This window comes from Mycobacterium sp. PO1 (assembly GCF_017312405.1).
Lineage (GTDB): Bacteria > Actinomycetota > Actinomycetes > Mycobacteriales > Mycobacteriaceae > Mycobacterium.
In genome coordinates, this window is record NZ_BLTG01000008.1 from 1 (window position 1) to 56,510 (window position 56,510).

Below are 56,510 nucleotides of genomic sequence, written 5' to 3' on the forward strand. Positions count from 1 at the left end.
TCCAGACCAGGACGGTTCAGTGGGGGCGGCGGTGGTTGTATTCGTCGACGAAGGCGTCGAGTTGAGTTTGCAGCTCAGCGAGGGTCGCGGCGCGGGGTTGGCCGCTGAGCCACTTTTTGAGGGTTTGGTGGAAGCGTTCGACTTTTCCGCAGGTGGTGGGGTGGTTGGGGGTGGAGTTGATTTGGTGGACGTCGAGGCGGCGCAGTTGGGCTTCGAATTCGTTGCGTCCGCCTTTGCCGCCTGCGAATCGGGTGGTGAAGACCATGCCGTTGTCGGTGAGCGTGGAGTATGGGATGCCATGGCGGGCAATGGCGTTGGTGAACTCTTTGACGACGATGGCGCCGGTGACGCGGCGGTGGGCGGTCACCGAGATCGCCAAGCGGGAGCAGTCGTCGAGCCAGCACAGAATTTCGACGTCGGTGCCGCCGACCAGGCGCCAGTGGGTGAAGTCGGCTTGCCAGCGTTCATTGGGTTGCGCGGCGGCAAAGCGGATGTAGGACGACTTGGGTCGCTTCTGCGGGGCGGGGTCGACCAGGCCGGCGGCGCGCAGATGGCGGCTGATCGAGGCGGTCGACACCCGTAGCTGGTGGTGGTGCTCGAGGTGCCAGGCGATGGTGTGCGGTCCGGCGTCGAGGCCTTTGCCGGCTAGGTGGTGTCGCAGTTCGATGATCAGGTCGATGGTGGCCTGGGGTAGCCGGGTGGGGCTGGAATGGGGGCGTCGCGAGCGTGGTTCGAACGCGGCCTCGCCTTCGAGGGTGTAGCGCGTGATCAGCCGGGAGATCCAGCTTTGGGAGACGCCGTAGTCGCGGGCGACCTGCGACTGGGAGCGGCCTTCGACGAGGACGGCGGTGATGACCAGGCGAGCCTTCGACACCAGCTGAAACTGGCCCAGCCACCTATGCCGATGTCTTGAGACACCCTATTCCGATGTCCTGAAACACCACACTGTCCCCGCTACTAGGTGGAACGGCCCCCGGACGCTAGTCCGGGGGCCGTTCTCATTCGCGGACCGCGACCGTGTGGCCGCAGTGTGACCGTGTGGCACAGCCACCGTCAGGAGGCGCCGCGCCCGTCGGGCTGATCGTTGTTCTTCTGCGCACCCCAGCCGTGGATCCGGTCGATCTCGATGAGCGCGCTGACGCGGGGCCGGTCCCGGTCCGGGTACGGCTTGCCCTGATAGTGCTGCGACAGCGCGTCGATGTCTTCGAGACCTTCATCGTCGTACATGCGCAAGACGCGGCCGATGGCGGTGACGTGGGTGTACCAGTCGTCGCCGTCGATCACGGTGAGCGAGACCCGAGGGTCTCGGCGCATGTGGGCCAACCGTTTTCGGGCGACGTCCATGTTGACGAGCAGCTGGTCGTCACGGAGCAGATACCAGGTGGCGGCCGAAACCGGTTGGCCGTCGCGGCGGGTGGTGGCGATGACGGCAGGGTTGGGCCTACCCAGCATCTGTCGTGCGTCGTCGGAGAGCGGTGCTGAAGTCATGGAGTGGGGATGCCCCGACTACGCCTCGTTCACGCCGTCGGCTACCCGCGATCTTTACCCCGGCGCGGTATCTGCGGCACCCCCGCGAGCAGTCCGCGCTGCGGCACGCCGGTGATCGGCTCGGCGGCGGCGCCCAGTTCGGCCAGGACGTCGTTGGCCGCCAGCACACCGGACATCGCCGAGCGCTCCATCAAACCGGCCAGGTAGGGAAGTTCGATGTAGTCACCGGCCAGTCGCAGCCCGCGGGCGTCGGTGCGCACCCCGGGACGGCTGCCCGCCGAGCCGGGCGGGAACGCCGGGGCGGTGGCCTCGAGCCGGTTGTGCGCGTGGGTGACGGTCGCGTCGGCGGTTTCCGGCCACAGAACGGCCAGTTCGGCGCGCATCGCCGCGGCCGCCTCTGCGGCGTCGTCCAAACGGCATGAGTACGAATGCAGTTCGATTATCGATCCGCCCGTGGCGGCGGCCCACCGGATGCTGGGTTCCTCCAGTCGGGAGTACACCGCGATCGAATCGAGGTTGGGTTGCCCGCTGACGGCGCTGAACGGTGCCCGATCGGGTGCGACGTCGCGGTCCAGCCAGATCCGGCTGACCGCGAACGGTGGCGCCACCAGCAGGTTTCGGCACTTCTCGGCCAGCAGCGGGGCCGCCGCAGCGGTCACCGGGGAGTTGTCGATCACCGAGCGCAGCGCTCCGGGATCCAGCCCCAGGATCACGTGCCGGGAGGTGAAGCGCCCTGCCTCGGTGTCGACGTGCCAGTCGGGACCGTCCGGTTCGACGGCCGTGACAGCGGAGCCCCGATGCACCCGGCCGCCGCGCTGTTCGAGGTAGCGCTGAAGCGGATGCCAGATGGCGGTGGCGTGATCGGTGTCGGGCACGTCGAAGCCGATGCCCTCGGGGTTGCCCAGGAAGTAGTAGTGGAACATCGCCACCAGTTCGGCCGCGGAGAGCTGACCCTGGTTGCAGAAGAACGACCGGGCGAACGCCTCGAACAGCATGGTGCGGGTCCGCTCGGTCATCCCGAGACCGTCGAGAAACGTTGCCGCGTCGATGTTGTCGAGTTCGGCCGTCGTGGTGGCGCGGTCGTAGGCCAACAGGGCGCGGCCCGTATCGGGGTCTGCTCGGGTCAGCTCGCGCCGGGTCAGGCTCTTCGACCGCAGCGCCAGCGCCAGCAGATTCAGCGGTGGCGCGGCGGGCAGCCCGGACAGGTCCTCGGCCGGCCAGCTCGCCGAGATCACCGGGTAGCTGGCTACCGGGGCGAGAAACGACAACTGCGGATCGGCGCGACGCAGAATCGAGCGCCAGGTGTAGTAGTGCCGGAAGAAGGCGTGGAAGCCGTGCTCGATGTACTGCTCGGTGCCGTCAGGGAGCCGCTCGGGCCAGGCGCCCAGGCGCCCGCCGAGATGGTCGTTGGCCTCCAGCACGGTGACCGCGACGCCCCGTTCGGCCAGCACGACGGCCGCCGACATGCCGGCGATGCCGCCACCGACGACGATCGCCGTGGCGCCGGGTGCGACGTCGGCGGGCAGCAGCGGATCCGGTGTCACCAGCTGTCGGGGCCGCATCCGCAACGGCGCGGCGCGGCTTCTCAGCGCATCGGTCATGGTCGCTCCGGTTCGCGGGCGCGCCGCCGCAGCAGGGCAAGCGTGAACGGGATGGCGATCGCTCCCATCACGATTCCCCCCATCACCGCGGACCCCGGCAGGCCGAAGAAGACGAAATGCGCCATCACCGAGGAAAAGTACACCCAGAGGTACAGCGCGGCCGCCGGACCCGACGGGCCGTCGTGCGACGGCAGCGCCGTCTGCAGGGCGGCCATGATCAGGGTGGTGACCAGCAGCCACCCGAGATAATTGGTCAACGGGATGCCGGGAACGAGGGGCAGTCCGGGGTCGGGGTGGGCCCACGTCCAGTGCCCGGCGTCGACCATCTGCGGGTCCAGGAACACGTCCCAGGCGGTCAGCGCAAGCGCACCGACCGCCACGACCGCTACCGGCCGCCTGGCCAGAGTCCGGGCGACGACCAGCGCCGGCCAGGCCATCATCACCCACGCCAGCGGGATCACCACCGGCACGCCGAGCAGTTGCGGACCCAGCGTTCCGCTGTAGGCGTAGGCGCCGAACGGAAACCCGGTGTGCACACCGACCGCCTCGGCCAGCAGACCACCACCGCCGGCGATCGCGATCAGCAGCGCCGCGCCTCTACCGCCGTGCACACGGGTGACGTCGGCGACGGCGGCGAGGAAGAACAGCACGACGCTGATGGTCGTGACCTCGGTGCGCGGGCCGTCGGGCAGCAGCGGGTAGAGGATCTGGCTCGCGATCGCCGCCGCCACCAGCAACCATGCGGGATGGACCGCGCGCAGCGAGCGGGACGGCACGGCCAGCGCCACCTCTGCTACCTCCGTTCGCGACGAAGCGGTCACCCCAGGTGCGCCGCCGGGTGGTGGCGGACGGGGTGAGCGCTCCGTAGAGTTCTCAGGTGCCCGACGCGCGACGCCCCAAACCGTTCCGGACGCTCGTCCTGGCGGGATCGTCGCTGGCGTGTTTGGGCACGGTCCACCAACTATTCAACCTACGTTACCTGCGGCGTCCGCCTTCAAAGCCGCCGTCGGTGAGCGTGCCGGTGTCGGTTCTGGTGCCGGCGCGTGACGAGGCCCATCGCATCGAGCCGACGATCCGGTCGCTGCTGGCCCAGCGCGGTCTCACCGATGTGGAGATCCTGGTGCTGGATGACAACTCCACCGATGGCACGGCCGACGTCGTGCGCGCTGTGGCCCCGGCCGATGCCCGGTTGCGGGTCCTGGCCGGGACCCCGCCGCCGGCCGGCACGCTGGGCAAACCGCACGCATGCGCGCAGCTGGCCGCCGCGGCGCGCGGCGTGATCCTGGTGTTCGTCGACGCCGACGTGGTGCTGTCCCCGGATGCCGTGGCCGCCTCAGTCGCCGTGTTGCGCGGCCCGGACCCGCTGGATCTGGTGAGTCCGTGGCCCCGCCAACTCACGACGGGGTGCTCCGGGCGTCTGATCCAGCCGTTGCTGGCCTGGTCGTGGCTGACCACGGTGCCGCTGCGCCTCGCGGAGCGGTCGGCCCGGCCGTCGATGGCGGTGGCCAACGGTCAGTTCCTCGTGGTCGAGGCCGACGCCCTGGCCCGGGCGGGCGGGTGGCAGTCGGTGTCCGGGGAGGTGCTCGACGACATTGCGCTGGCACGAAAGATCCGCGCCGGCGGCGGGCGCACGGGCGTCGCCGACGGGTCCGCCATCGCGACCTGCCGGATGTACGACAACGGCCGTGAACTGCGCGACGGCTACCGCAAGTCGCTGTGGGCAGCGTTCGGCTCGCCGCCGGGAGCCATCGCGGTCGCCGCGGCTCTGGCCGTGGTCTACGTGGTGCCCCCAATCGCGGCGACGACGGGGTCCCGGATCGGCGCCGTCGGCTATCTCGCCGCGGTGCTGGGACGGATCCTGTCGGCGCGCTGGTGCGGTACGACGGAGCGAGGCGCGACCATTGATGTGGAGCGTGGCGCGATCATCGATGCCGTGGCGCACCCGTTCTCGGTGCTGACCCTGCTGTGGCTGCTCGGCTCGTCCTGGGTGGGTCGGCTCCGTGGTTCGCTGCACTGGAAGGGCCGGGCCCTATGAGCCGGGTGGTGGTCATCGGGGCCGGACTGGGCGGGCTTGCGGCCGCGGCCCGGCTGGCGGCCGCCGGGCACTCGGTGACGGTGTTCGAGGGCGCCGACACCGTGGGCGGAAAGCTCGGACTCCTCGAGCGCGACGGCTTCACCTTCGACACCGGCCCGTCGCTGCTCACGCTGCCCGCGGTGTTGCAGCAGGTGTTCACCGACACCGGTGCCCCGCTCGAATTGCCGCTCAGCGCAGTCGATCCGGCGTGTGCGTACGTGTTCGGCGACGGGACGACCCTGACGCTGCCGCACGACGCGGCTGGCGTTCCGGCGGCGCTCGACGCGGCGCTCGGCGCCGCCACCGGAACGGCGTGGCAGCGGCTGCACAACCGCTCGCGGAGGCTGTGGGAGCTGGTCGGCGAGCCGGTGCTGCGCCGTCCGGTGTCCCTGACCGCGATGGCGCGCATGAGCACCCGGCCGGCGGATCTGCGCGTGGTGGCGCCGTGGCTGACCATCGACGGTCTCGGCCGGCGCATGCTGCCCGACGCCCGATTGCGGACGTGGCTGAACCGCTACGCCACCTATTCCGGATCCGACCCGCGCCGCACGCCCGCGGTGCTGTCGGTGACCGCGTTCGTGGAGCAGGAGTTCGGCGCGTGGTACGTACCCGGCGGGCTGCGGCGCATCGTGGAGGCGCTCGCCGAGCGCTGCCGTGAACTCGGTGTCGAGGTGCACACCGCGACGCCGGTCGAGTCGGTGAGCGTGCGCGACGGCCGCGCCACCGGCGTACGGGTCGGCGGGCGTGACGTGACCGCCGACATCGTCGTCAGCAATGCCGACGCCGCGGTGCTCTACGAGCGGCTGCTGCCGCGCGGCGCGGTGCGGGGTGCACAGCGCCGGGCGCGGCGCATGCCGCGCTCCATGGCGGGCTTCGTCCTGTTGCTCGGGCTGACGGGACGAGAGCCGGGCCCGGCGCATCGGGTCTACTTCCCCGCCGACTACGACGCCGAGTTCGACGCCATCTTCGGCCGGCGACCCGTGCCCGTCGCCGATCCCACCGTCTACGTGCACGCACCCGATGACCCGGCGCTGCGGCCCGACGAGAACTCGGAGGGCTGGTTCGTGCTGGTCAACGCGCCCGCGCACGATCCGGCGCGCGGGGTGGACTGGGACGAGCCCGGTCTGCGCGAGCGCTACAGCCGGCACATCCTGGACGTGCTGGCCGCCCGTGGCGCCGACGTGCGCGACCGGATCCGCGTCCTGGAGACCGTGACTCCCGCCGACCTGCAGCGTCGTGCCGGTGCACCCGGAGGCGCCATTTACGGCACCGCCTCGCACGGCCCCCGCGCGGCGCTGCGCCGCCCGTCGAACCGCAGCCCGCTGCCCGGGCTCTACCTGGTGGGCGGCTCGGCACATCCCGGCGGCGGCATCCCGCTGGTGCTGATGTCCGCCGAGATCGTCGCCGGACTCATCGGTCCGTCGGGTACGTCGCCGGGATCGAGCGACGAATCCCGAGCCACAGTTGCACCATCGCGACCACACCGGCGGCGGTCCACGTGACAGCGAACATGGTGCCCCAGTTCCACCCGGTGAGCGGCACCCCCGACCCCCGCACCGCCGCACCCGCGGCCGCCAGTGCGACGACGATCAGCCGGGTGGGACGTTCGCCGACGGTGATCGCGCCGGCGCCCGGCATCCCGACGGCCTGGGCGCGGGCGCGCACGTACTCCAGCAGCAGCACGAGCGTCAGCGCCGCGATCACCCAGCCGGGCGCCGCGCCCAACGCCAGCAGAACGGCGCCCAGCAGCAGATCACCGAGACGGTCGGCCGTCGAGTCGACCACCGCACCCAGCGGGCGGGCCCTTCCCGTGCGCAGCGCCACCGCGCCGTCCAGACCGTCCAGCACGCCGGCCGCGATCACCAGCGCCACCGCCAGGGCCGGCCAGCCGGGGCCCGCCACGGCCGCCCACGCGCCCACCAACGCCAGCACACCCAGCAACGACAGGACATCGGGCGGAATGCGAACGATCGGACCGCGGGCCAACATTCGCACCATCGACAGCCAGCCCCGCACGAGGCGCGACGGTTGCACGCCACTGTGCAGCGAGGACCAGCCCGCGTCACCGTCGCCGGCGGGTTGCTGCGCTGTCATGGTGTCAGCTTGCCAGCACGCTGCGACGGGTCGACGGGTATGGCGGTGAACCGGGCACGCAGGCTGGCTGTTCAGGTCAGCAGAACGTTCCCCGGGACCGACCTCGCGCTGTGGGCGGCCGGAGCCACCTTCTTCGGAGTGATCGGGCTGGTGCCGCTGGCGATGGCATCGCTGTGGGCGGCCGGACTGCTGGTCGGACAAGACACCGTGACCTCCTCGATGGACACGGCCATCTCGGGGTTGCCGTCCGGACACGGAACCCCCGAAGCGTTGCGGACCCTGACCTCGGTCGCGTTGGCGATGCCGTGGTGGCAGGCCCTGGTGGTGCTGTTCCCGGCCAGTCTCTACGGGGAGGGCCTGCGCCGCGCGTTCGTCCAACTGACCCCGGAGACAGACAAACTCACCGGGTGGCGCGGACGGGCAGGCCTGCTCGGCGTCGCGGCGGTCGCCCCGTTCCTGGTCCTGGCGGTGCTGGCGTTCGCGCCCTACGTGGCGCCGCTCTATACCGGCGAAGGGTGGTCGCTGGTGTGGGGGGTGTTCGTCGGGTTCCACGTCGTGTGGATCGCGGTCTCGACGGCGCTGGTGGGCGTGTACGGGCTCATCGCGCCCGGTCGGTTCGGCGTGAAGCCTTTGCTTACGGGGGCTTTCGGCAGCGGAGCGATCCTGGCCGGGTTCCTGCAGGGGTTCCTGCTGTTCTTGGCCATCCCGATCGAATGGTCCGCACCGTTCGGCGGCCTGCCCATCGTCGGTGCGGTGTCGGCGTTGGCGCTGTGGCTGTACCTGATACACATCCTGGTGCTCTGCGGGTTCCGCGTCACCGTGTATCTCAACGGGGTGTTCGCCGCTCGTGCCGCGTCCGGCTAGAAGCCCAACTTCAACCCGGCCCCGGCATCGACGAACAGTTGCTGACCGGTGACGAATCGGGATTCATCGGAGGCGAGGTACACGACCGCATGGGAGATGTCCTCGGGTTCGACCCACGGCGTCGGCATCGCCTGCAACACCGGGAAGACCAGCTCGGCGTCTTCTCTGGTCGGTTGGTCGAGGTCGGGCCGGAAGACCTTGTACATCGGCACGTTGTGCAGCATGTCGGTATTGACGTTGGTGGGGTGGATCGCGTTGATGCGGATGCTGTGCGGCGCCATCGTCAGAGCCAGCGCCTTGGTGTAGTCGCGCACCATCTTCTTGGCCATCCCGTAGCCCGCGCCGCCGGGCCCCTGTGGGCCACCACCGGTGGCGAGGTCCTTCTGGTCGATGAGGCCCGCGATCGAGCCTGTCACGATGACAGAACCGCCCGCCCCGAGATGGTCGAGACTGACGTGGATGGTGTTGACGACCCCGACGAAGTCGACGTCGAACGCGTCGATGAAGCCCCGGAACGGGATGTGGTTGCCTTGCGGACAGATCCCGGCGTTGGCCACGACGACGTGCAGTCCACCCAATTGCTCGACCGCATCGTCGAGCGCGGTCTTCAGGCCGGCGCGGTCGCGCACGTCGACGGCGGCGCTGACCACCCGCTGGCCGGATTTCTCGATCAGCTTCGCGGTCTCGTCGAGATCGTCGGGAGTCGCGAGGGGATACTCGTTGGATTCGATGTCGGCGCAGATGTCGAGGGCGATGATGTCGGCACCTTCGTCGGCGAGGTGCACCGCATGGCTGCGGCCCTGCCCGCGGGCGGCTCCGGTGACGAGGGCGACCTTGCCCTTGAGACGGTTCATGCATGCTCCGTTTCGATACTGCAGCGCCATTCTTGACCGAATGAATAGTAGAACAGATATTGTACTGTTGTCACACGCCATAGGCTGGAGCTCAGCTCCGCCGCGGCCGTCAGTTTATTGCTGGAAGACGGTGGCATCGCGGATGAGTGTCACGGTGTCCAATCCCTAAGGAGGACCGATGGTGCTGAGTCGGCAGTCGGTGGCGCTGGACGGGCGGGTGGCGGTGGTGACCGGCGGCGGCGCGGGCATCGGGCGGGCGATCGCGGAGGCTCTCTCGGAATTCGGCGCACGGGTGGCCATCTGGGAGCGGGACCCGGACACGGCGGCCAACGCCGCGGATGCCGTCGGCGGCTTCGCCTCCGTCACAGACGTCCGCGACGAAGCCCAGGTCGACGCCGCGCTGGAGGCGACAGTCCGAGCGCTGGGTACGCCGTCGATACTGGTCAACAACGCGGGCGGCGTGTTCTGGTCGGGGCTGTTGGAGACCTCGGTCAACGGTTGGGACGCCCTCCTCAGAGTCAACCTGAGCCAGGTACTGCTGTGCACCCAGCGCGTCGCCAGGCAGATGATCGCCGAGGGCCAGGCAGGCAACATCGTCAACATCACCACCATCGAAGGTGTGCGGGCGGCCCCCGGGTTCGCCGCCTATGCCGCCGCCAAGGCCGGTGTCCAGAACTTCACGAAGACGGCGGCACTCGAGTTGGCGCCGTACGGCATTCGGGTCAATGGCCTGGCCCCGGATTTCACGCTGACCGACAGCCTCCGCAGAATGGCCCCGGCCGGGGTCGAGAACGCGAAACTGATGGTTCCGCTGGGGCGAGCGGGCCATGTCGACGAGATGGCCGGTGCGGCCGTGTTTCTCGCGAGCGAGATGAGTGCCTACGTCACCGGACAGACACTGCACGTCGACGGGGGGACGAGCGCGGCAGGCGGTTGGTATCACCACCCCGAGGACGGGCACTACGTGCTGGGCTACTCACCGTGACCTCGCGAGCGGCGACCCGCGCCATGGCGAGCGGCGACCCGCGACATTGCGGACGACATAGCGACAGCGGGCCCTGGGTGCCAGTAGCTACATCACCGTACTGCTGTCGTGTCCCATCGCCGCGGGGTCACGCTGGAATTGGCGCACCATCGCCTGCACGGTGTAGGAGGCAGCGAGATGGCCATCTCGGGTGTACACCCGTCCCTCACCCTGCACCAGGCCGCGCCCGGACCAGAACGCACGGTTGGCGTACAGCAGCCAGTCGGTGACGTCCACATCGTCGTGAAAGGCGATGGTGGCCTTCATGATCCCGGTAGACAGCGTCCGGTGTGCCATCGCTTCGCCGAAGCCGGGGTGTGGCAGCATTCCGGCCGCGATCGTCCAGTGGGTGGTCGATTGCGCCAGCAGAGCCTGGTGCAGGTAACGGGGGCCAGGATCGTCCCGAAAGCGGGCCCAGGCGTTGATCATCGGCGGTCCCACGCGAGCCGGATCCGGATCGTAGGCACCGTCGACGATGCGGAGCTCGCGTCCCGTCATGCTGAAACCGGCGAACGGGCTCGCCGCGTCGGGACCGGGAACCTCGGGCATGGGCTCGACGTCACGGATGACGTCGGACGCCCCCGAGTCGGCCAGGAGCAGGCCGATGCACCGCAGACTGTCGTGCTGGCTGATGCGCACCTCGGTCGTGGAGAAGGTCCGTCCGCGCCGCACGACGTCGACGGCCACGTCGACGGGCGCGGTGAACGACGCCGCCTTGGTGAAGATCATCGACGCCGACGTGACCCGTTGATCGGAAAGCTCCTTGGAGGTGGCCACGATGGCCTGTGCGGCGAACTGGCCGCCTTCGACCACGTCGCGTTGCGTCGGACCGTGTGCTGGACCGACGAACCGGGAGGGGCCGGATGCTTCGACGTCGATGAGTCGTCGCAACTCGGCGGCGTCACCCCAGAGCGGAAACTGCGCCGGGACCGCGGACCCGTCAGGCCAGTGCTCCACGACGACCACACGCACGTCGGTGTCGTAGAAGCAGACATGGCCTCGGAGGTCGCCGACCTCGGTGAGCGGATCCCGGTACGTCCACATCACGTCTCGACCCGCGGCGTCGGTATCGCGGAGGCTCCAATAGGTGGCCACACCCTTGAACGGGCACACCGTGGTGTGATCGGAGTCGACGAAATGCTCCCAGCGAACGCCTGATTCGGGAAAATAGAGTCTGTCGACGTGATCGGTCTCGGTCACGACGAGGCAGTGGTCACTCTCGGCGACCAGCACATCACCGACCCATGCCTGCCCGGTCATCGCACACGCACGGATGTCGATGCGGTAGTCGGGGAATGCGGGCCACGCCGACTCAACCTGTGTCATGTGTTCTCGGTTCCCGTCCATGTGAATTCAGCCGAGTCGCCCGATGCGACGGAGCCACGAGACCAGTGTGCGCAGGGCGTCAGCGCGCCGCGTCGGCGTGTAACCGATCGCGCGTTCGGTCTTCGAGACGACCGGACGGGCGGGGTGGGGTTCGGTGACGATCTTGCGTGCCACCGCGACCAGCGTGGGTCCGTAGCGCGTGGTGAGGGCGGCCTGATCGCCGAGTGGGTCGACGTCGAGCACCCGGTGCCCGAACCCCGCGATGGCGATCGCTTCGTTGCACAGCGACGCCATGCTGGTGCGGTCGTCGGGATGCCCGAGAAACCAGTAGCGCGAACCGGCGCTGCCACGATCGAGGGCCGCCAGGGCTCCTCGTGCCACGTCGTCACCGGTGACCCAGCTGACCGGGTAGCCCAGCGACTCGGTCAACCGTCCGCGCAGGCCGGCGAGGATCACGCGGTTGAACGTCGTGCGTGCCAGCGCCCGTTCCGGAACCGGGCTCTCGCCGTAGATCGCGCCGGGGTGGCACGTCAGGGCGTCCAGGCCGGCGGCTGCGCGACGGTGGACCTCCTGATACGCAGCCAACTTGGTCAGGGTGTACGGATCGTCGGGAGGGGAGTCCAGCAGGGGAGCGTCTTCGAGATCAGGACAGGCCGCCATGTCGAGGAACGACCCGGTGCTGAATGCGACCACGCGGCGCAGGCCGACGGTTTCGGCGGCGTCGAGCACGTTTCGGGTGCCCTCGACATTGACGGCCTGAAAGGCGGCGCAGTCCTGGCTTTCGCCGCCGAGGAGTGCGGCAGTGTGGATCACCGCGTCCGCCCCCCGCGAGGCCGCGAGCACCGACGCCGCGTCGGTGACGTCACCGGCGACGAGTTCCGCCCCGACGGCGGCCAAGGCCTGCGCGGTCGAGGGGTTGCGCACCAGCGCGCGGGGCCGGTCGCCGCGCTCGGCAAGCTGTCGGCACACGTTGGAACCGGTCAAACCAGTTGCCCCGGTGACGAGTACGACGGCCACGGTGAATCCTAATCGCTGGCCGGGAGGGGTTTTGCCTCCTTGACCTGTAGCGGCGTCGAACCGATGGACAGCGTGCCCTTACCCGCCTTGGTGACGAGTATCTCGGAGCCGTCGGCGTCTACGTAGCGCTTGCCCATCAACGTGCCGCCCGCATAGTCCTCGTCCAGGCGGAGGCCGGCGTCAGGGGTGGCGTCCAGGGCGATCATCGGCGCGCCGCCGGCGCGCAGATCGTCCAGCGCATCGGAGGTGCGTACGACGATCACCTGGGTGTCGCAGACTTGGCTCTGCAAGCGGGTGCCGTTCTTGATCATGCCGACTCCTTGACGCTGAGTTGCTCGACGAGTTCGCGGCGCAGCACCTTGCCGGTCGCGTTGCTGGGTAGCTCGGTGCGGAACACGACCTTGTCGGGGGTGCGCGAGCCGCGCAGTTGCGCACGCACGAACGCGCGCAGATCCTCGACGCCGGGTGAGGGACCCGGTGCGGGAACCACGACCGCGACGACGATCTGGCCCCACTGCGCGTCCTCGACGCCCACGACGGCGCAGTCGCGCACCTGGGGGTGCTCGACCAGGACGTCCTCGATCTCGGCGGGAGCGATGTTCTCCCCGCCCCGGATGATGGTGTCGTCCGAACGGCCGCCGATGAACAGGTATCCGTCTGCGTCGAGATAGGCGATGTCTTTGGTGGGGAACCAGCCGTCGGCGTCGAGTACGGAGCCGATGCCCGTGTAACGCCCCGAGACCTGCTCGCCGCGCACGTAGAGTTCCCCGGGTTCGTCGGGCCCCAGGACGGTGCCGTTGTCGGCGCGGATCTGCACCTCGACAGACGGCACCGGCCGGCCGACCGAGCCGAGCCGCCGCGCGACCATCGGGTCGTCGGAGCCGAACGCGTCGCGATGATCCTCAGGCCCCAGCACCGCGATGGTCGACGACGTCTCGGTCAGGCCGTAGGCGTTGACGAAACCCGCCTGCGGCAGCGACTCGAGAGCCTTGCGGACAAGGGGGAGAGCGACTTTGGACCCTCCGTAGGCCAGCGTGCGAAGTGTCGGCAGCGTGGTCGAGCTGTTCTGCAGCGCATCGACGATACGGTCGAGCATGGTGGGGACGACGGTCGCCGACGTGACGCGCTCGGTGTCGACCAGGCGGACCCACTCCGCAGCGTCGAAGGCCGTGAGGTAAACGATCTTGCGGCCGGCATAGAGATTGGACAGCGCGGCCGACACCCCGGCGATGTGGTAGGGCGGCACACAGATCAGCGCTGCGTCACCTGGCTGGGCGGAGTCGAACTCGACCGTGCCCATGATGTAGCTGGTCAGGTTGTTGTGCGTCAACTCAACCGCTTTGGGCGCCGAGGTGGTGCCCGAGGTGAACAGCACCACCGCAACCGCATCGGGATCGGCGGACACCGAAGCCGACTCGGTGGTGCGCGCCGCGGCGAGGAAGTCTGCTGCGGACATGACGTGCTTGCCGACGTCACCGACGGCGTCGAGGTACTCGTCGTCGGCGATCACGAGCGGTTCCGGCAGGCGTCTGATCAGGGTGCGCAGGCCGTCGGCCGACAGGCGGTAGTTCAGCGGCGTGACCGGAACAGCTGCCCCTGCAGAGGCGAACAGCAGCAGCGGCAGCATCGGCCCGCCGGCGCCGACGTATGCCACGTGCGACGCCCCGGCTGCGGCGATGACGCCAGAACCACCGTCGGCGAGCGTGTTCAATTCCTCGACGGACCAGCGCAGTTCGCCCGACACCACCGCGGCATCCCCGTGGATCGCCAGCGACGAGCCCTGCGCCATCTCCAACAGCAACGAGATGCTCATACGGTCATCGGGGGAGCCGGGGACTTGAGAGTCACGTGGTCCAATCCCACGTTCGGATTGTCCAGTGCGCTGGCGACGATCCCCGCCAGCACGTCGGCGACTCCCTCGGGAGTCATGTGTGTCGCGGGAACCAGACCTCGCGAAATCCACTCGCCCGCAACGACCCCGAGAAGGTCGGGATCGAAGTCGGAGATGAAGTCCGTCGGCACGGTTGCTCCGACCTCGACGCAGCTGAACCGGTAGCCAGGGTGCTCCAGCCGCCAGGCCACCAGGCTGCGTTCCATCGCCGCCTTGCTCGCGGAGTACGCACCGAGCGCCCGGTGGGGGTGGCGCACCGAGTCGGACGACAGCACGGCCACCACTGCCGAGGGGGCCAGAACCGGCAGGTGAGCCTGGATGACCTGGTGCACCCCGATCACGTTCGTCGCCAGCACCTTCGTCCAGTCCTCGGCGTCGACGTCGGAGAATGCTTTGAGCGGCGCATAGCCGGCGCTGATCAGCAACAGATCGACTTCGCCGAGGGTGCTCGCCGCCGTTTCCCCGATGCGCCTGCAATCGTCGGCATTGCGGATGTCAGCGGACACCGATGTCACCTGCGCGGCGTCGGCGAGAACTTCGGCGGGTAGCTCACGTCGCGCCACGACGACGAGCCTCGCCCTATCCTCCAGCGCCTTCAGGGCGAATGCCCGGCCGATACCCGCCGAGCCGCCCACGACGACGACGCGCTTGCCCGCCAGCGATCGCTCCGTCACCGGGCGCCCTCGGCGATCGACTTGGTCTCCAGATACTCCTCGAAGCCCGCCACACCCATCTCCCGTCCGATCCCGCTCTGTTTGTATCCCCCGAAGGGCACGTCGACCCCGTAGAACACGCCGCCGTTGACATTGACGGTGCCGGTGCGCATCCGGTTGGCGACGGCCCGCGCCCGCTCGTCCGATGCGCTCACCACGGTGCCCGACAGCCCGTACCGCGAGTTGTTGGCGATCTGCACGGCGTGGTCGTCGCCGTCGTGCGGGATGACCACGAGCACCGGGCCGAAGATCTCGTCCTGTGCCACGGTCGAATCCGGGTCGACGTCGGCCAGCACAGTGGGTTCGACGTAGTACCCGGTGGGCAGGTGTGCGGGAATGCCGCCGCCGACGGCGATCGTGGCGCCCTCCTCGACGCCCTTTTGGATGTAGCCGAGCACGCGTTGGCGCTGCTCTTCCCGGATCAACGGTCCCATCAGGACCGAGGAATCGGTGGGGTCGCCGTAAGGCCAGGTCTTCAGGGTTTCCGCGAGTGCGGCGATCCCGTCGCGATACTTGCTGCGCGGCAGCAGCAGCCGCGTGGTGTTGGCACAGCCCTGCCCCGCATGGGTGGTGGTGGCGAACGCCGCTGAGGTCACGACCGCGTCGATGTCGGCGTCGTCGAGTGCGACGAGTGCCGACTTGCCGCCGAGCTCCAGGAAGACCTTCTTGATGGTCGCCGCCGCAGCGGTCATGATTCGCGTACCCGTGGCGGTGGAGCCAGTGAACGAGATCATGTCGACCCGCGGGTCCTCGCACAGCTGTTGGCCGACGGCATGACCGGCCGAGGTCACCACGTTGACCACGCCCGCGGGGATGTCGGTGTGCTCGGCGATCACCTGGCCGAGCAGAGTTGCCCCGTAAGGGGTGTCCGGGGCCGGCTTGAGGACGACCGTGTTGCCCGCGGCCAGCGCCGGCACGACCTTGGCGAGGTTGATCTGAACCGGATAGTTCCACGGGGTGATCGCGCCGACCACACCGACGGGTTCCCGGCGCACCGTCCGGTGGGTTCTCATGCCGAAGGGTTCGGCGAACCCCAGGCTGGTCTCCCAGTGGTACGTCTCGGCCAGGTCGGCGACCCAGGGCAACCCCGCCAGCGGAGCATCGAGCTGGGGGCCGTAGGTCAGCGCGACCGGACACCCGACTTCGGCCACCGTCGACGCCCTCAGCTCGTCGGCGTGCTTGGTCAGCGCCTCGTGCAGTTGCCTGATGCAGCGCACCCGGAAGGCGAGGTCATCGGCCCAGTCGGTGTGGTCGAACGCGTGCCGCGCCGCGGCGATCGCGCCGTCCATGTCGGTCGACGTTCCGTCGGCGGCCACGCCGATGACCTTTTCCGTCGCGGGATTGACGTTGTCATACGTCGCGCCGTCGGAGGCCGCGACGAGTCGCCCGTCGATCAGCATCCGTTCTTCGCGCCAGATCTCTGCCATCACCGCTCCTGAGTGCTGCACCCTGCCCACGCGGAGGTCGCGCGGTCAGCTTCATAGAACAGTAGTACAGGAGTTGTACAGTTGAACAGAGGTGTGAAACGCTTCGTTCACCGCAGCCCGTTGACGGCGAACTTCTCCACGTACTTGCGCACCGTCTCGGGCTTGGACATGTCGAACGTCTGCGCCTCATTGACTGTCGAGAACGAATAGATGATGCGTGCCAGCCACTCGCTGGCGGCTGTGACGTCGACTCCGGAACCCACCTCGCCGCGCTTCTGCGCGTCGCGCACGTAGGGAACCAGGAACTCGGTCGATCGGCGAATCGCGGAATCGCCGTCGGAAATCATGTGACGCATGAGTTCGGCGTCGTCGGCCATCAGTCGGTTCCGAGTGCGGTGATCCAACAGGATTCGAGCGTGCGTCTCGGCCATTGCGCCGAGCTTCTCGGCCAGTGTCGCCTCGTCGGCCATCGCCACGGCGACCAACTTGTAGAACTTCTGGGCACCGAACTCGATCGCGGCGTCGATGAGGACGTTACGGTCCTCGAAGTAGCGGTAGACCGTCCCGCGCGAGACGTTGGCCATCCGAGCCACGTCCTGAACGCTGGTGCGTTGAATGCCCAATTGTGAGAAGCACTGGTTGGCGGCCTCGAGGATCTGGTCACGTCGGTCGAACTCGTCCTGCTCGTCGACCGCGGTGGCCGCTCGCTGGGTTGCCATAACGCTCCTTGCCTGTTGGGAGGCCCGTTTGGGGGACCCGCGACTACCTCGCCAAATTGACAATCCTACGCGACGGCCCCCTGATCGGCGCGTGGGCGCAGCCGTGCGACACGCCGCGACTGCGGGGCGCCACCACCGCTGACTAATCAGTAGAACACATTGCGCACTGTTGTTCTATGTGGCACGTTGGCGTTCCGACGACGCACCCAATCACTGACACGCAGGAGGCCGAGCGTGGAACTCGGAGTCACGGGCCGCAACTTTGTGCTGGTCGGTGGCACCACCGGCATGGGGTTCGGCGCTGCCCACCAGCTCGCTGCCGACGGCGGCAACGTCGCACTGTTGGCGCGCGACGAGCGGCGCGCGGCGGAGCGCGCCAAACTGCTCAGCGACGAGTACGGGGTTCGCGCCACCGGTATCGGGGTCGATGCCGCAGCACCGGGCGACGGCGTCGACCGGGCGGTGGAACGTGCCGCTACCGAATTGGGGCCGCTGCGCGGGTTGGCCGTGACCGCGGGCCCGATGAACCAGCAGGGTCCCTTTCTCGAGCACGGCGACGACTCCTGGGACTGGTACTACCAGATGATCGTGATGGCGACTGTCCGCTCCTGCCGGGCGATCATCCCCCACCTCCAGCGCAACGGCGGCGGCACCATCGTCACCACCGCCGCCTACTCCGTCCGGGCGCCGAAGATTCTCATTCCGCCCTACAACGCGATGAAGGCGGCGGTCCTGACGATGTCGAAGATCCTGGCCAAGACGTATGGACCCGACGGCATCAGGGTGAACGTCATGTGTCCGGGACTGTTCGACACCGAGACGAACGACCACATCCGAGAGAAGCGCGCCGAGCAGTACGGCGTGCCTCTCGAGGACGCGATCTACACGCATCTGTCGAGCAACCCGGACTGGAACATGCGGGTAGCCCTGGGCCGTGGGGGATTTCCGCATGAGGCAGGCGAACTGGTGGCCTTCCTGCTCAGCGATCGCGCGGCCTACATGACCGGTGCCGTGATTAACATCGACGGCGGCACCGACTTCTGAGCTACAGGCCGACTCGATCGGCCAACAGGCGGCGATGATGATCGGCGTCCCCGAGCAGCTGCGCCGAGGACGCCGCGCGCTTGAAGTACATGTGAGCGGGGTGTTCCCAGGTGAATCCGATGCCGCCGTGCAACTGGATGTTGGCGGCCGCGGCCCGCGCGTAGACCTCGGAGCAGTGCGCCTTGGCCATTGCTGCGGCAGCCGGTAGCGACTCGGGATGCACGTCGGCGGCGTGCGCCGCGTACTGGACTGCCCCGCGCGCGCATTCGATCTCGAGCATCAGGTCGGCACATCGGTGCCGGATGGCCTGGAACGATCCGATGGGCCGGCCGAACTGATGCCGCACCTTGGCGTAGCTCACCGCGTGATCGAGGCAGCGTTGTGCCCCGCCGACCTGTTCTGCGGCCAGCCCCGCCGCTGAGTAGGCGAGCGCCCGCTCGATGTCTGCTGTCGAGGCGGACACGCGGGTGGCGGGGGTGGCGGTCATCTGGATGACGGCCTGTCGGCGGGTCTGGTCCAGCGTCGACTGAGCCCGTCGCTGCAACGCCTGTGTGTCATCGACGCAGAACATGCCGGGGCCGTCGTCGGTGCGTGCCACGACGAGCACCAGATCGGCGATCATTCCGTCCGGCACGTAGTGCTTCGTGCCGGACAGCGCCCAGCCGTCACCGACGGGTTCCGCTCGGGTCTCGAGATCATCGAGGTCCCAACGCCCGCTACGCTCCGTCACGGCCACCGTGCCGATGGTGTGTCCGCTGGCGATATCTGGCAGATAGCGCTTCTTGGCAACCTCGTCGGCACTGTGCAGCAGCGCGTTCGCCGCGAGCACCGCGGACGTGAAGTACGGTCCGGGCAGCAGTGCCGCGCCGGTTTCCTCGAGCACCAGTGCCAGTTCGGCACACCCGAAACCTTCGCCGCCGTATTCCTCCGGGATCACCAGACCCTGCAGGTTCAACTGGTCGGCCATCGCGCGCCACACCGTCGGTTCGTAACCGTCAGCCGAGTCCATCACCCGACGCACTTCGGCCTCGGGGCAGTGGTGCTGCAGGAAAGACCTGACAGACGAACGGAAGTCGCGCTGCTCGTCGGTGAGTGTGAAGGCATTGCCCGGGTCGGACATGTCAGCGGTTCCTCGGGTCGTCGGTGGCGCGTCCGGTGGAATTGACCCGGGGCGTCTGCGCACCGCGACGCAGCGTGCGGATCCAGTCGCCGACCGCAGCCGGGGCCGGCACGGGCGCGTCGAGTCGCCCGGGATCGGCAGCATGGAACTCGCGCCAACTCGGAAACGCCGAGTGGAACGTGCCGTCGTGAGCCGGTGTGTCGGGCCAGCGCATCTTGCTCGGCCCCAACGGTGGATCGCTGATGTCGCTCTGGTACCAGAACAACGGCGTGCGTCGCCGGAAGTACCAGCGCTCCTCCCGGCGTTCGTAGACGTCGAGGTACGCGAGCAGCTCGATCACCCAGACCGTGGCGGTCTCGAGGTCGTTGCGGGAGTACACCAGGCCGGTCGCGTGGTCGGCGTCGTGCACATCGATGACGTGCCCGAGCACGCCGTGGGCGCTGCCGAGCAGATCGTGTCGCAGTTCGCGGTCGTACCACCGGCGCAGCGCCGACCTGCCACGCTCGTTGCCCGGCACCCCGACGTCGTCGACGAACAGGTTGACCAGGGAGTCCAAGTCGCGCATGTCGAGCGCGACGGTGTACTTGGCCGCGAGTTGCCGAATCTCATCGAGTGCTTCGAGGCGATCGATGCGGGCTGCAAGTGCGGCGAGCGCGCTGTCGGTCACGCCAGAGTGCCTTCACTCATCATCGCGGTGAGCCTGCGCTTGTCGATCTTGTCGGTGGTGGTGTACGGAAGTGGTGCGGCGTCGTCGAGGATCACCCAGCGCTTGGGGACCTTGTAGGCCGCGAGTTGAGCACGGCACGCGGCCACGAGATCGTCTGCGCTGGCGTGGTCGCCGTCGTTGAGGACGACGGCCGCGCCGACGAGCGCGCCGCGTTCCGCATCGGGGACACCGACGACGTAGGCCACTCGCACCTGGGGAATGCGCCGCAACGCCGCTTCGACCTCCATCGGTGAGACGTTCGTCCCCGACGTCTTGATCATCTCGTCGATGCGTCCGGCGAAGTACAGGTGACCGTCGTCGTCGCGGTAACCGGCGTCCTTGGTGTGCAACCAGCCGTCCCGATCGACCAGTTCGTGCCAGTGCTTGCCGATCATGCCGCGCATCATCGCGATGCCACGAACGCAGATCTCGCCGGTCACGCCGTTGGGGACTTCGACGCCGGCGTCGTCGACCACCTTGTGTTCGTAGCCCGGAGCCGACACTCCGAGCGAGCCGCGCTTGGATTCCGGCACTTCTTCGTGTGGTGGCCACCAGGTGTGGCTGCTGCAGGTCTCCGTCATGCCGAGTTGAGCGACCCGCAGCGACGGATCCCGGGTGCGCCGCTGCGGGGACAGCAGCACCTGTTGATAGCCCTCGCGGAGGCGGGAGAGATCGGTGTCGGCGTAGTCGGGGTGATTGACCAACGCCGGACCGACATGGGGAAACCCCGTTGTGTAGGTGGCTTTCTCGGTTTCGAGCAGCCGCAGCACGTGACCGGCGTCGAACTTGTGCTCGGTCAGCACCGTGGCGCCGTACTGCATCGGACCGAGCAGGCCGAACACCAGGCCCGCCACCCAGAAGAACACCATCGGCACGTAGATGCGATCGTGCGACGACCAGCCGTGCTCGCCGGCGATGAATCGTGAATGCGTGATCGCGGTGCCGTGGGTGTGCACGATCCCCTTGGGATGGGAGGTGCTACCCGAGGTGTAGATGACCAGCAGATCGTCGGTGGGGCGGACGCTCTGCTCGCATTCGGCCAGGAATTCCGGGGGGACAGGTTCGGGCCACTCGCTGGGCCAGGACTGCGAAATGTCACCGAGCGGAAGGACATTGCGCAGCTGGGGCAGTGCCGGTGACCGCATAGGCACATCCAGCCCGTCGGAGGCGGCCGCAAGGCGGGCGAGCATGTCCTTACCGAGAATCGATTCCACCGCCAGCACGGTGTGTACGTCGGCGTCGCGCAGCACCCATGCCAGCTCCGCGGGCTGCAGGAAGGTGTTCAGGGGAACCGCGACAGCACCGATCCTGGTCGCGGCCAGGAAAGCCACGACGAACTCAGGGCCGTTCGGTGCGAGGATTCCGACCCGCACACCCTTGGTGACACCCGCGTCGAGCAGTCGTGCGGCCATCGTCGAGGATTCGGAATCGGCTTGCGCATAGGTGATTCGCTCGAGCGAGCCGTCCTCCAGGCATGTCACGACCAGGTCGGTGGCACCGTGCTCGGCCACCACCGACGACAGCATCGCCGGGATCACGGCGTCATAGGGCAGCAGGGCGTAGGTGAACGTCCGTGCCGCGGTGCGGGCGGTCACGCTCATTCGACCACCCACCTCGGCTCGCGCTTCTCGGCGAAGGCCAGCATTCCTTCCCGGTAGTCGGGATGGGTCATCTGGTGGTGCAGAACGTAGCGGTAGGCGACGTCGTTGGCGGCGTGCAGCCCGACGTCGAGGCTGGTCCACATGGCTTTTATCGATGCTTGGGTGGTGGCCGGCGACAGCGCGGCGATCGACAGGGCGATCTCGCGGGCGCGCGCCTGCAACCGATCCCCGGGGACCACTTCGTTGATGAGTCCGATCTCGAACCCGCGCTGCGCACTGATCCGGCCGTCTTTGGTCATCAGCGCCAGCTGCATGACCATCGAGATCGGCATCCGGCGCAGGAGCACCGCGGGCTCCAGCGCGAAGACGTTGCCCACCTTCAGATGGGTGTCGATGAGCTCGGCGTGCTCGGCGGCGATGATCAGGTCTGAATCGGCGACCTGGTGCAGGCCACCGCCCACCACCATGCCGTTGAGCGCGCAGATCACCGGCTTCCAGACGTTGTGGTGAAGCCGCGAGCCCGGCACCTTGTTGCGGATGCCGCTGGCCGCGGTAGCCCGGACGTCCTGGCCGGCGCAGAACGCGCGCTCGCCGGCACCGGTGATGATCGCGACCCGGATCTCGGGATCGTCGCGAACCTGTCCCCACGCCCAACCGAGCTCTGTCCGGGCCAGATCGTCGGTGGCATTGAGCCTTTCGGGCCGGTTCAGGGTGATCGTCGCGACGTGGTCACTGACGTCGAACAGAATTCGTTCCAACTCCACTACGAGCCCCTTCACCACCGGTCGATAGAACAGATCAGCAAAATGTGTTTTATCGTACAGCCAGTTCGGGTCACGGCATCCACTGGCCACCCGATACCGAGATCAGCTGCCCGGTGATGTGTTTGGCGCCGTCCGAACAGAGGAAGGCAACGGTCTTGGCGATGTCGCCGGGATCGCCGATCGCGCCGGTCAGCGTCGATTCACGCATGACGTCGAGCTCCGCGTCGGACTTCTTGGACAGCAACCACGGGGTTGCGGTGGTACCCACGACCACGGTGTTGACCCGGACGCCGCGCGGCCCCAACTGGACGGCCATCAGCCTGGACAGACCCTCGACGCCGGCTTTTGCCGCGGCATACGCAGGAGGACCGGTGCGGACCCCGTGGGCGGACACCGAGCTGATGTTGACGACCGCGCCGCCGCCGGCTTCGACCATCTGCCGGGCGGCGACCTGGGCCATGATGAACGTGCCGGTCAGGTTGACCGCGAGGATGCGGTCCCAGTCCTCGTCGGTCTGGTCGAGGAACGTCGCGGGCAGCGTCATCCCGGCGTTGTTGACCAGGGCGCAGATGGGGCCGTGGTCATCCGCCAGGCGCGCCAGCTCGCGCTCCACGGCGTCGCGGTCGGTGATCGAGAGCTCCACGGGGACAACCGATCCTGCCTGTGACGCGGCGCTGTCGCGGGTGCGTGCGATGGCCTTGGCGTTCACGTCGACCACTGCGACCCGGTAGTTCGCGGCGACCAGGTCGGTGACGATGGCCTCGCCGATCCCGCGGGCGCCGCCGGTGACGACGGCCAGCCGGCGTTCGGCCCTCGCCTGCTCACCCGACACGGCGGTCTCGCTCAGCTCGCAGAAGGCGCTCGATCCGGGTGATCGACGGGCGCAGCAGCTCGATCGCCTGCGCCATGGATTCGACCAGGTCGCCCTGGCCGTCATGGGCCACCCACGTGTCGATGGCGGCGCGATTGGCTCCGTTGACGACGCTGACCGCCAGGCGCGGCCGCAGATCGGTCTCCGGGTCGGTGTCCAGCCGGTGAGCGACCTCCACGGTCATCTGGTCGATCCAGTCGTCGTTGATCCGTAGCCGGGTGGCGCGCAGGCCCGGGTGCCGGGCATACATGCGCGCGCGGACCAGGAAGATGTCCGGCTGCGCGGTGATGGCTTCGGCGACCGCCGCCGATGCCTCTGCCAGCGCGCCCCACAGCGACGTCGACCGAGATTCGCGAAATCGGTGGGTGGCCTGGTCGAGCCGGTCTGCGTACCCGTCGAAGAGCAGGTCGTCCTTCGTGGCGAAGTGATGGAAGAACGTTCGTGGCGCGACACCGGCGAGCGCCGAGATCTGTTCGATCGTGGTGGATTCGTATCCGTTCGCCTCGAACAGTTCGAGGGCGGCGGCGATGAGTGCTTCTCGATTGCGTTGACCGCGCATTCTCCGCTGATCCATGTCTGTCATCCTCGCAGCGTGGCGGTGCCCGAGGACAGGGCGACGGTCGAGCCCTGGCTGGTGCGGAACCGCACGTCGGTGCCGTCGCGCCAGATCTCGGTGCGCAGCGGAGCGCCGAGCATCACGGGCTTGGCGAAGCGGCAGCTGATGGAGGCGAGCACCTCCGGATCGCCGTTGCCGACGCCGTTGACCAGCGCGCGGGTCGCGAAGCCGAATGTGCACAGGCCGTGCAGGAAGACATCGTCGAATCCGGCTTTGCGTGCCGCGGCGGGGTCGATGTGCAGCGGATTGCGGTCGCCGCTGAGGCGATAGATCGCCGCCTGTTCCGGTCGGATGTCGTCATCGACGGTCATGTCCGCACGGCCGTCGGGTTCGTCAGCGGTAGCCGGTCCTCGCTCGCCTCCGAAACCGCCACCGCCGAGCATCATGGTCTGGCCGACGGCGACGAACAATTCCCCGTGCGCGTCCGCGCCCCGCGTGGTGACCTCGATCGACGCGTGTTTGCCCTTGTCCCACACCGCGGTCACCGCGCCGGTGACCGTGACCTCCCCGTGCGGCTGCAACGGCCGCGAAACGCTGAGCGACTGCCCACCGTGCACGATCGGGTGAGAGCCCAGGTTCAGCACGGCGCGCAGATCCCTGACCGCCCACCAGTTGGCGAGCAAGGCGAAACTGGGCAGGACGGCCGGCCCCTTGGACTCGTCGAGCAATCCGAGTTCGGCGGGGGGACGGGCCCCGACGCCCAGGGCGTAGAGGACCGCGTCGGTCTCGGTCCACGCGAACGTCGTCGGATCCAGCGTGGTGCCCACGGCCTCCGCGGTGAGAGTCAACAGAACCTCCAGACAGACAATGAACTGAACGGATTGACGATATCTGTTTCATCGTGCAATATAGTCGCAGTTACTGCAACTAGTTTCTAGGAGCGTCATGAAGTTCGGTGTCTTCATCCTCGGCGACAAGCCCAACCACCTGAGCTACGAACAGGTGTTCGCCAATGTCCTGGAGGAGGCCAGGTGGGCCGAGGAGCTCGGATATGACGAGGTCTGGCTGGCAGAACATCACTTCTCGCCGTACGGGATGCTGGCCGATCTGCCCCTGGTGGCCGCTGCCATCGCGGCGCAGACCGAACGCATCCGGATCGGCACGGCATGCATGGTCAGCCCATTCCACGACCCCATCCAGCTCGCCGAACGCATCGCCATGGTGGACGTGCTGTCGGGTGGTCGCTTCGATGCCGGTTTCGGGCGGGGATACCAGGCCCACGAGTTCAAGGGATTCGGCATCCCGATGGACGAGGCCACTGGCAGGTACCAGGAGTGCCTGGAGATCGTGAACCTGCTGCTCACCCAGGAGAACGTGAGCTACGAAGGCAAGTTCTTCCAGCTGGAGGACGTCACCATCTACCCCCGCCCGGTTCAGCAACCTGTCCCGGTATGGGGGACAGTCATGAAGACACCGTCGAGCTTCGAATGGTTGGCCGACAAGGGTTTCGGTGCCATCATCGGCAATCCGTACACGGTCGATCCGGATCTGCAGGGTGCGCTCGACATCTATCTGGAGACGCAGGCCAAGAAGGGCCTCGACGCCGCCACCGAGAACGTCTGGGCGCTGCTCAACGCGTTCTGTCATCACGACGACGCATTCGCCCGGTCCTATCCGCGGGACAGTGTCGAGCTTTCCATCGAGACACACCGCAAATATTCGAATCCCTTCGAGCGCGGTGGCGAGATCCCGGCCGACTACAAGGCGTATTCCGACTGGTTCGAGAAGCACGACAAGCAGAGCTACGAGCAGGTCCTCAACTCGCACCTGACGCTGATGGGTGACCCCGAGCGCATCGTCGGCAAGATGCAGACGGTCATCGACATGGGATGGCGCAACATCATGCTCCGCATGTCGCGCGGAGGGGCCATGGACCGGGCGAAGGTGTACGACTCGATGAAGCTCTTCGCCCAAGAGGTGATCCCGGCGACCACGCAACTCGTGGCAGCACCGGCTTGAGCGACGACCTCGCCGCCCGCCTTCGGACGATCCTGACACTCGATCCCGATGCCCCCGCCGTCGAGTTCGAAGGTCGGTGGACCGACTGGAAGTCCTTGAGTGCGATCGCAACCGGAGTCGAGCAGCATCTCGCGACCGCGGGGTTGGGGCCGGGCGCACCCGTGGGGCTGGTACTGCGCAACCAGCCCGCGATGGTGGGGGCGCTGATCGGGGTGCTGTTTGCGGGCGCGACGGTGGTGACCGTCAACGCCTCACACGGCGACACCGGGCTGTGCGCCGACATCGCCGAACTCCGTCTCGCGGCCGTCGTCGCACTGGATGCCGACTGGCAACGCCCCGGGGTCAGGGACGCTGCCACGGGCGCGCTGGGTCTGCTGGTCCGGCACGACCCGGCCGTGGTCGAGGTACTTCCAGGTCTCGAGGCGCCCGGGCCGGGCCCGTTCCGCGCCGAACCCGACGGCATCGCCGTGGAGATGCTCACCAGTGGCACCACCGGTCCGCCCAAGCGGATACCCCTGTCCTACGAAGCCTTCGGCAACACGGTGGCAGCGGCCGGAGCGCACTACTCCGGCGCGGGCGACCGTTCGCCTCGATTGCGTTCGGGCGTGGCGATCGTCAGCTCACCGATGGTGCACATGTCCGGGCTGTTCCGCACATTGCTCAACCTCGCCGAGGGCCGCAGGATCGCGCTGCTCGAGCGGTTCCGGGTAGACGACTTCGTCGATCTCGTGCGGCGGCACCAGCCGCGGGCGGTCAGCCTGGTGCCGTCGGCACTGGCGATGGTGCTCGACGCGGATGTCGCGCCCGAGGTGCTGTCCAGCGTGCAGGTCGTGACGTCCGGTACCGCCCACCTGCCGGTCGCCGTGCAAGAGGCATTCGAAAAGCGTTATGACGTGGCGGTGTTGCCGTCCTACGGTGCGACCGAGTTCGCCGGCGGCGTTGCGGGCTGGAATCTCGACCTGCACAGGAAATGGGCCACCTCGAAGCGCGGAAGCGTCGGACGCCCACAGCGGGGCCGCGAGATTCGCATCATGTCGCTGCAGGACGACATCGAACTCGGCCCCGATCAGCAGGGGCGGATCGAGGTCCGCACCACAGGCGGTGACTGGGTGCGGACCACCGACCTCGGACGCCTCGACGCCGACGGATTCGTCTATGTCGACGGACGCACCGACGATGTGATCATCCGGGGTGGGTTCAAGGTGACACCGGCAACCATCGTCGAGGCGCTGCGCAGTCATCCTGCGGTGCGGGATGCCGGGGTGACCGGCCTGCCCGACGAGCGTCTGGGTGCCGTCCCGGTCGCTGCGGTGGAGCTGGCCGCCGGGGCAAGTGCGGATGCCGAGGAACTACTGGAATTCTGCCGCGAACGTATGACGCGCTACCAGGTTCCGGCGCGGTTGATCGTCGTCGACGAATTGCCCCGTACCGCATCGCTGAAGGTCAGTCAGCCGGGCTTGCGCGAGTTGTTCGACGAGGAGGTCACGGCGTGACAGACATACGAGGAGCTGCCGCGGTCGTCGGAGTCGCCGACGAAGTCTCTGCTGACGGAGTGATCGACGTACCGCTGCGCGAGTTGGAGGCCCGCGTCATCCGCTCCGCGCTCGCCGACGCGGGGCTGACTCTGAGCGACGTCGACGGGTTGTGCACCTGCACCGGTGGCACGCTGATGCATTCGGTCGAACTCGCCGAATATCTCGGGATCGCAGCGAGATTCACCGACGCGACCCAGACCGGAGGCGCAAGCTACGGACTCTATGTCGAGCATGCGGCGGCCGCGATCGCGGCCGGACTGGCCGAGACGGTGGTGATCGTCTACGCCTCGACCCCTCGCGCCGCGCGCAAACGCGGTGAGAAGGGGCTGGGCGTCTTCGCCACGCCGGAGCGGCTCGAATGGGAGACGCCCTACGGTGTCATGCTGCCGATCAGCGCGTACGCGCTGGCCGCCAACCGGCACATGGCCACCTACGGGACCACTGCCGAGCAGCTGGCCCAGATCGCAGTGGACACCCGAACGTGGGCGGCGCGCAACCCTCGCGCGCACCTGCGAAACCCGATCGGAGTGGACGACGTCCTCGAGTCGGGCTACGTTGCCGAACCGGTGCACAAGCTCGAGTGCTGCCTCGTCACCGACGGGGCGGGTGCCATCGTGGTGACCAGCGCCGAACGGGCACGCACGCTGGCCAAACCGCCGGTGTTCGTGCTGGGCGCGGCGTCAGCGGCCTCCCACGCCATGATCTCGCAGATGCCCGACCTCACCGTGACACCCGGCGCAGTGTCGGGTCCCGCGGCGTTCGCCGCCGCAGGACTGACACCCGAGGATGTGGACGTGGTCGAACTCTACGACTCGTTCACCATCACCGTCCTGCTCGCGCTGGAGGACCTCGGATTCTGCAAGAAGGGCGAGGGCGGTCCGTTCGCCGGCAGCGGGGTGCTGGCGCCGGGCGGGGCGCTGCCAGGTCAGACGACCGGGGGCGGGCTGGCTTACACGCACCCCGGTGCATTCGGTGCGTTCCTGCTCGTCGAAGCGACTCGGCAGCTGCGCGGTGAGTGCGACGACCGCCAGGTGGGGGGTGCCGACGTGGCGGTGGCGCACGGAACCGGCGGCGTGCTGTCGGCAACGTCGACGGTGATCCTCGGAACGGAGGCCACTCTGTGAGCGAAAAACGGGTGAGCGAGAAACGAGTGAACGAGAACCGGGTGAGCCAGCAGGAATCGAGCATCCCCGTTCCGGAACCCAGCGCGGCGTCTGAGCCGTTCTGGGCAGCGACCCGGGCACGGGAGTTGCACATGCAACGGTGCGCCGCGTGTGCCCGCCTGGTGTGGTACCCGCGGTTCGCCTGCCCACACTGCGGACACGACCAGTTGGACTGGGAGCGGTTGTCCGGACAGGGCGTTGTCTACGCGGTCAGCGTGCATCACCGTCCCGCCCTTCCTGCGCTGGCGGACAAGGTGCCCTATGCGGTGGTGCTCGTCGACCTCGCCGAAGGTGCCAGGATCATGTCCACCATGTTCGGTCAGCCGCCCCGGGTCGGCGATCCGGTGACCGTGGCGTGGGCCCCGTTGCCCGACGGCAGGAACCTGCCGACGTTCGAGCTCTCATGAGTGAGGAGGCTGACCTCCACCGGCGCCGGGAGGCTCTGGTGCTGCGGCACGTCCAGGCCGAGAACGACCGCGATCTGGAAGCCATCATGGCGACGTTCACCCGGGCACGCTATGAGATCGTGCCCACCGCCACGGTGTACGACGGCGACGCCGCCGTGCGGCAGATGATCCTGGCGCAGTGGGAGCAACTTCCGCAGATGCACTACACCGCTGAAGCGGTGTTCCACTCCGCCGACGGATTGGTGGTCGAAACCAGGACCACCTGCCCGGGCACCGCTGTCGACATGCTGAGCATCAACGTGTTCGGCTTCGACGGGGACGGGTTGATCCTCGAGCGGTGCTACTTCGATCGAATGCTGTTCGCCGCGGAACTGGAGAAAACCACGCGGCTGCACGATTGAACACAATTCGTCATATTGTAGACTGACTCGCCAGACCTTCGAGGAGTGTGAATGTCCACCGAGCTACACACCGAGATCCCGTCGGCGAGCGGGGAACGCGCGTTGGCCCTGTACCGACTGATGAGCAAGGTCCACCACGCAGACAAGCGCGTCCGCAAAGCCCTGTCGTCCGGCGAGGCGGCGATGAGCTACTGGCCGGTGGACGGCCAGGAGGCGATGTCGGCGGGCGCCATGCTCGCGCTCGCGGACGGCGACCAACTCGTCACTACCTACCGGGGGCTCGGGGACGTCCTGGCCAAGGGTGTCGACCTGCGCGGGTATTTCGCCGAGATCCTCGGCCGCCGCGACGGGCTGTCCCGGGGCAAGGCCGGTGCCATGGGGATCTATGACCCCGCCCACGGCATCGCCTGGACCACCGGGATCGTCGGCGCGGGGCCGTTGATCGCCAACGGCATCGCGCTGGCCGCGGATCTGCGGAAGACCGGACAGGTGGTGCTGGTCAGCTTCGGCGACGGGGCCACCAGCATCGGGTACGTCCACGAGGCGATGAACATGGCCGCGTTGTGGTCGTTGCCGGTGGTCTTCTTCTGTCAGAACAATTTCTGGGCCGAGTGCACCTCATACGGCCGGTACACCCGCACCGAGCGACTGTCCGACCGGGCCGCCGGCTACGGCATGCCCGGGACGACCGTGGACGGTTCGGACCCGCAGGCAGTTCACGACGCCGTTGCGCAGGCCGCCGAGCGGGCACGCTCCGGGGCGGGGCCGTCCTTCGTCGAGGCCGTCGCATATCGCTTGCAGGGACATTATTTCGGCGACGCGATGGCCTACGCCGACCAGGACGAGCTCGCCGCCATGCGCGCCGATCCGCCCTTCGCGCGGTATCGCCGGCGCCTCGTCGACGAGGGCATCGCCGCCGTCGCCGACCTCGATGCGATCGATGCCGAGATCGCCGCCGAACTGGAGGAGGCGTTCGCAGCAGCCGTGGCCGCCGCTCCGCCCGAGACGGACGAACTCCGCCGAGATGTGTTCTGCGGCAATGGATCCGAGATTGCAGTGACCGGTCAGGTGCATGCCGGCCTCCCGGGCGGCGACACCGAGGAGCTGGGCCTCGTCCAGGCGATACACCGGACTCTGGACCGCGCGATGGCGGCCGACGACTCGATCATCCTGCTCGGCGAGGACATCGGCGATCCGTCGGGCGGGGGAATGTTCAAGGTCACCGCCGGGCTGTCGGCCAAGTACGGTGAGGACCGGGTGCGCGACACCCCGATCGCGGAGTCGTCGATCATCGGTGCGGCGATCGGTGCGTCACTCGGCGGGCTGAGACCGGTAGCCGAATTGATGTTCATGGACTTCCTCGGCGTGGCGATGGACCAGATCGCCAACCACGCGGCCAAGGTCCGCTACATGTCCGGCGGCCGTAAGGGTGCGCCGATGGTCATCCGCACCATGGTGGGCATGGCGGCGGGTCCGCAACACTCGCAGGCGTTCGAAGCGTGGGCGATGCACACACCGGGCCTGAAGGTGGTGTGGCCCAGCACCGCCGCCGACGCGGCCGGTCTGCTCAAGGCCTGCCTCGCCGATAACGACCCCTGTCTGTTCATCGAATCGATGAAGCTCTATTACGGCGGCGGCAAGGGGCCCGTCCCGACCGCTGACTATGTCATCCCGCTGGGGCAGGCCGACATCAAACGCCAGGGGGCCGATGTCACGGTGGTGACCTACGGTGTCATGGTGCACGCGGCCCTCGAGGCAGCCAAAGAGGCACAAGAACAAGGCATCTCCGTGGAGGTCGTCGATCTGCGCACACTGGTGCCGCTGGATCTGGCCACGGTGCTCACGTCCGTGCGCAAGACCACCCGGCTGGTGGTGGCCCACGAGTCGGTCGGGTTCTGCGGCCCCGGTGCCGAGATCGCGGCGACGGTCGCGACCGAACTGTTCGGCGTACTCTCCGCCCCGGTCCAGCGGGTGGCCGGGACGTACACCCCGGTACCTCGAGCGGCCACGCTGGAGGCCGCGTGCCGGCCTGGTGCCGCCCAGCTCCTCGACGCCATCAGGAGGATCGCGTGACCGACGTGCGACTGCCCAAACCCGGGGACGCCATCACCGAAGCCGAGATCACCCAGCTTCTCGTCGAAGACGGTGCCACGGTCAGCGAAGGCGATCCGCTGTACTCGATCGCCACCGACAAAGTCGAAATGGACATCGAGGCGCCGGCCTCCGGCACGGTGTCCTGGAAGATCGAGGAAGGCCGAACCTACGACATCGGCGTTCTCGTCGCCGTGATCTCGTGACGGACCTGCCTGCCGCCGTCGATCTGGCGGCCGAGGAGTTGTCGGGCACAATCGACGGCGACACGTTGACCGTCACGATCGATCGTCCCGAGAAGCGCAATGCGCTGACCGCGGACGGCTATCACGGGATCAAGCGGGCGGCGATGATCGTCGCCGACGAGCCACAGCTGAACTTCCTGGTCATCACCGGCACGGGCGACGTGTTCTGCGCCGGCGGGGACATGAACTCCGTCGGCAATCCCGATCGGCGCTGGGATGCGTTCACCGAAGCCTACGACGCCACGCCGTTCGAAACACTCGGCAAGATCCCGAAGCTGGTGGTGTGCGCGGTCAACGGTCTGGCGCTCGGCGGAGGTCTGGTGATGACGCTGTACGCCGACCTGGTGATCGCTTCCGACCGCACGCGGATGCGGGTGCCGGATTTGACCCGCGGGGTGTACGAGGCGTTCATCGCCGCCCGGATACCGCAACGGATCGGCACGCTCCGGGCGAACCATCTGATCTACGGCAACGACTGGATCGAGGCCGCCGAAGCGGAGCGGCTGGGTCTGGTCGGCAAGGTGGTCGACCATGGTTCGCTGGCTGCCGAAACCGCCGCGCTCCTGGACCGGGTGCGTGGTACCGGACCTACCGCACGTGCAGCCATGAAGCGCGAGATGGCCCGCGCGCTGCCGCCCGTCGACGTGTCCGGGTACTGGGCCTCGATGGGCACGGCGGAACAGATCGAGGCGTTCACGGCATTCCTGCAGAAGCGCCCGCCGAGCTGGCCCGTGACCACCGACCGCGAAGCGTTCGTCTCCACCCGCCGGCCCGCGTGGGTACCGGCCGACCGATCCTGTGAAGGGACCGAATCATCGTGATTACCACCAAGTTCACCGAAGCTTTCGGCATCGAGGCCCCCGTCGTGCAGGGCGGCATGCAGTGGGTCGGCCGGGCCGAGCTCGCCGCCGCGGTCTCCGATGCCGGTGGGCTGGGGCTCATCACCGCGTTGACCCAGCCCACACCGGCTGATCTGGCGAACGAGATCGCGCGGGCGCGGGATCTGACCGACAAGCCCTTCGGGGTCAACCTGACGATCCTGCCGACGATCAACCCGCCTCCCTACGAGGAATACCGACAGGTCATCGTCGATGCGGGCATCAAGATCGTCGAGACCGCCGGATCCAACCCGGCGCCGCATCTGCCGATCTTCCACGACAACGGGATCAAGGTCCTGCACAAGTGCACGTCGGTACGACATGCCGCGAAGGCTCAGGACCTGGGCGTCGACGGCATCAGCATCGACGGATTCGAGTGCGCCGGGCACCCCGGTGAGGACGACATCCCCGGTTTGGTGCTGATTCCGGCCGCAGCCAAGGTCATCGAGATACCGATGATCGCCTCCGGTGGGTTCGCCGACGGTCGCGGACTCGTCGCGGCCCTCGCCCTGGGCGCCGACGGCATCAACATGGGGTCGCGGTTCATGTGCACGGCGGAGTCGCCGATTCACCAGAACGTGAAGGAGGCGATCGTCGCCGGCAATGAGCTGGGCACCGAACTGATCTTCCGAACCCTGCGCAACACCGGCCGCGTGGCAAGCAACACCATCTCCCGTGAAGTCGTCGAAATCCTCAACAAGGGTGGACAATTCGAGGACATCGCCCACCTCGTCGCCGGCAAACGGGGAGTGAAAGTCTACGAAACCGGCGACCTGGAAGCGGGTGTCTGGTGGATCGGCACCGCGATGGGGTTGATCGACGACATCCCCACCGCCGGTGAGGTGGTGACCCGGATAGTCGCTGACGCCGAGCGAATCATCGCCGAGCGCCTCGTCGGTGCGACCCGATGACCGAGCTGCCGCAGGGCACCTCGGAGTTGACGGGGTGTGACGAGATACTGGTCGCCCAGGACGGCCCGGTACGGATCGTCACACTGAACAACCCCGGCAACGCGAACGCGGTGAACAACCGGATGCACGGGGCGTTCGCACGGCTGTGGACCTCACTGGGGGAGGACAGCGAAGCCCGGGCAGTCCTCGTGACCGGAACCGGCGACTTCTTCTCCGCAGGTGGCGATCTCGTCGAGTGGTTGCACACCCACGTCGAGAACCCGGTGACCCGACGCGAAGGCATGCGCGACGCGCGGCGCATCGTGCGCGACATGATCGACTTTCCGCTGCCGATCGTCGCCGCGGTCAACGGCCCCGCTGTCGGGTTCGGCTGCAGCATCGCGGTGTTGTGCGACATCGTGCTGATGTCCGACCGGTCGTTCTTCGCGGACACGCACGTGGCGAGCGGTCTGGTGGCCGGCGACGGCGGGTCCGTGTTGTGGCCGCTGCTGATGAGCCTGCTCAAGGCCAAGGAATACCTGCTGCTCGGTGAGCGGATCAAGGCCGACAAGGCGGTCGAGCTGGGACTTGCGAACCGTGTCGTGCCACACGACCAGATCAAGGCCGAGGGGCTGGCGCTCGCTCATCGGTTGGCCGCGTTACCCGCCCGCGCGGTCCAGGACACCAAGCGCACCCTGAACCTGCACGCCGAGCGGGCCGTCACGGCGATCCTCGAGTACGGAATCTCGGCGGAGACCGAATGCTTCACCACACCTGAGCACCGCGCGGCGATCGACAAGTTCCTCGATCGATGACCGACACCGCCGAGGACCCGTTGGTCCTTGTCGAAGACCGTGACGGCGTCGCGGTCGTCCTGCTGAACCGTCCGGCGCAGCGCAACTCGCTTCGCTACGAGTCCTGGACGCAGCTGTCGAACGCACTCTCCGAGGCTGCCGACGCGCGCGCCATCGTGATCGCCGGTGCCGAAGGCTTCTTCAGCGCCGGGGGTGACCTGAAGTCCGGTCCGGCGCACGGCGCCGGAGCGATGGGGCCGGCAGGTCGGGTCGAGCACGCCCAGCAGGTGATGGCCCAACTGCGTGCGATCGCGGTGCCGACTGTCGCCGCGGTCGAGGGTGCCGCCGTGGGTCTAGGGTGGAGTCTGGCGCTGTCCTGCGATCTAGTGGTCGCCGCGCGGGACGCGTTCTTCTCTGCGCCGTTCGTGGCACGTGCGGTGGTGCCGGACGGCGGCCTGGCCTGGCGACTGACCCAACAACTGGGACGACACCGGGCCTCGTCGCTGCTGTTACGCGGCAGCAGGTTGCCGTCCGAGGAGGCTCATCGGCTCGGCCTGGTGACCGACATCGCCGAGCCCGGCTCCGCGATCGACGAAGCGATCGCCGTCGCCCGCGAAGTCGCCGACGCCGACCCCGGCGCGGTGGAGCTGACCAAGCGTCTCGTCGCCTCCGTCGAGGCGGCCGGGCTGGCGTCGTTCCAGCCGCTCGAGCTCGCCGTAGCCACCGTCGCGCAACAACGCTCGGCGGCGGCGGCCGGTCGCGCCACTTTCGGCTAACGCGGAAGACCCAGTCCCGCTGTCGAAATGAGGTCGCGCTGGATCTCACTGGTGCCGCCGCCGATCGTGTGCAGCAGTGACAGCAGTAGGCCTTCGGAGAAGTGGCCGTGCAACAGGACATCGGGATCGTCAGGAAGCAGGGCGCCCGCCGGGCCCAGGATCCTGGCTCCCAGTTGGCGCAACTCGGCGGTGAGCTCAGAGTGGTACAGCTTGGACAGCGACGGCAGTGCGGGGTCGAGCTGATCGGCCGCCTGCTGATGGGCCACCCGGTAGGACAGCGCCCGTCCCACCTCGACGCGTTCCACGGCACGGGCCAGCGCGAGCCGGTTGACGGGGTCGGCCAGGGGATCATGAGAACTGCCGCGCTGAGCGCGACACCAGTCCACGAGTTCGTCGAGGTACCGCTGTGCCTGGGCGGCTCTGGTCACGTTCGAACGTTCGGCGACCAGCAGGGCCTTGGCGACCTTCCAGCCCTCGCCTTCGCCGCCGACCAAGTTGGCCGCCGGGACCCGGACACCGTCGAAGAACTCCTCGGCGAATGTCGGATAGCCGGTCATCGCGCGGATCGGCCGGCGGGTCATGCCAGGCGTCTCGAGGTCGACCAGAAAGAACGAGATACCCGCTTGGCGCTTCTCGCCGAGTGGTGACGTGCGCGCCAGCACGAAGATCCAGTCGGCCAGCACGCCGTTGCTGGTCCACGTCTTCTGACCGTCGAGAATGTAGTCGTCGCCGTCGCGGCGCGCCGTCATCTTCAATGCGGCGAGGTCCGAACCTGCCTCGGGTTCGGAGTAGCCCTGCGCCCACATCCGCTCCGAGCGAGCGATCTTCGGTAGATGTTCCTCCTGTTGTTCTGGTGTCCCGAAGCGAAACAGCACCGGGGCGAGCATGTTGACGCCGTTGGTGTTCACCAGGGGAGCACCCGCGTAGGCGAGTTCTTCTCGGATCACGACCTGCTCGACCACCCCGAGGCCGCCGCCGCCGAACGTGGCGGGCCACTGCGGCACGAACCAGCCCTGCTCGTGCAGCGCCTGGCAGAACTGCACGGCGCGCTCGTGCGCGTCACGCGGAAGATAATCGGGATTGGCGGCGGTGCGGCGGAACTCGTCGGGCAGGTGGTCAGCCAGCCAGGAGCGCAACCGGGCGCGCAACTGGTCGACCTGCGGCCCGCCGCCGAACCGGACGATCGGCTCGAGTGGCACGCTCAGACCCGGTCCGACGGCTTGGCGGCTTTCTTCATGAGCTCGACCATGTAGTCCTGGAACTCCTTGGAGCCCGTCACGACCGCCTGCAGGTCATTGCTGGCCTGCTGATGCGTCCGGAAGCCCATGTTCTCCCACGCCCGAAGGATCCCGGCTTTGGTGGCCTGCAGCGTGATCAATGGAGCCTTGGCGATCTTGGCGGCGAGTTCCTCGACCTCGGCCTCGAGCTTGTCCCGCGGGACCACCCGGTTGACCAACCCGAATTCCAATGCCTGCTCGGCGGTGATCTTCTGGGCGGTGTAGAGGTACTCGGCAGCCCGCTTGTAGTTCATGAACACCCACGGCTCGAACATCGTCTCCGAGCCGGGCAGTCCGAAGCCAGGAACCAGCGGCATCTGGAACCAGGCGTCGTCGCTGCAGACGGTGATCTCGGGGATCAGAGCCCAGGTTGTGCCGCCGCCGATCGCGTACCCGTGCACCTGCGCGATGACGGGCTTGGGGAACTCCCACAGCTTGAGCACCGGCCAGAGGAACAACTGAGCCGCCGAGCGCCACACCTTGCCCGAGGCGTCCAGTTCGGCCTTGAACTCGGGGTAGCTGCCGTCGGGGACGTGGCCCGAGCAGAACCCCTTGCCGTTGGCCTTGATGATGACGACTTTGATGTCGTAGTCGTACTGGGCATCGTCGAGAGCGGCATTGACGCTGTGCACCATCTCGGAGGTCTGGGCGTTGGCGCGCTCGGGGTTGTTCAGGATGATGCGCGCGATCGCCCCGTCCTTTTCATACACGACGTGGTCCATCTCCCGCGTCTCCACCCGAAGTACCTCCTCGATGTCAATGTCCGAGCCGACTGAAATGCTAGCGCACGGTAGTGCAATTAAACAGATCATGTAATAGTGTTCTGCATGGAGGGAAGGTGTCGATGACCGCGACGGACTTGCGTTGGGATCCTTTTGACCGCACCCTGCACGCCGAACCGTACACAGTGTGGCGGCGGATGCGGGACGAAGCGCCGGTGTACTACAACCAGGAGTTCGACTTCTACGCGCTGAGCCGGTTCGACGATGTGATGAACGCGTCGCTGGACACCGAATCCTTCTCGTCCGAGCACGGCATCACCCTCGACATGATCACCGAGGACCCCTGGGGGGATCCGAAGGCGATGATCATGATGGATCCGCCGAACCACACCGCGATGCGCAAGATGGTCAACCGCACGTTCTTCCGCAGTCGTATCGCCAAACTGGAGGATTACGTTCGGGATCTGTGCCGCGGTTACCTGGACCGCTATGTCGGCAGCGGCGGGTTCGATTACGTCAACGACTTCTCGGCCAAGCTCCCGGTGATGGTGATCAGCTCACTGCTCGGTTTTCCCGAGGAGGACCACGACAATCTCCGGGTGTGGTCGGACGCGCAGGTCCACCGCGACGAAGGCAACCCGGAGCGCAGCGCAGCCGGCGACGAGGCGTCGGCCAACTTGTTCCAGTACTACCGGCAGCAGATCGAGCTGCGACGGCGCAACCGCTTGACCGACGTGGTCAGCGACCTGATGGATTCCGACCTCGTCGAGCCCGACGTCGACCCGCGCCGGCTGGATGACGGTGAGCTGCTGGTCTTCATCGCGATGATCAACGTCGCCGGTAACGAGACCGTGGCGCGGCTTCTCGGCTGGGCCGCGCTCACGCTGGCGCGCAATCCCGATCAGCGGGCGAAACTGGTCGCTGATCCCAGCCTGATCGGCAACGCAGTCGAAGAACTGCTCCGCTACGACGCGCCGTCGCCTGTGCAGGGACGATTCACGTTGCGTGACAGCACTTATCACGGCACCGTCATCCCGGCCGGGTCGAAGGTCGCGCTTCTCACCGGGTCGGCCGGGCGCGACGAGCGCCAGTACGAGCGCGCCGACACCTTCGACGTGACTCGTACCGGTATCCGCCACATCAGCTTCGGGCACGGTTCCCACTTCTGCCTGGGTGCTGCGCTGGCCCGGCTGGAAGCCAGGGTGGCCCTCGAGGAGACACTCAAGCGCTTCCCGGACTGGACGGTCGACGAGTCCAACGTGGCCTACGTTCACACGAACTCGGTTCGTGGTCCGGCCAGCGTGCCCGTCCTGCTGTGAGCACCGGGCTGACGGCTCGCACCGATGCTGGTGTGCGGTGGTTGGTGCTCGACCGGCCGGAGGTCGGCAATTCGGTGACCCGCGCGATGCAGCGCGACCTGATCGACAATCTCGCCGCGGCATCCAGCGACCCCGACATCCGAGCGGTGGTCTTCACCGCGAGCGGCGAGAGGCATTTCTGCACCGGGCCCAACCTGCGTGATCCCAACATGCGTCCCAGTCAGGAGCGCATCGCCGGTGACGCGGCCCGAATCCTGCGCACCGGGTCTCAGGCGGTCGTCGCTGCACTGCTGGACTGCGACAAGCCGGTGATCTGCGCGTTGAACGGCGTCGCTGCCGGCGTCGGCGCGAGCATGGTGCTGGCGTGCGACCTGATCATCGCTGTCCAGGACGCCCGCTTGATCGAACTGTTCGTCCGTCGCGGGCTGGCACCCGACGGCGGAGCTGCCTATCTGCTCACCCGGAAGGTGCCGTTCAACGTCGCCAAGCGGTTGATTCTCTTCGGTGAGGAACTGACCGCCACGGAGGCACATCGCATCGGGCTGGTCAACGAAGTGGTGGCCGACCACCGCGAGCTGGACGCGCTGAGTGCCGAGTGGGCGCAACGGCTGGCGGGCGGCCCGACCCGGGCCATCGCCGCCGCCAAGGCGATGCTCAACCAGGCCTTGGACGTAGACCGGGCGGCCGCATTCCAGACCGAGGCGCTACTCGTCGAGCAGGTCGCAGGTACCGACGACGTCGCCGAAGGCGTCGCCGCGTTCACCGAAAAACGGGACCCGCGATTCCTCGGTCGGTGACGGCGGCAGCGCCCACTGGGCGCGGGCATCAGTCGAGCAGCTCGCTCAACGGAGTGACGTGCCCGATCCGTCCTCCGGTCAGCATCGGTTCGATGAGTAGGAGCTGACGCAGCACGCGGCGGTGGAGCAGCACGATCAGTGCGGGATCCTGGTCGGGCGCTGCCGCCAGTACGGCCTCTTCGAGTGCCTGATCGCCCGCTGCCCGGTCGGCAGGCCGTTCCCCGAGGAGTTCCTCGATGTCATCGAGATCCGCGGCGTCGATGGCGTGACCGTATGTGCCGACTCGATGGGACAACTGGGCGACAGCCGCAGCGCACCTGCGCTCGTGCTCGGCGATGCCGGGGGGCACGGCCAGCGATTCGATCATGCCGGGCAGTCCCGCGAGGGCCCCTTGATAGGACATCGGCACGGGATCGGGAAGCGTCACCGTCGACAGCGGAACGCCCGCCTGCCGCGCGATGGATTCGATCGTGTGCAGGGACAACAGATGAAACCACTCGATGTACTGAACGATGTCGGTCAAGGGCAGGTCCAAGTGCAGGACTATCGCCACTCCCAGTGGGGTGCACAGCGCGAACTTGGCGGTGTGGAATTCGACCGCAGCACGGTCCAGGGGTAGCCCTGAGCGCTGCTCGTAGCGTCGCAACACCCGACCCAGGTCGCCCATCGGTTCGGTCACGTTGCGCAGTCGAAGGCCCGCGAGGTCATGGCAGACGTCACCGATGTGGGCCAGTTCGACGTCGATCAAGCCGGTGATCCGGCCGTCGGCATACATGAACTGCCCGGTGTCGCCCAGCACGAAGCGCGGGGTGGCGCGATGCGCGGGAACATGGCGTCTCAGCCAGCCGATCGCGAACTCCAGCAACGGCTCCGGACGTTGCTTGAAGTCGCGATATCGCGTGACGAATGATTCGAGGTAGTCGAGTGCGACCGCGTCGGGGCCGGTCGGAATCTGTAGGCCGGCGCCGGCGAGAGCGGTCGGATCGATGGCGTGGGCGCGGACCAGCGCGTCGACATAGTCGTCCATCACCACGTCGACCTGCTGGGGCCCGATGCCGCTGCACGGGCTGGGATCGCCGGGCAGCCAGTCCATCACAACCGCTGACGCATCAGGGATCTCGCCGTAGATGTGCGGGACCGGGATGCCGTGCGCTTCCATCGCGCGCAGCACCGCCGCCTCGGCTGAGACCGTCGCGAACCCGAATCCTTCGCGATCGCCCCGCACGTAGAGGCGCATCTGTTGACCGTCACGCACCGCCGTCACGAACCACGCTGGCCGCCAACGCTGCTGGCGCTCGATGGTGCGAACGGGACCGATGTTCGCCGACACCCAGGCCTCGACCACACCGTCTTCTACAGCGCCAGCCACTCGACAATGATACATATTCTGTGCTTCTGTAAGTGCAGATCGCCGTCGGCGAGCGAAGGATTCGCGCAGGAGGGCAGCATGCATTTCGTCCTGACCCATCCGATGCACACGCATCCGTATCACCCGGAACTGGTCACGGGCTCCGGTGTGGCAGCTGTTGCCGCGGCGGCGGAGCAAGCAGGCTTCGACGGGTTCGGCTTCACCGACCATCCCGCTCCGACACAGCGCTGGTTGGAGTCGGGCGGCCACGACGCGCTGGACCCCTTTGTCGCCATGGGTTTTGCCGCTGCGGTGACATCCACGCTGCGCCTGATCCCCAACCTCGTCGTGCTGCCCTACCGCAATCCGCTTCTGGTCGCGAAGGCAGGGGCCACCCTCGACGTGCTCTCGGGTGGGAGATTCGTCCTCGCGGTAGGTGTCGGTCATCTCAAACCCGAATTCGCCGCGCTAGGTGTCGACTACGAGCAACGAGCCCGGATCGTCGACGAGGGGCTGGACGTGATTCGGCGCGTCTGGACCGAAGACGACGTGAGCTTCTCGGGTGAGCACTTCGAGCTCCGCGGCGTCACCGCGCGCCCGCGCCCCGCGGTCCGTCCCCGGATCTGGATCGGCGGCAACACCGCGGCTGCACGGCGTCGCGTCGTGGCGTTCGGCGACGGATGGTGCCCCTTCGCTGCGTCCGAGATCCTGGCCAAAGCCACTCGGACGGCCACCATGGATGCCGATGCGGAACTGGTCGAGGGAATCGACGATCTACGGCGCCGATGTGACCGCGCGCAAAGGGACATTGCGACGATCGACATCACCTTCAACGGCCTCCGTGGTACTCCCGGGACCCCCGGGTTCAACGCCGATGCCTACCTGACCGAGGTGAGCAGACTCGCTCAACTCGGGGTCACCGCAATGCAGGTCAGTGTGCCCGGTGACGGTCTTGCGCACGCACTCGAGGCGATCGAGGAATTCGGTGAGTGTGTCGTGAGCCAAGTGCGCGAGGGGGCGGCATCGTGAGCGTCCGCGACAGGTCGACCGAGCGTGATGCGATGGCCGGGCCGTCGACGCCGGATGTCTCGCCGATCACGACTAAACACTAGTACATTATGTGTACTCTTGTTTCGACGTTGGGGCCGGGCCGGCTCCGCCACCTGCTCTAGGAGACGCCTTGAGTTTGTTCGATGCCTTTTCCTACCAAGGCAAGCGTGTACTGGTCGTCGGCGGGGCTACCGGGATGGGTAACGCCACCGCCCGGTTGGCCCTCGACGCCGGTGCTGACGTCGTGGTGATGGATTACGCTCCGTGTGACCTGGCGGATGTGACGGCTATCAGGTTGAACCTGGCCGACAAGGCCAGCATCGATGCTGCGGTCGCCGATTGCGGCGGCACGGTGGACGCGTTGTTCGCGTGCGCCGGCGTGGCCGACGGTCCGGGCATCGAGCGGATCAACTTCATCGGACATCGCTACCTCATCGATCGCCTACGCGACAACGCCATGTTGCCGCGAGGATCGGCGATCGGGTTCATCTCCTCCGCGGCGGGGTTGGCGTGGCGCTCCAACATCGGGCAGCTCAACGAGTTCCTCGACATCACCGACTTCGACGCCGCGGCCGCATGGGCGGTCGACAATGGATGTGCCCACTACATGTTCACCAAGCAAGCGGTGTGCGCCTATGTGGCGCGGGAGGCGATGAGCCTCATGTCGGAGGGCATCCGGATCAACGCGATCTGCCCCGGGCCCACCGATACGCCGTTGGCGCAGGCGAATGCGGAACTGTGGCTGGACTTCGGCGCCGACTACCGCGCAGCGGTGGGTGTCGACGCAGCGACGCCGCTGGAGCAGGCCTACCCGCTGGTGTTCCTGTGCAGTCCTGCTGCCAGTGTGGTCAGTGGCATCACGATGGTCACCGACTCCGGATATCTGAGCGCCGGCATCACCGAGGTCTTCCCCGCCGGCACCCCCATGGCCACCATGCTGCTGGACGGGTAACGGTCGTGAGTTCCGATTTCACCGGTCACGCTGTCGTCATCACCGGGGCCAGTGGGGGAATCGGTCGCGTGATGGCGCGGCGATACGCCGCCCGGGGCGCGAACGTCGCCCTGGTCGCCAGGCGGCCTGACGAACTGGCGGTCACGGCCGGCATCATCGCCGAGGAGGGCGGTGCGGCATCGGTGCACGTGGCCGACATCCGCGACGAGCAGCAATGCCGCGACGTCATCGGCGCGATCGTGCAACGATGGGACAGGCTCGACGTGCTCGTCAACAACGCGGCTGTGCCCGGCTCCGACCAGCCCGTCAGTGAGGCCACGATCGACAACTGGCAGAACGTGTTCGCGACCAATCTCTTCGCGCCTGTGGTTCTGACGCGGGAAGCGCTGAGCCAAGCGATGATTGCAGCGGGTAGCGGGAACATCCAGTTGGTGTCGTCGGCCGCCGCGCGGGTCGTGCAACCGAAGAAGGCACACTACGCGGCAGCCAAGCTCGGTCTGACAGCGTTGGCGCAAACGTTGGCCCTCGAACTCGGCACCAGTGGTATCCGGGTCAACACCCTGGTGGTCGGCAGCGTCGCCGGTGAGCTCTTCGACACCTACGTGGCCCGCCGCGCAGCCGAGGACGGCCTCGATCCCGCAGAGTTGCGAAGTCGACTCTCCGCGCTGAACAAGCTGGGCCGGCTCGTGCAGCCCGACGAGATCGCCGAAGTGTCGATGTGGCTCGCCTCTGGCGCGGCCTCGGCCATCACGGGCCAGGACATCAACGTCACGGGGGGCTGAATGTCCACCACCGACGACCCTCGGATCGAGGCGATGCTTGCCCGGGAGGAAATTCGATCGCTGCCCATCCGCTACGCCGCCGCCGTCGAGGCGCGGGACGTCGACGCGATGGCCGAGTTGTTCTCTCCCCACGCCCGGTTCGGCAGCTACGGAGAGGGCCCCGACGGACTGCGCCGATTGATGACCGACAGTCTGACGGGAAGCCTGTTCGCCGTCATCCTGGTGGCCAATCACCTCATCGATCTGTCGGACGAAGCCCATGGCTCCGGGCAGGTCTGGGCGCACTGCTACGCCCACACTCGCGCGGACGGGTTCGTCGATCAGCTGATCAGGTACGAGGATCGGTATGAAAAGCTCGACGGACGATGGTTGTTCGGGCACCGGCGGCACAGGCTGTGGTACGGCTCCTCGCACGCCAACTCGCCTCTGGCGCAGCCCGCCGCGAACTGGCCGGCCAGCCAGGTCGGGGTCGGTGACATCCCGCTCGCCGATCCCGAGTTCGAGTCCTGGTGGCGGTCCATCCGGTGAACGCGGTGCGCTGTGTGGCAGAGGGTCTGGCCTTTCCGGAAAGCCCGATCTGGTGTGCGGACGGCTCCATCCTGCTGTCCGAGATGGCAGCGGGGCGCATCTCTCGGGTTCGGCCGGACGGGCGGGTGGAACTGGTCGCCGACGTCGGCGGCGGGCCGAATGGAATCGGCATGCTGCCCGACGGCCGGTTGGTCGTGTGCCAGAACGGCGGCTCCACATTCGGTACCGGTTGGTGGCCATACGATTTCGACGGCTGTGTGCAACTGTTCCGTCCGGTCGGGGCGGCCCAGAACCCCGTGACCCCGCAGCTCCAGCTCGTCGGCGTCGACGGGTCGGTGCACACGCTGGCAGTGGAGTTCGATGCTCGCGGTGGTCGCGCGGTGCCGCTGGTCCGGCCCAGCGACCTGTGCGTCGACGCCGAGGGCGGCTTCTATATGACTGACGGCGGTACCACCCACGGCCGAACGCGCACCATGACCGGCCTGCTGTACGGGACACCGGACGGGCGCCTCGAGGAAATCGTCTACCCGTTGGAAATGCCGAACGGTGTCGGCCTGGCGCCGGGAGGTGACCGCGTCTACGTGGCCGAGACACGCACGCGCCGGGTGTGGGAGTTCACGTTGTCGGGCCCCGGTCGCGTCGTCGGCGGTCGTGGACTCGCCACCGTGCCCAGCGGCGGTCCGCTGAACATCGGGGGCGCGGACGGCCTCTGCATCGCGTGCGACGGCACCATCCTGGTGGCGACGCTCGGGGCCGGTGGCGTCACCGCCTTCTCGCCCGATGGTCAACTGCTCGGGGCGCTGACGCTCGACGATCCGATGACGACCAACATGACACTCAGCGGGGACGAGGCGACGCTCTACGTCACGCTCGCATCGGCTGGGCGTCTGATGGCCGTCGACGATTGGCGATCGGCGCTCGACCCACCGCAGTGAGCGCCCGGTTCGGCAGGGGGTTCGCGATGCCCCCCGCCCCTCGGGCGGCGCTCGCGCTGGGGACCCTGTTCCCGAGTGTCTGCGGTGCTGTGGTGATCGGCGTCATGGCCTCCCTGGGATTGCCGACCGGGTCAGCACTGGCAGACCCGTCGGTACTGCGTACGAATGTGTGCGCCGCTGTCGTATACATGGTGGTCTCGATACCGTCGGCCTGCGTTCTGGGGTTGTGGTGGACCACTGTTCCCGTGGGCTCCGATCAGTTGACGCGGCACGCCGTCCTGATGAGGATTCCCGCCCGCCTGACGTCAATCAGCGCGACGGTCTGGACGGTTGCGGCGGCCGTGCTGGTCACGGTCAACGGTCACCGGTTGTGGCTCGCGACGACGTTGGGCGTCTCGACACTGTTGGGGGCAACCGTCACCGCCACCCTGACGTACTGGTGGTGCACGCGGATCTTGCGTCCGCACGTCGCGCCGGTGCTCACGCGGAATCCACCGCTGCGCCGGCAACGCCCCAGTCTTCGCACTCGAGCGGTGGCCGCGTGGGTGGTGGGCACCGGAGTGCCGCTGCTGATGCTGATGTTCGTCGCGGTCAGTTCGCTGGTGGTCGAGTACCCCGGGGATCGTCTGGCAGTGGTGGTCCTCGGTCTCGGCGGCGGCGCGGCGTTGAGCGGCTTGTTCGTGACGATCTTCACGGCGACCACGACCGCAGATCCGATCGAGGAGGTGCGCCGGGGGATGTCGCGGATCGCCGACGGGCACTACGACGTCACGGTGCCCGTGTTCGACGCCTCGGAGCTGGGGCTCCTGCAGGCCGGTTTCAATGCGATGGCCGAAGGGCTGCGTGAGCGGGAGCGGCTGCGCGATCTGTTCGGCAGGCATGTCGGTCGTGACGTAGCGCGATTGGCCGAAGAGAATCAGTCGCCCCAGTTGGTCGGGGTCAACCGAGAGGTGGCGGTGCTGTTCGTGGACTTGGTGGGATCGACGAGGATGGCACTCCACATGGCCCCCGAGGAGCTCGTGGCGGTACTCAACAGCTTCTTCGCCGTGGTCGTGGACGTCGTGGAACGCCACAGCGGGTGGGTCAACAAGTTCGAAGGCGATGCTGCGCTGGCCGTGTTCGGTGCGCCACAGAGCATTCCGGACCACGCCGGTTCGGCACTCGCGGCGGCGCGAGAGCTGTCGGCGACGATGGCATCGGCTGACCCGCGCATGGCAGCCGGGATCGGTGTATCCGCCGGAATCGCAGTGGCGGGCAACATCGGTGATCCACGCCGCTACGAGTACACCGTCGTCGGTGACCCGGTCAACGAGGCGGCCCGGCTGTCCGAATATGCGAAGAGCCACGGCGGAATCGCCGCGTCGGGGTCGACGCTGCAGCGGGCCGGCTCCGAAGAGGCGGCCCGCTGGCGCGTCGTCAGTTCGTGCATTCTCAGAGGACGCGACACCACGACCGACATCGCCATGCCCTCGGCCTAGGGACCGCTGACGGCCGGCGCAGGCACGTCGCGTGCGGGTGGGTGCCTAGTTCTTCTGCTCCTTGTTGGCCATCTGATTGGCGAGGTTCTCGATGAAGGCGCCGTAGCCGACGCCGCCGTGGTCAGACATCACGGCGTCGTAGTCGTACTCCGGGGGCTCGCCGTTGTTGGGCCGCCACCCGCTGTCGGCGGTGCAGGATTTGAATCCCTCTTCGGGGAAGGCATACCAACGCCGGGCGTTGTGTTCGACGATCTTGGCTGCGTCTTCGTCCGGCACGGAGGCCAGCATCTCTTCGGCGCGTGCGCGGCTCTTGGGCCAGAACGAGTCGGAATGGGGATAGTCGCACTCCCAGGTGATGTTGTCGATGCCGATCTGATGGCGCATCGCGACGCCCACCTCGTCTTCGATGAAGCAGCCGGTGATGTTGCGGTGGAACAACTCCGACGGCGCGATTGTGGGATGGATGTTCTGGTAGTACTTGTGCTTGCGCCACACGTAGTCGGCACGTTCGACGAGGTAGGGCATCCAGCCGATGCCGCCTTCGGAGAACGCGACCTTGAGGTTGGGATGCTTGTGGAAGACGGGGGAGAAGACCAGCTCGATCGCGGCGGCCATCGAGGTGGTGCCCATCAGGGTCACCATCACCGCAAACGGCGCCTCGGGTGCCGTGGACGGCGGCATCCCGCCGGAGCCGAAGTGCATGACCGCGGTCATGTTGGTCTCCTCGAGCGCGGACCAGACCGGATCCCAGTGCGTGGTGTGAAAGCTCGGGAGCCCGAGATTCATCGGGTTGTCGGGCAGTCCGACGGCGCGGCAGCCCTTGGCGGCATTGCGTTCGATCTCGGCGACCATCAACTGGGTGTCCCACAGCGGGCTGATCATCATCGGGATGAAGCGGGCGGGGTCGGTCGCGCACCACTCGTCGAGGGAGAAGTCGTTCCAGGCCTGGACACTCAGCAGGGCCAGATCCTTATCCTCGCCCTCGAGGAACACCGTTCCACAGAACCGGGGGAACGACGGGAAGCACAGCATGGCGTGCACGCCGTCGATGTCCATGTCCGCCAGCCGCGCTTTGGGGTCATAGCACCCCGGGATCATGTCGTCGTAACGCACCGGGTCGACGCCGAACTCCTCGGGAGACTTGCCGGCGACCGCATTCAATCCGATGTTCGGGTAACTGCGGCCTTCGTACACCCACTGATGCACCGGCGGCTTTCCTTCGCGGGGGAACTCCACGATTCGGGGGCCGTCCTCGATGTACTTCTTCGGGAGCCGGTCCGTCCACACATGTGGAGGCTCGATCAGGTGGTCGTCGACGGACAGGAGCTTCATGGACGGTTGCAGCGGCATCGTCGGTCCTTCTCGGTCTCGGCTGTTAAGCTGGCGGTTGGCGCAGAACAATAGAACAGATTCTGCTTATTTGACTATAGCGCGACACGACAGGAAGGGCGAGTATGGACGCCGGCGACCGTATCCCGCATGACGACTGGGTCGATCAGGACCTTCTGACCCGTGACGAAGCCTCGGAGCGCCTGGTGGCCGAAATCGCCGAAGTGACGCGCAGGATTGAGGCGGGTGAGGGCGACGAGCTGATGGAGCGCCGGTTGTCCGGCATGAAAGAAGCCCTCGAGCATTACCGCAACCGCTGAGCGCGCATCACTTCCGCGGCAACCCGAGCACCCGCTGCGCGACGATGTTGCGCTGGACCTGCGCGGTACCGCCATAGATGCCCGCGGCGCGCGACCACACGTAGAGGTCCCACTCCAGGCCCTCGGCCACCAGCGGGTCGCTTCCCCGCAGGTCCATCGTGGTGTGGCCGAACGTCTGGTCGGCCCGGGCCATCAGCAGCTTGTCCACCGAGCCCTCGGCGCCGGGGAGTGCGCCGTTGACGCGGTCGGTCAGTGAACGCTGCACCTTCACCTGCAACGCTCTCAGCTCGGTATACGCCTCACCGAGCCGGCTTCGTGCCGAGGGGGTGTCCGGCAGGCGGCCGGACCGCACGTCATCCTCGAGCGCGCGCAGCTGCACGGCGAGACGGCTGATCCAGTTGATGTCGCTGGGTCCGCGTTCGTAGGCCAGCAGCTGGTTCGCGATCGACCAGCCCTGACCCCGCTCGCCCAGCAGGTTCTCGACGGGTACGTCGACGTCGGTGAAGGTCACCTCCGCGAACTCGCGGTTGCGCGCGGCGTTCACGATCGGGGCCACCTCGATGCCCGACGTCGACATCGGTACCAGCAGAACCGAGATGCCGGCATGCTTGGCGGCCTCGGGTTCGGTACGACACAGCAGGAAGCACCAGTCCGCCACGGCGGCGAAGCTGGTCCATATCTTGCGACCGTTGATGCGGAACATCGATCGACCGTCGACCTCGACAACCTCGGCCCTCGTGGTGAGACTGGCGAGATCCGAGCCCGCCTCGGGCTCGCTGAACCCCTGACACCAGCGCACCGCTCCGGACAGCAGCCCCGGAAGCAGCTCATTGCGCTGCTGGTCCGAGCCGAACAGGCGAAGCGCATTCGACAGATGGCCCACACCCTCGATCGGAGGGGCGCCCGAACGGCCGAGTTCGTCGTTCAGGATCGCCTCGTAGATGGGCGACAGGCCGTGGCCGCCGTACTCCTCGGGGAACGACAGGCCGATGTAGCCGGCCTCGTACAGCGTGTGGTGCCAGGCGTTGGCGGCGTCCGCCCGCGCGCCGGGATCGTCGGGGATCACCGCTTCGGCCGCGTGTTCAGCCAGCCAGGTGCGCAGGCGAGCGCGGAACTCGGCTTCCTCGGGGGTATCGGTGAAATCCATGATCCTCGTCTAGCTCAGCTCGCGGTCGGTGAGTCGCATGTCCGCAATGGCCGCGTACTGGACACTCTCGTCGCCGAACAGCCTGCGGTTGAGCAGGGTTCGGCGCAGGCGCAGGTGCGCCGCGTGCTCCCAGGTGATCGAGATGCCGCCGAGCACCTGCATCGCGGTCTCGACCACATCGCGACCGGAGGCCGACGCGTAGGCCTTCGCTGTCCGTGCGGCAAGCAATGCCTGGTCTGCGGGCAGATGGTCGACAGCCCAGGCGGCGTGCCACACACAGCTGCGTGCGCCCTCCATACGCACCAGCGAGTCGGCAAGCAGATGTTGAACGGCCTGGAACGTGCCGATCTTGACGCCGAACTGCACTCGCTCACCCGCGTACCGAACGGCGTCATCGAGCGCGCCGGCCATGACGCCGACGAGATCGGCCGCCACCGCGGTCAACGCCAGCGCCTGCACCGACATCCACCGATCGGCGGAGATCGGATCGCCCAGCGGCGTCGCAGAGTCGAGTTCGTCGGCGGCCACCGTGCGCACGCTGCGGGTGAGATCGAGACCGGCATCGGAGACCGCCGCGGTGAGCGCCGCCGACGTCAGGCGCCGGTTGTCACCGTCTCGGACGGCGAACAGCACGCTGGTCGCACCGGCTGTGTCGACGGCGATACCGTTGTCGACGGAATCGGCGAAATCTGCCAGATCCCCGGCCAGCACGGGCGCCATCCGCAGGGTGCCTTCGGCGACCAGCTCGACTTCTTTGTCGGCACCCGCGGCGTGCAGCAGCTCGGTGGTCAGCACCGCCTGCCCGAGCACGGGTACCGCGGTCAGGGCGCGCCCCAATTCCTCGAGAGCTAACGCGATCTCGACGCCGCTGGCGTCCAGGCCGCACGACTCCGGTGCCCGCAGCGCCGGGAGGCCGAGGTCGACGATGCGCCTCCACTGGCCGTCGAGGCGGTCGCCGGAAGCCACGTCGTCGGCGTTGTCGGTCGCCATCGACGTCGCCAGCCGCGCCGTCGTGTCGCGGAGCATCTCCTGCTCAGCGGTCAACCCGATGTGCATTGTCGCGGTGCCTAGTCGTCTTCGAGCAGTGTCAGAGCGATCTTCGGGCACAGTTGCACGGCCGAACGCACATCCTCTTCGCGAGCCGGGGGAACTTCGTCGACAGTGACCACAGCCAGGTCCTCGTCATCGAGGTCGAAGACATCCGGAGCAATCCCGACGCAGACCGCATTCGACTCGCAGAGATCGCGATCCACCTCTACTCGCATCCCGTACCCCTTCCTGGTGTCGAGCCGTGGCAGTCTGCCATGATACTGAATGATAGAACGAATAATGTTCAACTGTTACATCCAGGAGGAACCATGGGCCGCCTCGACGATCGAAACGCGATGGTCACCGGTGGGGCGCAAGGCCTCGGCCGGGCGATCTCGCGGCGGCTTGCCGGCGAAGGAGCGAGAGTCACGGTCGTCGACCTGAACGAGGACAAAGCCGCCGAATGCGTCGGGCTCATCGAGAGCGACGGCGGCACCGCCTCGTTCGTGAAGGCCAACGTGGCCAAGCGCGACGACATCGCCGCGGCGGTCGAGGCCGCCGCGGCAGGTGGTGCATTGCATGTGCTGGTGAACGCGGCGCAGTACTTCGCGATGCCGAAAGCTCTGGAACTCGTGTCCGACAAGGACTGGGAATTGTCCGAGGCCACCGGCCCGAAGGCAACCTTTCGTTTCATGCAACTGGCGCATCCGTTCCTGAAGGCGGCGGGAAAGGCCTCGGTCATCAACTTCGTGTCCGGCTCCGCGCTGGGCGGAATCGCCTACACCGGGCCGTATTCGGCGGCGAAGGGCGCAATCGGCGCGTTGACCAAGGTGGCCGCCAACGAGTGGGCGGCTCATGGCATCCGGGTCAACGCGGTCTGTCCGTTCGCGTTGACCGACGTGCAGCGCGACATGATCGGTACCGAGTGGGACAACTACACCCGCACCGCGGAGGCCTCACCTATGAAGCGCGGCGCCGATCCGGACGCCGAGATCGCACCGGCGGTGGCGTTCCTGGCCAGTGACGACGCCGCTTTCGTCACGGGGACCGTGCTGCACATCGACGGCGGGATGACCGAATTGTCCACCGTCGATTACTCGAAGTCGCCCGGCGTGTTCGAATAGCCCACGGTGACGCGACAATCGGTGTCCGCTCGCTTCTCCTACGATGACCGGTACCGAGCTCAGTCTCCGAGGAGTGGTGAACAGCGATGTCGAACGTGGCAGTGGTTACCGGCGGCGCCGGGGGGATGGGGCTGGCTGCGGCGCATGTCCTCGGCCGTGACAGCGCGGTTGTGATCAGCGACGTCGATCCCGACCGTCTGCGCGCCGCGGAACGCGAACTCGGCGAAGCTGGGATCGCGTGCACGGCCACCGTCTGCGACATCACCGACCGTGGCTCGGTGGCCGCGCTCGTCGACCTGGCCCGACAGGTCGGCACCGTGACATCGGTCGTACACGCCGCCGGGGTCAGCCCGAGCATGGGCTCGGCGGACCTCGTCGTGAAGGTCAACGCTCTGGGAACGATCCTGATCGACCAGGCCTTTCTCGCCATAGCGCACCCGGGAATGGGCGTGGTCAACGTGGCGTCGGTCGCCGGGCATCAACTCCCGGCGTTTCTCGCTCCGGTCTGGAGCTACAGGCGAGCAACGGCCGACACCGACAGGTTTGTCACCCAGCTGCTCAGATTGTGCAACCTGGCTCCCCGAGCGCGACGACCACAACTGGCCTACGTGCTGTGCAAGAACTTCGTGATCTGGTACAGCAAGTCGATGGCTGCCGACTTCGGAGTGAAGGGGGCGCGGGTGCTCTCGGTGTCTCCGGGATCCTTCGACACCACCATGGGCCGGCTCGAGAAGAATGTCGGCGCGGGTGCGTTGGCGCAGCTCGGGGCGCTCAAACGGTTCGGCCATCCCGCCGAGATCGCCGAGCTCCTGGCGTTCTGCGCCAGCGACAAACCCGGATACCTCACCGGAACCGACATCGTCTGCGACGGTGGCGTCATGGCCGCCATGAGGATGGCGGACATGCTCACACTCGCTCGCCGTCAGTGATTCACCGAAAGTGCCCGGGATCGGGTCTGCGGACCAGTGCCCCGAGCGCGCTGCGGTATCGGATCAGCGCAGCATCATCTCGACGCTGGTGTAGCCGCGGACCGTGGCTGTCAACACCCGTTCGTGTGCGCCGATCGCGTAGTTGGGGAACTTCTTGGCCACGGCCTCGAACACCATCTGCGCTTCGCGGCGGGCCAGCCACTGACCCAGACAGATGTGGATGCCCCAGCCGAAGTAGACGTCGGTGCCGCGCGGCCGGTCGAGGATGAAGCGATCGGGGTCGTCGTAGCGGCGCTCGTCACGGTTGGCGCTTCCGAGCAGCAGCAGCACCCAGTCGCCTGCCTCCATCGTCACGCCGTGCAGTTCGACGCGCCGAGTCAGCGTGCGTGCCACCCAGTGACTGGGCGTGTCGTAACGCAAGGCTTCGTTGACGGCGGCCGGAATGAGACTGTGGTCGTGGACGATTCGCTGCCACTGGTCGGGATGATCGTGCATGGCGACCAAGCCGTTGGAGATCAGCTTCTGGGTGGTTTCGGACCCGGCGGCCGACAGCAGGTTGCAGAACATCAGAACTTCATGCGGCGTCAGTGCCCTGTCGTCACCGATCTCGGGATCGTGAAACGTGGCCTGCAGGACGATGCTGATCAGATCGTCTCCGGGCTCGGTGCGCCTGGCCTCGATGAGATCGCCGATGTAGGAACTGATCCTGCGGTTGGCCTCGATGGCGCTCGGTGGCATCGTGACCTCACCCTCGTGTCGGGTGAGAAACGCTTCCCACCAGACGCGTAGCTGTTCGCGATCGGCGTGCGGGACGCCGAGCAGGTCACCGATGACATCGGTGGGAACGGAGAAGGCGAACGCCTCCATGGCATCCACGGTGGTTCCCGGTGTCAGCCGGTCGAGATGATGGTCGACCACCCGCTGCAGTGCGCCCTCCATGGCTGTGACCGCACGCGGCGTGAAGAAGCCCTTCAGCACGCCGCGGATCCGGTCGTGGCGGGGTGGGTCCATCGAGATGACCGAGTATTTGCGCCCGTCGTCATCAGGGTTCTCCGGCGCCGGTCCCAGTTTGGAGGAGTAGGTCTCCCAGTCGCGCAGTGCGCTCGCGACGTCGGCGAAGCGGGACAGCACCCACCAGCGTTCTCCCGGGTCGCGGTAGACGGGGGCTTCGGTGCGCAACCGGCGGTACACCGGGTAGGGGTCGTCGAAGATCGCCTTGGAGAAGGGGGAGTAGGTCAACTCGCTGGTCGCGGGCACGGGGGCAGTCTATCATTCGACTGAACAATCGGACGAATAGTGACTAGTTGACTAGCCCCGCCTTGGGGTGCGTTCGATCAGCTCGAGCAACGTGCCGTCCGGGTCGGTGAGGATCAGGCCCCGGTTACCGCCGTCGAAAACGACGCTGCGCTCGGCCAGCAGGCGCCCGCCATGAGCGACGATCGCGGCGCTCAACGCATCGACATCGTCCACCCGGAACGACAGATGGGTGAAACCGAGTGCATTCATCGCCCGGGCCTCGGGTACGCCGGTGCTGCCGGGTTCGGTGAAACCGAGGAGTTCCAGCCTGAAACCGTCGCGCTCGAGGTACACCAGCTCCAGCACCAGGCCGTCGACATCGAGGAGTCGGGCGCTGGCATCGTCGGCCACGTGCATGCCGCCGATCCTGCGGAAACCGAGTGCCGAGCAGTAGAAGTCACTGGACCGCTCGACGTCGCGAACGCAGAGGCCGACATGGGTGAGGCGGTGTCCGGACGTCATCGCGCGACGTCGTCGGCCAGGCTGTGCACCACGTCGTTGTGCTCGCCCAACAGGGGGGCACGCGTCGGTGGGCCGATCGGACTGCCGCCGAACACGTAGGGGGCGCCGGGGTAGATCACGGTGCGGTCCAACTCCGGGTGCGCGACGGATACGTGCATTCCGCGCGCGACCGAGTGCTCGTCGTCGAACGCCTCGTGAGGAGGCAGGATGGCGCCGGCAGGGAACCCGCGTCGCTGACTGGCCAAGAAGAACTCCTTGGCCGGCAGGTGAGACGCGATGAGCCTCATGGCATCGCGGGCCGCGCTCAGGATCGCGGTGGTCTCCGCGTCTTCGCCGATGGCGGCGAGGTCCACCGGTTGGTCGCGGCCCGCGGCCAACTCCAGGAAGAATGCCTCGGGAAGCTCCTCGGTGAGTCCCAGGTCCGACAGCCACTGGAGCAGTCGTGCGAATTCGTCGGGCTTGCGGGGCAGCACCCCGGTGGTCGCGTAATGTCCATCTGCACAACGCACTTGCACAGGAGAGCTGCGCGTCGGGTACGCATGGCGTCCGGTCTGCCTGAGGCAGACGGCTTGGTTCACCAGCCAGTGGTAGGTCGTCTGCTCACACGTCACGTTGCAGGCCGCGGTGACGTTGACGTCCACGATCTGGCCCACGCGGGTGTGGTCGCGGTGAGCGAGGGCGATGAGTGCGCCGATGGCGCCGTACATTCCCCCGATGTTGGCCGACTGGTCCCCGGAGCCCCGCATCGGCGGAATCCTGTGGTCGTCGTAGCCGCAGTTCCAGATCGGCCCGCCTCCGGCAAGCACGGTCAGGTCGGTGACGGGATCGTCGGTACGCGCACTCCCGATGCCGAAGGGCGAGATCGAGACCCAGATCAGGCCGGGGTGCTCTGCCGACAGCTCGGAATAGCTGAGGCGGTCACCGGCCACCCGGTCGCTGCCGGCGAGCACGACGTCAGCGCCGGCGATCACCCGGCGCAGCACCTCGAGAGCAGCCGAGTCTTCGACGTCGATGGTGACGCTGCGCTTCCCCGCGTTCGCGCCCCACCACCGGAGGCTGCGATCGAGGCCCGGCTCGCCGTCGACGAAGGGCGGACGGCGTCGGTGCGGCGAGCCCTCCGGCGGCTCGACGACGATGACGTCGGCGCCCAGTTCGGCCAGCACCCGGCCGGCGATCGGGGTGTACTGATCACTGATCTCGATGACCCGCAGGTCGGACAGCGCGCTCAGATCACACCTCGCTCGGCCCAGTCGGCCAGCGCCTGGGCGTCGTGACCCAGTAGCGTGCCCAGAATTTCGTCGTTGTGCTGACCCAACTTGGGTGCGCCGGCGTCGAGATGCCACGGGGTGGCGGAGAACGTCATCGGGATGCCCTCCACCCGTACCCTGCCGATATCCGGGTGGGTGACGCTGGGGAACAACCCCATTCGGGTGAGATCGGCATCGCCGTCGATGCGTTCGGCCGGACTCTTCACCACACTGGCGGGCACCCCGGCGGCGACGAGGTCGTCGGCGAGCGTGGGCGCATCGCGGGACGTGGTGGCAGCGCCGACGAGCGCGTCCAGTTCTGCGACAGACGTCAGGCGTTGCGGCAACGTGGCAAAGCGGTCGGCGGTCAGTGCCGGCTCATCCAGCACTTTGGCCAGCAGAGCGACCTCTCTGTCGTCGCGACAGGCGATCGCGATCCACCGGTCCTCGCCCGCGCACGGGTAGATGCCGTGTGGTGCGTACTCGTCGAAATCGGCGCGATTGCCCGAGGGCTGGGTCATGCGGCGGTTGACGGTCCAATCGAGGATCTCGGTCGGCAGCATCGCCATCCCGGCCGGAACCGTTGCCAGATCCACGTGCTGGCCCTCGCCAGTGCGTTCACGGTGGTGCAGTGCGGCCATGATGGCCACGGTCATGTAGAACGCGGACCCGTGGTCCATGTAGGAAAACCCCCAGCCCGCAGGTTCGGTGTCGGGCAGGCCGGAGGTATAGGTCAGCCCGCTGACGGCCTGCACGATCGGCCCCCACGTCTTGAAATCGCGATAGGGGCCGCTGTGGCCGAACCCGCAGTTGGACACGTAGACGATGTCGGACTTGATGCGCTTCAGTTCTTCGTAGCCGAAGCCGCGGTTCTCCATCACGCCTGCGGCGAAGTTCTCACAGACGACGTCGCTGATGGCGATGAGTTCGCGCAGCAGTTGCTTGCCCTCGTCGGTGCGCAGATTGATGGTCACGCCGTACTTGCCCGCATTGTGGTTGTTGAACCCGGCGCCGAGGTCGACGCCCCGGCGTTCGTCGACGTACGGTCCCACACCGCGCAACGCATCCCAGAGGCCACGGCTGACCGGGTCTTCGACTCTGATGACCTGCGCACCGAACGCGGCCAGGATCTTGGTCGCTCCGGCACCCGCCAGCTGCCCACTGAGATCGCACACCCGGAGGTGGGACAACGCACCCGTCACTCGGCAACCATATCGCAAATAAACATTTTCTGTTCTACTGTACAGGCAGTAACCGGCTGGGATCGCGCCGGACCTGCGTGCTGAACCGCCGCGTCGACCGGTTGGGGATGGTTGTCTGCCGACACGGGAGTTGCCGGCCGGGCGCTTTCCTGCCGAGAGAAGGAGACTCGAATCCATGAGCGGACCGATGTCCGGAGTGCGTGTGCTCGAGGTGGCGCAGTGGACGTTCGTGCCGGCTGCGGGCGCCGTGCTGGCGGACTGGGGGGCCGACGTCATCAAGATCG

At 67.5% G+C, this 56,510-nt stretch carries 59 protein-coding genes (1 of these 59 running past the window's edge); 28 read left to right on the plus strand and 31 right to left on the minus strand.

All coding sequences use genetic code 11. The features are described from left to right. Positions 1-16 precede the first annotated feature (16 nt). From J3476_RS02795 to J3476_RS02810, 4 genes are all read right to left on the minus strand, one after another. Positions 17-874 carry an IS481 family transposase gene (locus J3476_RS02795; protein WP_207065029.1) on the minus strand — a complete coding sequence of 286 codons (858 nt, stop codon included), beginning with the start codon at positions 872-874 and terminating at the stop codon, positions 17-19. Positions 875-1,053: 179 nt separating this feature from the next. Continuing rightward, positions 1,054-1,488, minus strand: a complete 435-nt coding sequence (locus J3476_RS02800; RefSeq protein WP_207065030.1) for a PPOX class F420-dependent oxidoreductase — start codon at positions 1,486-1,488, stop codon at positions 1,054-1,056. A gap of 41 nt (positions 1,489-1,529) precedes the next feature. Beyond that, entirely contained in the window at positions 1,530-3,089 is a 1,560-nt protein-coding gene (locus tag J3476_RS02805; protein ID WP_207065031.1) for an FAD-dependent oxidoreductase, read from the minus strand. Further along, positions 3,086-3,877, minus strand: coding sequence for a carotenoid biosynthesis protein (locus J3476_RS02810; RefSeq protein WP_286182532.1), 792 nt, complete (start codon positions 3,875-3,877; stop codon positions 3,086-3,088). The genes J3476_RS02805 and J3476_RS02810 overlap by 4 nt, the downstream gene beginning before the upstream one ends. 221 nt (positions 3,878-4,098) lie before the next feature. Between J3476_RS02810 and J3476_RS02815 the strand changes: the two genes are divergently transcribed. Both J3476_RS02815 and J3476_RS02820 read left to right on the plus strand, forming a co-directional pair. Continuing rightward, complete coding sequence (locus J3476_RS02815) at positions 4,099-5,124, plus strand: glycosyltransferase family 2 protein (RefSeq protein WP_286182533.1); 1,026 nt, start codon at positions 4,099-4,101, stop codon at positions 5,122-5,124. Further along, complete coding sequence (locus tag J3476_RS02820) at positions 5,121-6,665, plus strand: NAD(P)/FAD-dependent oxidoreductase (protein WP_207065033.1); 1,545 nt, start codon at positions 5,121-5,123, stop codon at positions 6,663-6,665. Before J3476_RS02815 ends, J3476_RS02820 begins: the two co-directional genes overlap by 4 nt. On the opposite strand, the gene J3476_RS02825 is transcribed toward J3476_RS02820, so the two are convergent. Then, positions 6,574-7,257, minus strand: coding sequence for a CDP-alcohol phosphatidyltransferase family protein (locus J3476_RS02825; protein WP_207065034.1), 684 nt, complete (start codon positions 7,255-7,257; stop codon positions 6,574-6,576). The genes J3476_RS02820 and J3476_RS02825 overlap by 92 nt on opposite strands. A 9-nt stretch (positions 7,258-7,266) precedes the next feature. Here J3476_RS02825 and J3476_RS02830 point away from each other — a divergent pair, with 9 nt between their 5' ends. Further along, positions 7,267-8,121 carry a YhjD/YihY/BrkB family envelope integrity protein gene (locus J3476_RS02830; RefSeq protein WP_207065035.1) on the plus strand — a complete coding sequence of 285 codons (855 nt, stop codon included), beginning with the start codon at positions 7,267-7,269 and terminating at the stop codon, positions 8,119-8,121. On the opposite strand, the gene J3476_RS02835 is transcribed toward J3476_RS02830, so the two are convergent. Continuing rightward, on the minus strand, positions 8,118-8,975 hold the full coding sequence (locus tag J3476_RS02835; protein WP_207065036.1) for a mycofactocin-coupled SDR family oxidoreductase: 858 nt from the start codon (positions 8,973-8,975) through the stop codon (positions 8,118-8,120). The genes J3476_RS02830 and J3476_RS02835 overlap by 4 nt on opposite strands. 178 nt (positions 8,976-9,153) lie before the next feature. Here J3476_RS02835 and J3476_RS02840 point away from each other — a divergent pair, with 178 nt between their 5' ends. Beyond that, on the plus strand, positions 9,154-9,960 hold the full coding sequence (locus tag J3476_RS02840; RefSeq protein WP_207065037.1) for an SDR family NAD(P)-dependent oxidoreductase: 807 nt from the start codon (positions 9,154-9,156) through the stop codon (positions 9,958-9,960). Between the two features lie 87 nt (positions 9,961-10,047). On the opposite strand, the gene J3476_RS02845 is transcribed toward J3476_RS02840, so the two are convergent. From J3476_RS02845 to J3476_RS02875, 7 genes are all read right to left on the minus strand, one after another. Then, entirely contained in the window at positions 10,048-11,325 is a 1,278-nt protein-coding gene (locus J3476_RS02845; RefSeq protein WP_207065038.1) for a DUF427 domain-containing protein, read from the minus strand. Positions 11,326-11,352: 27 nt separating this feature from the next. Then, positions 11,353-12,342 (minus strand): NAD-dependent epimerase/dehydratase family protein, encoded by a 990-nt coding sequence (locus J3476_RS02850; RefSeq protein ID WP_207065039.1) that lies wholly within the window; start codon positions 12,340-12,342, stop codon positions 11,353-11,355. An 8-nt stretch (positions 12,343-12,350) separates the two neighbouring features. Next, positions 12,351-12,653 (minus strand): hypothetical protein, encoded by a 303-nt coding sequence (locus tag J3476_RS02855; protein ID WP_207065040.1) that lies wholly within the window; start codon positions 12,651-12,653, stop codon positions 12,351-12,353. Further along, positions 12,650-14,155 (minus strand): class I adenylate-forming enzyme family protein, encoded by a 1,506-nt coding sequence (locus tag J3476_RS02860; RefSeq protein WP_207065041.1) that lies wholly within the window; start codon positions 14,153-14,155, stop codon positions 12,650-12,652. Before J3476_RS02860 ends, J3476_RS02855 begins: the two co-directional genes overlap by 4 nt. After that, complete coding sequence (locus J3476_RS02865) at positions 14,152-14,907, minus strand: SDR family oxidoreductase (RefSeq protein ID WP_207065042.1); 756 nt, start codon at positions 14,905-14,907, stop codon at positions 14,152-14,154. Before J3476_RS02865 ends, J3476_RS02860 begins: the two co-directional genes overlap by 4 nt. Beyond that, positions 14,904-16,373 (minus strand): aldehyde dehydrogenase, encoded by a 1,470-nt coding sequence (locus J3476_RS02870; protein WP_207065043.1) that lies wholly within the window; start codon positions 16,371-16,373, stop codon positions 14,904-14,906. Before J3476_RS02870 ends, J3476_RS02865 begins: the two co-directional genes overlap by 4 nt. A gap of 107 nt (positions 16,374-16,480) precedes the next feature. Next, the gene (locus J3476_RS02875) at positions 16,481-17,092 is read right to left on the minus strand and encodes a TetR/AcrR family transcriptional regulator (RefSeq protein WP_207065044.1); all 612 of its coding nucleotides are present in this window, start codon (positions 17,090-17,092) and stop codon (positions 16,481-16,483) included. Between the two features lie 234 nt (positions 17,093-17,326). Here J3476_RS02875 and J3476_RS02880 point away from each other — a divergent pair, with 234 nt between their 5' ends. Continuing rightward, on the plus strand, positions 17,327-18,136 hold the full coding sequence (locus tag J3476_RS02880) for an SDR family NAD(P)-dependent oxidoreductase (protein ID WP_207065045.1): 810 nt from the start codon (positions 17,327-17,329) through the stop codon (positions 18,134-18,136). A gap of 1 nt (position 18,137) precedes the next feature. Here the strand turns inward: J3476_RS02880 and J3476_RS02885 are convergent, their stop codons facing one another. The 7 genes from J3476_RS02885 to J3476_RS02915 are packed head-to-tail and all read right to left on the minus strand — an operon-like array spanning position 18,138 to position 24,602. Further along, a complete protein-coding gene (locus J3476_RS02885; protein ID WP_207065046.1) occupies positions 18,138-19,256 on the minus strand; it encodes an acyl-CoA dehydrogenase family protein in 1,119 nt (372 codons plus the stop codon). Between the two features lies 1 nt (position 19,257). Then, positions 19,258-19,923: a nuclear transport factor 2 family protein gene (locus J3476_RS02890; protein ID WP_207065047.1), complete on the minus strand. Its 666-nt coding sequence runs from the start codon at positions 19,921-19,923 to the stop codon at positions 19,258-19,260. Further along, positions 19,920-21,563 carry a class I adenylate-forming enzyme family protein gene (locus J3476_RS02895; protein WP_207065048.1) on the minus strand — a complete coding sequence of 548 codons (1,644 nt, stop codon included), beginning with the start codon at positions 21,561-21,563 and terminating at the stop codon, positions 19,920-19,922. Before J3476_RS02895 ends, J3476_RS02890 begins: the two co-directional genes overlap by 4 nt. Further along, entirely contained in the window at positions 21,560-22,342 is a 783-nt protein-coding gene (locus J3476_RS02900; protein ID WP_286182535.1) for an enoyl-CoA hydratase-related protein, read from the minus strand. The genes J3476_RS02895 and J3476_RS02900 overlap by 4 nt, the downstream gene beginning before the upstream one ends. 55 nt (positions 22,343-22,397) lie before the next feature. After that, the gene (locus J3476_RS02905; protein ID WP_286182537.1) at positions 22,398-23,159 is read right to left on the minus strand and encodes an SDR family NAD(P)-dependent oxidoreductase; all 762 of its coding nucleotides are present in this window, start codon (positions 23,157-23,159) and stop codon (positions 22,398-22,400) included. Further along, positions 23,149-23,772, minus strand: a complete 624-nt coding sequence (locus tag J3476_RS02910; RefSeq protein WP_207065050.1) for a TetR/AcrR family transcriptional regulator — start codon at positions 23,770-23,772, stop codon at positions 23,149-23,151. The genes J3476_RS02905 and J3476_RS02910 overlap by 11 nt, the downstream gene beginning before the upstream one ends. A 5-nt stretch (positions 23,773-23,777) precedes the next feature. Continuing rightward, entirely contained in the window at positions 23,778-24,602 is an 825-nt protein-coding gene (locus J3476_RS02915) for a MaoC family dehydratase (protein WP_207065051.1), read from the minus strand. A 97-nt stretch (positions 24,603-24,699) separates the two neighbouring features. On the opposite strand from J3476_RS02915, the gene J3476_RS02920 reads away from it, so the two are divergent. The 11 genes from J3476_RS02920 to J3476_RS02970 are packed head-to-tail and all read left to right on the plus strand — an operon-like array spanning position 24,700 to position 34,953. Next, complete coding sequence (locus J3476_RS02920; protein WP_207065052.1) at positions 24,700-25,773, plus strand: LLM class flavin-dependent oxidoreductase; 1,074 nt, start codon at positions 24,700-24,702, stop codon at positions 25,771-25,773. Then, positions 25,770-27,266, plus strand: a complete 1,497-nt coding sequence (locus tag J3476_RS02925; protein WP_286182538.1) for a class I adenylate-forming enzyme family protein — start codon at positions 25,770-25,772, stop codon at positions 27,264-27,266. Before J3476_RS02920 ends, J3476_RS02925 begins: the two co-directional genes overlap by 4 nt. Continuing rightward, positions 27,263-28,432 (plus strand): acetyl-CoA acetyltransferase, encoded by a 1,170-nt coding sequence (locus tag J3476_RS02930; RefSeq protein WP_207065053.1) that lies wholly within the window; start codon positions 27,263-27,265, stop codon positions 28,430-28,432. The genes J3476_RS02925 and J3476_RS02930 overlap by 4 nt, the downstream gene beginning before the upstream one ends. A gap of 11 nt (positions 28,433-28,443) precedes the next feature. Beyond that, positions 28,444-28,878 (plus strand): Zn-ribbon domain-containing OB-fold protein, encoded by a 435-nt coding sequence (locus tag J3476_RS02935; RefSeq protein ID WP_286182540.1) that lies wholly within the window; start codon positions 28,444-28,446, stop codon positions 28,876-28,878. After that, positions 28,875-29,279 carry a nuclear transport factor 2 family protein gene (locus J3476_RS02940; RefSeq protein WP_207065054.1) on the plus strand — a complete coding sequence of 135 codons (405 nt, stop codon included), beginning with the start codon at positions 28,875-28,877 and terminating at the stop codon, positions 29,277-29,279. The genes J3476_RS02935 and J3476_RS02940 overlap by 4 nt, the downstream gene beginning before the upstream one ends. A 51-nt stretch (positions 29,280-29,330) precedes the next feature. After that, positions 29,331-31,352, plus strand: a complete 2,022-nt coding sequence (locus J3476_RS02945) for a pyruvate dehydrogenase complex E1 component subunit beta (RefSeq protein WP_207065055.1) — start codon at positions 29,331-29,333, stop codon at positions 31,350-31,352. Then, complete coding sequence (locus J3476_RS02950; RefSeq protein ID WP_207065056.1) at positions 31,349-31,576, plus strand: biotin/lipoyl-containing protein; 228 nt, start codon at positions 31,349-31,351, stop codon at positions 31,574-31,576. The genes J3476_RS02945 and J3476_RS02950 overlap by 4 nt, the downstream gene beginning before the upstream one ends. After that, positions 31,573-32,436, plus strand: a complete 864-nt coding sequence (locus J3476_RS02955; RefSeq protein WP_207065057.1) for an enoyl-CoA hydratase/isomerase family protein — start codon at positions 31,573-31,575, stop codon at positions 32,434-32,436. The genes J3476_RS02950 and J3476_RS02955 overlap by 4 nt, the downstream gene beginning before the upstream one ends. Beyond that, the gene (locus tag J3476_RS02960) at positions 32,430-33,404 is read left to right on the plus strand and encodes a nitronate monooxygenase family protein (protein WP_207065086.1); all 975 of its coding nucleotides are present in this window, start codon (positions 32,430-32,432) and stop codon (positions 33,402-33,404) included. Before J3476_RS02955 ends, J3476_RS02960 begins: the two co-directional genes overlap by 7 nt. Continuing rightward, positions 33,401-34,198, plus strand: coding sequence for an enoyl-CoA hydratase/isomerase family protein (locus tag J3476_RS02965; protein ID WP_207065058.1), 798 nt, complete (start codon positions 33,401-33,403; stop codon positions 34,196-34,198). The genes J3476_RS02960 and J3476_RS02965 overlap by 4 nt, the downstream gene beginning before the upstream one ends. Further along, the gene (locus tag J3476_RS02970) at positions 34,195-34,953 is read left to right on the plus strand and encodes an enoyl-CoA hydratase/isomerase family protein (RefSeq protein WP_207065059.1); all 759 of its coding nucleotides are present in this window, start codon (positions 34,195-34,197) and stop codon (positions 34,951-34,953) included. Before J3476_RS02965 ends, J3476_RS02970 begins: the two co-directional genes overlap by 4 nt. On the opposite strand, the gene J3476_RS02975 is transcribed toward J3476_RS02970, so the two are convergent. Then, positions 34,950-36,152 carry an acyl-CoA dehydrogenase family protein gene (locus tag J3476_RS02975; RefSeq protein ID WP_207065060.1) on the minus strand — a complete coding sequence of 401 codons (1,203 nt, stop codon included), beginning with the start codon at positions 36,150-36,152 and terminating at the stop codon, positions 34,950-34,952. The genes J3476_RS02970 and J3476_RS02975 overlap by 4 nt on opposite strands. A gap of 2 nt (positions 36,153-36,154) precedes the next feature. Continuing rightward, entirely contained in the window at positions 36,155-36,952 is a 798-nt protein-coding gene (locus J3476_RS02980) for an enoyl-CoA hydratase/isomerase family protein (protein WP_207065087.1), read from the minus strand. Between the two features lie 122 nt (positions 36,953-37,074). Here J3476_RS02980 and J3476_RS02985 point away from each other — a divergent pair, with 122 nt between their 5' ends. Both J3476_RS02985 and J3476_RS02990 read left to right on the plus strand, forming a co-directional pair. Further along, the gene (locus J3476_RS02985; protein WP_207065061.1) at positions 37,075-38,271 is read left to right on the plus strand and encodes a cytochrome P450; all 1,197 of its coding nucleotides are present in this window, start codon (positions 37,075-37,077) and stop codon (positions 38,269-38,271) included. Further along, positions 38,268-39,068 (plus strand): enoyl-CoA hydratase/isomerase family protein, encoded by an 801-nt coding sequence (locus J3476_RS02990; RefSeq protein WP_286182542.1) that lies wholly within the window; start codon positions 38,268-38,270, stop codon positions 39,066-39,068. Before J3476_RS02985 ends, J3476_RS02990 begins: the two co-directional genes overlap by 4 nt. A gap of 28 nt (positions 39,069-39,096) precedes the next feature. Here J3476_RS02990 and J3476_RS02995 read toward each other — a convergent pair whose 3' ends face one another. Continuing rightward, the gene (locus J3476_RS02995) at positions 39,097-40,437 is read right to left on the minus strand and encodes a phosphotransferase (protein WP_286182543.1); all 1,341 of its coding nucleotides are present in this window, start codon (positions 40,435-40,437) and stop codon (positions 39,097-39,099) included. Positions 40,438-40,515: 78 nt separating this feature from the next. Between J3476_RS02995 and J3476_RS03000 the strand changes: the two genes are divergently transcribed. The 6 genes from J3476_RS03000 (at position 40,516) to J3476_RS03025 (ending at position 46,141) form a co-directional block, all read left to right on the plus strand. Beyond that, on the plus strand, positions 40,516-41,445 hold the full coding sequence (locus J3476_RS03000) for an LLM class F420-dependent oxidoreductase (protein ID WP_207065063.1): 930 nt from the start codon (positions 40,516-40,518) through the stop codon (positions 41,443-41,445). Positions 41,446-41,596: 151 nt separating this feature from the next. Next, positions 41,597-42,418 carry an SDR family oxidoreductase gene (locus tag J3476_RS03005; protein WP_207065064.1) on the plus strand — a complete coding sequence of 274 codons (822 nt, stop codon included), beginning with the start codon at positions 41,597-41,599 and terminating at the stop codon, positions 42,416-42,418. A 5-nt stretch (positions 42,419-42,423) separates the two neighbouring features. Then, complete coding sequence (locus tag J3476_RS03010; RefSeq protein WP_286182544.1) at positions 42,424-43,200, plus strand: SDR family NAD(P)-dependent oxidoreductase; 777 nt, start codon at positions 42,424-42,426, stop codon at positions 43,198-43,200. After that, on the plus strand, positions 43,201-43,728 hold the full coding sequence (locus J3476_RS03015) for a nuclear transport factor 2 family protein (RefSeq protein ID WP_207065065.1): 528 nt from the start codon (positions 43,201-43,203) through the stop codon (positions 43,726-43,728). It abuts the gene before it with no gap. Between the two features lie 14 nt (positions 43,729-43,742). Then, entirely contained in the window at positions 43,743-44,663 is a 921-nt protein-coding gene (locus J3476_RS03020; RefSeq protein WP_286182545.1) for an SMP-30/gluconolactonase/LRE family protein, read from the plus strand. 26 nt (positions 44,664-44,689) lie between these two features. Beyond that, positions 44,690-46,141 carry an adenylate/guanylate cyclase domain-containing protein gene (locus J3476_RS03025; RefSeq protein WP_207065066.1) on the plus strand — a complete coding sequence of 484 codons (1,452 nt, stop codon included), beginning with the start codon at positions 44,690-44,692 and terminating at the stop codon, positions 46,139-46,141. A gap of 45 nt (positions 46,142-46,186) precedes the next feature. Here the strand turns inward: J3476_RS03025 and J3476_RS03030 are convergent, their stop codons facing one another. Next, positions 46,187-47,491, minus strand: coding sequence for an amidohydrolase family protein (locus J3476_RS03030; protein ID WP_207065067.1), 1,305 nt, complete (start codon positions 47,489-47,491; stop codon positions 46,187-46,189). Positions 47,492-47,595: 104 nt separating this feature from the next. Here J3476_RS03030 and J3476_RS03035 point away from each other — a divergent pair, with 104 nt between their 5' ends. Then, positions 47,596-47,790 carry a hypothetical protein gene (locus J3476_RS03035; RefSeq protein WP_207065068.1) on the plus strand — a complete coding sequence of 65 codons (195 nt, stop codon included), beginning with the start codon at positions 47,596-47,598 and terminating at the stop codon, positions 47,788-47,790. A 7-nt stretch (positions 47,791-47,797) separates the two neighbouring features. Here the strand turns inward: J3476_RS03035 and J3476_RS03040 are convergent, their stop codons facing one another. From J3476_RS03040 to J3476_RS03050, 3 genes are read right to left on the minus strand one after another with little or no spacing between them, the layout of a single operon-like run. Next, positions 47,798-48,937, minus strand: coding sequence for an acyl-CoA dehydrogenase family protein (locus tag J3476_RS03040; RefSeq protein ID WP_207065069.1), 1,140 nt, complete (start codon positions 48,935-48,937; stop codon positions 47,798-47,800). A gap of 9 nt (positions 48,938-48,946) precedes the next feature. Then, on the minus strand, positions 48,947-49,993 hold the full coding sequence (locus tag J3476_RS03045; RefSeq protein WP_207065070.1) for an acyl-CoA dehydrogenase family protein: 1,047 nt from the start codon (positions 49,991-49,993) through the stop codon (positions 48,947-48,949). A gap of 11 nt (positions 49,994-50,004) precedes the next feature. Beyond that, positions 50,005-50,202: a ferredoxin gene (locus J3476_RS03050; protein WP_207065071.1), complete on the minus strand. Its 198-nt coding sequence runs from the start codon at positions 50,200-50,202 to the stop codon at positions 50,005-50,007. A 93-nt stretch (positions 50,203-50,295) separates the two neighbouring features. On the opposite strand from J3476_RS03050, the gene J3476_RS03055 reads away from it, so the two are divergent. Together J3476_RS03055 and J3476_RS03060 are read left to right on the plus strand one after the other, a co-directional pair. Beyond that, on the plus strand, positions 50,296-51,090 hold the full coding sequence (locus tag J3476_RS03055; RefSeq protein ID WP_207065072.1) for an SDR family NAD(P)-dependent oxidoreductase: 795 nt from the start codon (positions 50,296-50,298) through the stop codon (positions 51,088-51,090). Between the two features lie 86 nt (positions 51,091-51,176). Beyond that, on the plus strand, positions 51,177-52,019 hold the full coding sequence (locus J3476_RS03060) for an SDR family oxidoreductase (RefSeq protein ID WP_207065073.1): 843 nt from the start codon (positions 51,177-51,179) through the stop codon (positions 52,017-52,019). Between the two features lie 63 nt (positions 52,020-52,082). Here the strand turns inward: J3476_RS03060 and J3476_RS03065 are convergent, their stop codons facing one another. From J3476_RS03065 to J3476_RS03080, 4 genes are read right to left on the minus strand one after another with little or no spacing between them, the layout of a single operon-like run. Beyond that, positions 52,083-53,276, minus strand: coding sequence for a cytochrome P450 (locus tag J3476_RS03065; protein ID WP_207065074.1), 1,194 nt, complete (start codon positions 53,274-53,276; stop codon positions 52,083-52,085). Positions 53,277-53,327: 51 nt separating this feature from the next. Then, positions 53,328-53,777, minus strand: coding sequence for a VOC family protein (locus tag J3476_RS03070; protein WP_207065075.1), 450 nt, complete (start codon positions 53,775-53,777; stop codon positions 53,328-53,330). After that, positions 53,774-55,027, minus strand: coding sequence for a CoA transferase (locus J3476_RS03075; protein ID WP_307726966.1), 1,254 nt, complete (start codon positions 55,025-55,027; stop codon positions 53,774-53,776). Before J3476_RS03075 ends, J3476_RS03070 begins: the two co-directional genes overlap by 4 nt. Further along, positions 55,003-56,226, minus strand: a complete 1,224-nt coding sequence (locus J3476_RS03080; RefSeq protein WP_207065076.1) for a CaiB/BaiF CoA-transferase family protein — start codon at positions 56,224-56,226, stop codon at positions 55,003-55,005. Before J3476_RS03080 ends, J3476_RS03075 begins: the two co-directional genes overlap by 25 nt. A 175-nt stretch (positions 56,227-56,401) precedes the next feature. Here J3476_RS03080 and J3476_RS03085 point away from each other — a divergent pair, with 175 nt between their 5' ends. Next, positions 56,402-56,510, plus strand: the beginning of a protein-coding gene (locus J3476_RS03085) for a CaiB/BaiF CoA-transferase family protein (RefSeq protein ID WP_207065077.1). 1,112 nt of this gene lie beyond the right edge of the window; 109 of the gene's 1,221 nt are visible here — the first part of the coding sequence; the start codon lies at positions 56,402-56,404; the stop codon falls past the right edge of the window.

Excerpts from the sequence above, each read along its gene's own strand:
- J3476_RS02980 (WP_207065087.1), bottom strand. The coding sequence starts at position 36,952 with ATGGACCACGTCGTGTATGAAAAGGACGGGGCGATCGCGCGCATCATC.
- J3476_RS02875 (WP_207065044.1), bottom strand. The coding sequence starts at position 17,092 with ATGGCAACCCAGCGAGCGGCCACCGCGGTCGACGAGCAGGACGAGTTC.
- J3476_RS02870 (WP_207065043.1), bottom strand. The coding sequence starts at position 16,373 with ATGGCAGAGATCTGGCGCGAAGAACGGATGCTGATCGACGGGCGACTC.
- J3476_RS03045 (WP_207065070.1), bottom strand. The coding sequence starts at position 49,993 with ATGCACATCGGGTTGACCGCTGAGCAGGAGATGCTCCGCGACACGACG.
- J3476_RS03015 (WP_207065065.1), top strand. The coding sequence starts at position 43,201 with ATGTCCACCACCGACGACCCTCGGATCGAGGCGATGCTTGCCCGGGAG.
- J3476_RS03055 (WP_207065072.1), top strand. The coding sequence starts at position 50,296 with ATGGGCCGCCTCGACGATCGAAACGCGATGGTCACCGGTGGGGCGCAA.
- J3476_RS02825 (WP_207065034.1), bottom strand. The coding sequence starts at position 7,257 with ATGACAGCGCAGCAACCCGCCGGCGACGGTGACGCGGGCTGGTCCTCG.
- J3476_RS03035 (WP_207065068.1), top strand. The coding sequence starts at position 47,596 with ATGGACGCCGGCGACCGTATCCCGCATGACGACTGGGTCGATCAGGAC.
- J3476_RS02845 (WP_207065038.1), bottom strand. The coding sequence starts at position 11,325 with ATGACACAGGTTGAGTCGGCGTGGCCCGCATTCCCCGACTACCGCATC.
- J3476_RS02840 (WP_207065037.1), top strand. The coding sequence starts at position 9,154 with ATGGTGCTGAGTCGGCAGTCGGTGGCGCTGGACGGGCGGGTGGCGGTG.
- J3476_RS03070 (WP_207065075.1), bottom strand. The coding sequence starts at position 53,777 with ATGACGTCCGGACACCGCCTCACCCATGTCGGCCTCTGCGTTCGCGAC.
- J3476_RS02855 (WP_207065040.1), bottom strand. The coding sequence starts at position 12,653 with ATGATCAAGAACGGCACCCGCTTGCAGAGCCAAGTCTGCGACACCCAG.
- J3476_RS02910 (WP_207065050.1), bottom strand. The coding sequence starts at position 23,772 with ATGGATCAGCGGAGAATGCGCGGTCAACGCAATCGAGAAGCACTCATC.
- J3476_RS03000 (WP_207065063.1), top strand. The coding sequence starts at position 40,516 with ATGCATTTCGTCCTGACCCATCCGATGCACACGCATCCGTATCACCCG.
- J3476_RS03050 (WP_207065071.1), bottom strand. The coding sequence starts at position 50,202 with ATGCGAGTAGAGGTGGATCGCGATCTCTGCGAGTCGAATGCGGTCTGC.
- J3476_RS02820 (WP_207065033.1), top strand. The coding sequence starts at position 5,121 with ATGAGCCGGGTGGTGGTCATCGGGGCCGGACTGGGCGGGCTTGCGGCC.
- J3476_RS02965 (WP_207065058.1), top strand. The coding sequence starts at position 33,401 with ATGACCGAGCTGCCGCAGGGCACCTCGGAGTTGACGGGGTGTGACGAG.
- J3476_RS02940 (WP_207065054.1), top strand. The coding sequence starts at position 28,875 with ATGAGTGAGGAGGCTGACCTCCACCGGCGCCGGGAGGCTCTGGTGCTG.
- J3476_RS02895 (WP_207065048.1), bottom strand. The coding sequence starts at position 21,563 with ATGAGCGTGACCGCCCGCACCGCGGCACGGACGTTCACCTACGCCCTG.
- J3476_RS03040 (WP_207065069.1), bottom strand. The coding sequence starts at position 48,937 with ATGGATTTCACCGATACCCCCGAGGAAGCCGAGTTCCGCGCTCGCCTG.
- J3476_RS02835 (WP_207065036.1), bottom strand. The coding sequence starts at position 8,975 with ATGAACCGTCTCAAGGGCAAGGTCGCCCTCGTCACCGGAGCCGCCCGC.
- J3476_RS02885 (WP_207065046.1), bottom strand. The coding sequence starts at position 19,256 with ATGTCCGACCCGGGCAATGCCTTCACACTCACCGACGAGCAGCGCGAC.
- J3476_RS02860 (WP_207065041.1), bottom strand. The coding sequence starts at position 14,155 with ATGAGCATCTCGTTGCTGTTGGAGATGGCGCAGGGCTCGTCGCTGGCG.
- J3476_RS02920 (WP_207065052.1), top strand. The coding sequence starts at position 24,700 with ATGAAGTTCGGTGTCTTCATCCTCGGCGACAAGCCCAACCACCTGAGC.
- J3476_RS03030 (WP_207065067.1), bottom strand. The coding sequence starts at position 47,491 with ATGCCGCTGCAACCGTCCATGAAGCTCCTGTCCGTCGACGACCACCTG.
- J3476_RS02805 (WP_207065031.1), bottom strand. The coding sequence starts at position 3,089 with ATGACCGATGCGCTGAGAAGCCGCGCCGCGCCGTTGCGGATGCGGCCC.
- J3476_RS03025 (WP_207065066.1), top strand. The coding sequence starts at position 44,690 with ATGCCCCCCGCCCCTCGGGCGGCGCTCGCGCTGGGGACCCTGTTCCCG.
- J3476_RS02945 (WP_207065055.1), top strand. The coding sequence starts at position 29,331 with ATGTCCACCGAGCTACACACCGAGATCCCGTCGGCGAGCGGGGAACGC.
- J3476_RS02985 (WP_207065061.1), top strand. The coding sequence starts at position 37,075 with ATGACCGCGACGGACTTGCGTTGGGATCCTTTTGACCGCACCCTGCAC.
- J3476_RS03060 (WP_207065073.1), top strand. The coding sequence starts at position 51,177 with ATGTCGAACGTGGCAGTGGTTACCGGCGGCGCCGGGGGGATGGGGCTG.
- J3476_RS02800 (WP_207065030.1), bottom strand. The coding sequence starts at position 1,488 with ATGACTTCAGCACCGCTCTCCGACGACGCACGACAGATGCTGGGTAGG.
- J3476_RS02970 (WP_207065059.1), top strand. The coding sequence starts at position 34,195 with ATGACCGACACCGCCGAGGACCCGTTGGTCCTTGTCGAAGACCGTGAC.